Genomic DNA, 57,671 nt, shown 5'->3' on the forward strand with positions numbered 1-57,671 from the left:
AAATTTTGGTAAACCATAATAATTATTTTTAATAAACTCTTTTTCGTAAGAGTCTTTTTGATAATTATAATCATAATGTTTGTCATATTTATATTGTTCTCCAAAGTATATATTCCATAAAGTAGATTCTACCTTATTTTTCTTAATTTTTTAATTCTAGAAGACCACAATTTGGATAGACAGTCTTTGAAAAATTCTATTTATATCCATTTATAATATGTTAAAAGGAATTTTTATATTTTGGATCTGTAGGATCTGGCCCTGGGTTATCTCTCCCACATATACCTCCATATTCACATTCTATAACAAAATCCTTATCATACAAAGCTTTATTCCACCATTCTTTGAATTTAGGTAAATTATAGTAATTATTCTTTTTTAAAATTCCTTTTAAATCATCTATTATAAAATACCTTAATCTTCCCATCATTCTCTCACTATCTTTAAAATCAGAATTATATTTATATTGCTCTGCAAAATAAACTAAATTAGCGCCTATTTCAATTTTATCATCTTCTGTTAGAATACCTCTATAATTATTTTCATCGAAAAGATATTGTAAGTATTCTTTTATATCATCTAATAAAAATCGTATAGTTGAATTATCATTAGGTTTATACAATTCTTGGTATATTTTAAACGTATTAGAATGTAACTTTAATTTCCCATCACAGCTTTTACTCCAAAATAAACTTCCAAATTCATTAAAATCAAGATTATTCTCATTTTTAAGCTTATAAAAATCTAAATTTGTATTTTCTAATACCCATTCTAACAATTTTTTATCTTCTGTATAACCATAAGTTGTCACCAAACTTCGCATAAAATTTTCATCATTATTGATTAGCCAGGAAAATTGACTCTTATCGTCATTGAATAAATATTTATTTCGGGAGATCATTTCCTGAGGTATTTTGACTTTATAAGAAGTACTATCAAGTGGAAAATCTACAATCCTTACTGGAAATATTATAAAACTCATAAAATGATTATCTAACATAAAAAAAATATTCCCGGTATAATTAAATTCATAGAATTCTGGTCTTGGAATATTTTTATATGATCCTGACTTTTTATCTTCAATAAATGTTTTACCATATAAGGTTATATATTCATTATCTTTTTTATCCCATTTACATCGTTGTTTAATTTTTAAATTTATTCCGAAAATAGTTTGCATTTTTAACTGAAAATCTTCTAAGGAAGGTGTTTTATATCCATTCTTAAGTAAAGATTTATAGATTTCTGAATTTAGCCACTTAATACAGGTTTCTTCAGAAGGTGTGTCTGCATCTATATTATCGTATTCTTTATCTAACATTTCTTTCATAGATTTAATATCTAAATCTTTCATAGTATCTTTTTTTATTTCTATTTTTTCTTCTTCATTAACTTGATGGGGCTCATTTTCTATTCTCATTTTTCCCTGACAACTTAAAATCAGAAAAAATAGATAAAATTGTAATAATAATATCTTTTTCATTTTATAATTTTTTTGTATAGTTTTTAGGCCTGTAATATCCAAACCAACCTTTATGATTTACTAATGCTTTACTTGTACGTTTAAATACGGCTGTTCGAGTTTGTCTTGTTCCTGGAAATCCTCCATTAGAAACTGTATTTTGAGATTCATCAGCACTTCCTTTCTTCCCTATTGCTTCCAATATGGTAACCAAATCTTTTTTCTCATCGTATTTATAAACAATGCCTGTATGACCACTCCATCCGCTTCCAGTAGAATATCCCCAAGCAAATATATCTCCTCTTTGGGGTTTGAAACTTTCTTCTTTTCCTACTAAATCTATATTTTCGTTTCCTAATTTATTCCTGAAGGCTTTTTCTGTTGTCATATCAGCTGTTGTCATATAAATAGGTTCATTCTTTGTTTTATTTATACCTATCCCTAATTCATATAAATATCGACTAACTAATTCCGAACAATCCATAAATTCCAATCCTTTATCACTTACTTCTGTCCTATATTTATTGGTCTCCTGTTTATATTTATAATGTTTGTCTACTATTTTCTTCATTTTTGCTAAAACTCCATCTTCATCTTCTTCTTCTTCATATTCCAACTCTTTTTCTCCATTACAAATATTCTTATCATACTTAAACCACTGTTTCAACTTTCGTAGACCTTCTTTTCGTTTAGACCATCCATGAGGATCTGGTGAATCTGTATCTTTTAACAAATAACCATTTAACATTTTAGATTGTAACCAAAAATATTTTTCTTCTCCTGTTTCTTCTAAAACTAAAGCTAATTGATTTAAGCTTTTGCCTAAGCCTTTAGCAAATTTTTCTACTTTCCATTTAACCGCATCTTTAGTTTTTTGTTGATTATATATGTTGGGATTCCAAACGGGAACTTTTTTCTCTATTTCCCATTCCCATCCGGAACTATCTACAGTATAATGCAAATTGGTTGCGATCAAATTAGGATTGTTTATAAACTTGTTTTCATCCCCTATAGATTTTCCATATTCCTTATAAGGGCCGGGGTCATCGTAGGATGTTTTTGCCTTATTTAGATTTCCGGTTAATTGAATTAACCCTCTTCCTTTATATTTTGATTTACTGGATAAATATTTGCTCAATTCTTCATGTGAAATTGAAAAAAAGCCTGTCTCAGCGTTTACCTGTGCTAAAAAAGTTATCTTTTGTATACATTTATTTATATTGTATTTGCGAAACATTTTGTTTAACTCAAAAGTTAGGCTTTTAAAGGTTTTATCCTCCACCTGACATGATTCTTTTAATCCTTCCCAAATTACTTCTCTTCCTTTTATTGTTTTTACCAAAGACCTTACTTCTTCTTCTGTAAAATCACGATCGCAATAACATGTTCTTGTCTTCTTACCATTACCCCTTTCGACTAGAACCGGGGAAATAACCTGCTGATCCTCAATAGTCCCTGTTTCAGATACATACAGCGGATTATAAAAATGGAAAAACTTAGATACAATATCATTTAGCTGTTCAGCTGTCGGGCTTTGGCCTTCTTCCAAGGTAGGCATTGCAATACCTACCTGTGAGGCATATTCATTCAGTTCCTTGTCAAAAGGTAAACTATCTAATGTTTTAAGCTGAGAACCTACCTCTACCAGTATGGTTTCGTCCTTTTCATTCTTTTGTTCTTTAAATACGGCAATGTAAAACAATTGCGGATCGCCCTCTCCATCTTTTTTCTCAGGGATAAAGTCCAGTTCCAACAAACCATCCGTTCCCACTTCCTGCTCTTCATATTTCTTTACCTGCGCGGTAACTGCAAATGCTTTATCTTTATTGTTGTAGGTTTCTATCATGTCATCCTTCAACAACTTTTTATAAACTATAACCACCAGCTTTTCCTTAGTCATTCCTACGGTATTTACCCAAATGGTGTGTTTTTTACCATATTGGGTAACTCCTACCTGTATATCGTCGCCTGCTTCATTTGAAAAGTTAATAGCCGTAATGCGTGGCCTTGCAGGGATTTTTAAATCCTCATCTGCATCTAATACAAAGTATAGGTTTTTCCCTTGTTTTTCCACAAAGGGTATTTCTTCGGAGCTTCCTTTATCAATCAGCCTCACTTTTGATAAATCCAGTATTTCCCCTACTGTAAATTCCAGCGTAAAAAACAACTTGGCTTGGGGCGATTCTTCTGGATATATTTTTTGTAGTTTCTCTTTGAGTTCCTTATCTACTATAAAAGATGTTTGAAGGCTTCCGTTCCCGTTCAGCGAGGAATCTATTTCTTTTAACAGGCAATTTTCGTAAGACAAACTTCCAACCTTTCCCTCATCGGGGTGCTTTACCCATACTTTAAGTTTTACCGGGATACTGCTGAGGCCTTCTAGTGAGACATGAATATAATTTTCTTCTTCCCATCCGGTTTCAGCCCTTCGTTTACCATTTGCATAACACCACAGGGCTTTTTCCAGGTAAATATATGTTGCCTCTACGGTTTTCTTCACCTCTTTGGTACTTGCATCCTCTCCTTCAAGGTAGGCAGAAAAATAGGCTTTCCCCGGTTTATTAAGCTGTAAGGTGGCTTGTTTATGATCTGAAGAAAGGTTAAACTTTATAAAAGGGGCAGCAGGCTGTATCCACCGGATATGCTCCGAGCCCACCAAAGACATTAAGACTTTTGTTTTATATGTAACCACTGCTCCTACCGGTATTTTATCAGGGCCGCTGATACTTTCTATACGGTTTTTCGCTACCTCTATTACCGCTGTATCCGAACTGGTGCCTATCGAAATAACATCCTTTTCTTCCCCATCAATCCGAAATTTATATTCCCCGTAAGGGTTCGATATTATTACCTGTTTTTTCCTGAATTCTTCTATAAGCTCGGGAACGTTCATCTTTACTTCTGCACGAAGACCTAAACTAATCGTTTTTCCACTGTCTTTTTGTATATGCCAGAATGCTCGATTGCCGAGTTGATTTATTCCATAATCAAATTCAATCCCGGAGGCCAACAAATGAATGGAATCTTCTTTACGTATTTTTGGCAAACCCTTATTTATAATTGTTCTGGCCGAACGGTTTACTATTCGAAGCGAAAGGGTCTTTATATCTGGCAACATTCCCAACGATGTCCGTGAAAAATCCTGTAGCTCTATCTGGTAATTACCGTTGTTCTTAAATATAGCGGTTAAATAATTGTTTGAGTAGAAAGTAGATATTACTCCCTGGTTACGGTTGGCGGAAAAACCGGGAGCAGTGGTATACAAAATGTTCCCTTTCTCGTCTTTGATATTCCATTTAGTCTTTTGCTGCCAACCGACCTGATTCAAGGATAATTTGGGAGAATTCGCAAAGGTATATTTAGGACTAAAAACTATCTGGGTATTCTTAGGAGCCTTGCCCACAGATTCCAGCTTTACGTTCAACAACTTCATTGAAATGCCCTCAAGCTTATTATGTTTTCGGTTGATAATTATCTTGGTAGAATTTCCCACGGGTGTTTCGCCATATCCGAAAATAGTAGTTTTACCCTCAGGAAGGGCCTCCAGATTCTCAATAAGTTCACTTCCGTATTCCAGATAGGTCTTGAACCTGTTTTTTTGATTATCACCTTTATAAAACGCCCAGCTTACCAGGCTTTTATCATCTTTTGCACCTACAGTGGCTACTAACTTGATGCTTTTAATACTACCTCCTATTTCAAACGATACTTCCCGGTTGGATGAAATACGTTGTGCCGGGGAAACAACCAAGTCTATTTTACTTACTGAAGGTAGTTTTTTTCCATTAGAGGCTGCTACCTTAGGACTGAGCATATAGATTTCATAGGAATCCTTCTTATTTTTTTTATATATACGGGAAGAAGGTTGGGCGCTTTGTCCGTGTTCTTTTATAATCACGGTACCTCCCCCTATTTTACATGTTCCTTTTGACTGGTCTATAAGAATTTTCTTTTTTCCAAACTCCGCATTCTCATAATAATCACTCCAGCTGATATTCGGGGTACATTTGGGTTTTGAGCTACTTCTGTTACATACACCAAAATCCATATGATCTTTATTATCTTCCAGCCAAGTCGCTATCTTTTTTTCATTAATGTAATATTTATCATCATCTTTGTGTTTTACCTTAAGGGATACCGTCGGCAATGATCCCAATGAACAGTTTAAACGGGCTCCTTCTACTACTACTACTCGCTTTTTTGTCGTTTCTGCCATATCTTTTTAATTTTCTTTCTCTTTTCTTTATTTGTTTCTTGAAACAATAAAAGATTTAGGGTTAGTTTCTTTTCTTATACTTATTCCTTGATATTTCATCTCTATTTTTTCTGAATAAAGATAGTTTTTATCTTCTGAATTTACTTCAATTTCTGATGCCTTATAAAGCAGTTTTCCGATGTCTTTCTCCCAAACGGATTTTACCATACCGCTTGCCTCTATATTATCCGGCATTAGGTAATGTTTAGAATTTTTTTTCTTTCGTAAGAGGATGTTAAGGTTTTCAGTGAAACTTTCTTCCGGTTTCTCCGATTTTCCCCCGTAAACAGATATCAGTTTATTTTCTTCAATGTTTGTCTGTACATCTCCCGTAAAATAAAGAGTACCTGCTTTTAAGACATTCCAACGCAAGGTCTTATCATTCTGGACATTTTGCATCCCAAAAAAGTATAATCTCCAGAAGGCTTCTTCCTGTATTTTTTGTTTGAGCTTTTCTTCGGTCTCCAAATTTTCCTGTAACTGGTTTTTCAAGCTTTCAGCAAATTCTCCCCGGTAGTTCTTTTTCAATATTTTTTCTGCTTTATTTTGCCAGTTGGAAAACCATAAAGCATAACCTGGTATTTTTTCATAATTCCCATACCGGTTTACCTCTATTTCCAGCGGATAAATAGCCTGTTCCAATTCATATAACAAACGGATATGATGTTCTTTAGGTATTTTAGAATTAATCAGGCAGTTCTCTCGGGTAAATAACTTTCGTATGCTACCATTCTTTATATTGCAACTGATTCCCATGTCAAAAGTTATCCTACTCTCCTTAACCTGTAGGCCTTCTTTTACTTTCAAAGTATGTTCTACTTTATATATACGGATATTATCCCAAGGTTTAATTTGCATTATTTCCGTCTTAGTTTTCTGTATCTAAATTATTATAACCATTGATTATTTTTTTATCAATGAATTTTATTAAACTTAAACCGATTATAGGCTGTGTACTTGTTAAAAGGATTTTATTTTAAAATTTAAATAACTTTAATAAAACAAATACTAATATAGTGCTGATCCCCAAGTACAAATAAGAATTTGACAGGACACTTAGAAGTTCTTCGGTAAAGGTGTAACTACTCCACGATGAAACCCTATCTACAAAAATATTATAGTTGTTAAAGAAAACAAGTATTGCAAATATAATCGTGAAGAATATTGAAATACTCCATTTTTTTTTCAAGATATTTTTTAGTAGAATCAATAAAAGAAAAATTACACTTATATGAATGGAAGACAAAAAAACATCTTTCTTATATGAGCATTCAAAACATGATGATGAAATATCAGTTGAATATACATGCATGGAAAAATAAGTCGCAAAACTTGCTAAAACATATATAATAAAAGCAAAAATTAGTGATTTACAGTATTTCATATTATTTTATTTTTTTCTTGCTTTTTTGCCCTTTTCAAAAATAAACATACCTTCTTCAAGAAGGCCCCCTGGTGTTTTGCCGCTTGTTGGCGCCATATATGCCCCGGAAGTATTCCACAAAGCTTGGTCCCATCCTTTTCTGTTTAACTTTCTATACCAATCCATGGGATTTAGCGGATTGCTTATATCTTCATCTTCAATGGTTATGTAATTTTTAGTGTATGATTGGTCGCCACCGTCAAGCCAGGTAGATGTATAATTACTTCGTCTTAAAAATGCATAAACTATGGCATTTAAATGATCCGCTAATTTCTGAGCTAAACTTTCTTCCGGTTTTACCTGATTCTCCCGATAAACAGATACCCATTTATTTTCTTCAATTTTTGTCTGTACATGTCCTGTAAAATAAAGGGTACCAACTTTTAAGATATTCCAACGTAAGGTATTATCATTCTGAGCATTTTGCATCCCAAAAAAGTATAATTTCCAGAAGGCTTTTTCCTGTATTTTTTGTTTAAGTTTTTCTTCGGTCTCCAAATTTCCCTGTACCTGGTTTTTCAGGCTTTCGGCAAACTCACGACTGTATTTCTCCTGTAAAATTGCATCTGCATTTTTTTGCCAGGTAGAAAACCACAGGTCATGGCCCGGGATTCTTTCAAAATTATCATACGTATTTACTTCTATTTCCAATGGGTAAACTGCTTGCTCTAATTCGTATAATAAACGGATATGATGATCTTCTGGTATCCGGGAATTAATCAGGTAATTTTCCCGGGTGAATACTTTACGTATGCTTTCATCCTTAGTATTGCAATTGATTCCCATGTCAAAAGAAACTCTGCTTTGTTTGGTTTGTGAGCGTTCCTTTACTTCTAAGTTATGCTCTGTTTTATATATACGGGTATGTTCCCAACTCTTATTTTGCACTGTTACTTTTTAAAATAGAGAATATGAAGGACTAATAAATAAATTAAGTCAAAAATAATTATATATACTCCATTATTTAGAATACTATATATTTTATTTAATACCTGAGTCATGTTTTCAGCTTCTTCTATTTGATATTTTACTGTGAGAAATGCATTTAAAATCAGTGCTATTTCTACTATAACTACAATTACAAAAAAAAGTCCTAATATTATTTTCATAAAATTATTTTTTTTCATATTAATAATTGTTTAATTGGAAGATGAACCATAAATTCCTCCACTTGAGGCAGGGCTTGATCCGCTGCTGATCGTTTCACTGTTGGAAGAATTTGCTGAACTTCCTGATGCATCCCCTGAACTTCCTGAAGTTTCACCCGAAGATCCTGTTTTATCTAATGTTTCTATAGATTGTATATTTTCATAAGTTGATTTCATGATCTCTGTAGAAACTACAATATCGGAATTAGTTTCCTTTTGTTCGTTTAGGAAATCATTCAGTGAGCTGGGAATAGTAAAATATTCTTTATAGGAATACATTTTTTTATTGAATAAATAAGCATCAAAATTAAAAATATTTGTTCCTGCTTCCTTCAAGGCATCACATGTTTTAGTAGTACAATTATTACCAGTTAAATCATAATCATCTATAACCCTACCATATTCTTTCACTGAATCTGATGTTGATTTATTGTCTGGTTTTTCTGTTGAACTATTCCATATCTTATCAAATATCTCAATCAAATCATCCTCTTTAACATCTTTAATCTGATATACTTTGCAATCAAGCCTATATAATTCTTTTTTCATGTATTCTATGGCTAACTTGTTAGTATATCTGATTAAAACTCCTTCCCCCATGGTGCCTAGCGAAATCATATAAGCATCATCATATCTTCCATAAGTATATAAATATATGTTATTCTCCTTATGAACAGTTAGAAATACATGCCCAGTACCCTTGGTCTCTGCCCAGACAAAAACTCCTGATGGAAGTTCCAAATGAGATATAACACAAACATTTTCTGAAGGAGAATTAAAAAAGGGATATATTTTGATTTTTTTCTTTCCTATTACATTTTCAGATAAAACATGAATTCTTTTTACTCCAATCTTCTTATCTGAAATAATATATGAATTTTTATTTTTTTCATCTTCAAATCCTAAAAATTCTGCGGAATCATCATATTTTACATTCCATATAAGCTTGTTCAGCTCTACTAATGAAAAATTTTTTCTATTAAATTCTACTGCTTGATAATCATAGACACCTCCGCCTTTAATAATATCAGGCCCTATAACTTTAGTAACTCTTAAAGTAGTAGGTATTTCCTCTGGAGGTTTATAATCATTTAGATATTTTACTCCATTTTGTTTGCCCACCATTTCTACTTTAGTAGCTGCATTAAAAGTAAGATTACCCTCTGTAGCAGTTAAAGTAATGGACTTTTTTGCAATTTTTATACTTTCCCCTCCTATAGTTCGTATTATTTTTCCGCCTTCTATAACTCCCATATTACTATAGTTTAATGTAAACTGGTTTGTTGTGCACTATTGGATTTAACTTCCAAAGCACTTTCCAAGTTTATTTTATCTTCATTACTTGTATAAGTACTTTTTTTAGAAATTTCTATAAAATCATTAGCATTAGATACTCTACCTTCTCCGGCACTTTCATATATATTGCTTGCTGCCAGATTATAGTCTTCTGCTGCCATAATAGAAATATTTTCCCCTGCACTCATACTTATATTCTGGGAAGCCGTAACCACTACATTTTTAGCATCTAAAAAGAAAGTCTCCGGTACTTCTGTCCTAATATTGCCTTTTCCATCCAAGAAGATACGGTTACCGCTTGGGTCTTCAATTAGAATAGAGCCTTGTCCTTCAGCATCATTGAAAATAATTTTGGCACCACTTCTTGTTTGTATTACCTTAATATCATTTCCTTCAGTGTAATAAGCAGCTATCTCTCCTCCATTATAAGCCGTTCCCAATACAATAGGAGCTTCTGCATTTCCTCCCTGAAAAGCTACCAATACAGTTTCTCCTATTTCCGGATTAATATATGTTCCTTTATCTCTACCTGCATGAGGTTGTATTACCTGAACCCAGGGTGTCTGGCTATTTTCAGCCTTTTGCCAGACAAACTGAAGACGTACACGTCCCATCTTTTTTGGATCTTTGTTATCTGTAACAATAGCATGTTGAATATCTGCTACCGGGGAATTGCTTCCGTCATAATCCGGAGGTGTTATTAAATCTTTAGGTACTCCTATAAATGTATTAGTATATCCTTCTCCTTCTACAAAACAATGAATGATTTCATTTATCTTATAACTTTCAATCGGAATTTTTCCGGATTTAAAAATTTTATGTTTAGGTATCCAGGCTGAAACTTTACCTATATCGCCTAGGCGTAAGCTAGGTTCATTAGTAGTTGCCTCTATATAAACTAAATTTTGTCTTTTACGTTTTTCTGCAAGAACAGCCCTTTCAATATCTAACTGCTGATTTATCAATAAGCTTTTATCAAAATGAGCGGTGGGAGAAACATTAAAAAGTCCTTCTGATGCATTAATGGCATATTGCTGAAAAGGATTCTCTGATTGTTGTAGCCTCTGACTTTCTGAATCTACCTTATAATCAGATGATTGTTTAGCATCATACGCTGTATAAGAAAATTTCTGAGGGTGCACTTCCATTTTTAATTCGAAATTAAAAATATCTTCCTCTTCAGCTAATTCTGTTATTTTCCCTCCCCAAGCAGAAAAAACCAGTTGTTCTCCGTTATAATAATAATACTCTCCAAAACGAGAGGCTAATCGCTTTATGAATTGATAATCACTCTCATTATATTGAACGATATAAGGAATTTTTTCTTTAAAATTCGGATTGATTTTAAAGTCAATTAAATTCTTTGCATATGGATAAGCTACCTCTTTTATAATCTCTTCCAAAGTTTTATTTTCAAAACTTCTTGTATGTAATCCGTTTTCCATAAGTATAGAGGGAGAATTGCCACGCAAAATAACTTTTTTTACTCCGTCTTGCTTTTGAGTGGATACTTGGGTGATCAATCCTGTAAAAATTGATTGTACAGTTCCAAACCTGTGAAATTGGAAAGTAATCCGCTTACCTAAATGAGCTCTGGAGTTTTCAAATAAATAAGCATTATCTTCATTAAATTCTCCCGGATCACACCAAATCTCAAAACTATGATGATCTCCTACTTTTTGTTTAATCTCTAATTTAGCAATGTTGGTTTCAGTAAAATAATCCTCTCCGGCAATCTTAACACTAACATAAGTGATTGAGGTTTTTCCGTATCGATTGAATTTGTTTGCAATTTTCTCTTTTACTACATCTGGACTAGAAAAGGTAAAAGGAACTTCAGATTTATCTATTTTTTCCATAAGGCCCCATATTCTTTAATAATTAGTTTCATTAAAAATAAAAAATAATAATGATTAGCAAACATACAAAATATTTTTTTTTATATCTTTGTTGCTGTAAATAATTTCTTTATTATAAAGAAACAATATAAGCTATTCCTTGCTATATTGCTTTAAATGTAAATGATTTTTACTATAGACATAGGAGGTCTCTCTGTTTTTTAAATTAATTAAGTAAGTAAATTGAAAAAAACTGCTTTATATCCATATCAAAATTTATCACTCAAAGATATTCCCGGAGAAATCTGGAAAGATTGTCCCGATTTTGAAGGTTATCTGATGATTTCCAATATGGGACGCATAAAAAATTTAAAAAGAACTATTTACCAAGGTACCAAAGGAGGATTAAAAACAATATCCTATGAACGCCCCGAACGAATTCGAAAACAATATCCCAAACCACTTTACAATAAAATACTCAAAAAATATTTTTATTCCTTAATAACTAAAATAACCATTGAAAAAATTACTTATTCATTTTATGTTTCCAGAAAGGTATATGAAGCTTTTTGCAGCAAAATAACCAAACAAGATCTAATCCTTCATAAAGATTGGGATAATTTTAATAATAAGATAGAAAACCTTTATAAGGCGGATAGTGCAGAATTAAACCGGATTACAGCAAAACAAGGAAGGACTAATGTACCTGAAATATTTGCGAGTATAAGAAATTTTTGGCCCAAAGAAAGAAGAAACAAATTACAGGAAAAAAGTAAGACTAAAATCAAAGTTAAGCAATATGACCTGCAAGGTAACTACCTACTCACTTATCCAAGCATAAGGGAAGCTTATAAACAAACTGGAATTCACGAAGCGGCTATTAGAAAATGTATTCTTGGAAAGCAAAAATATGCAGGAAATTATATTTGGAGATATGAAAATGATATTTCCGAAATTATTGCTGTAACACCAAGCATATCTTCTCAACCGCTTAGTTGTTATGATAAAGAGGGTAATTATTTAGCCGGATACAATAATATATGGGAAGCTGAGCAGCAAACTAAAATAAATAGAGGCTGTATTCGCCAGTGTATACAAGGAAGATCTCAAACTGCTGGTGGCTTGATTTGGAAAAAAGGTTATGAGCCTCAGAAAGTAGATCCCGTACCTCCCTCAATTAGCGCTAAAATAGTAAGCCAGTTTGATAAAGAAGGGAATCTTATAATGGTTTACCCCAGCATATCAAAAGCTTCCAAAAGTACAGGAATACCTGAGATGACCTTAGGAAAAATACTCAGTTCTAAGCCTCAATATTTAAGAGGTTTTATTTGGATGGAAGGAAATAAGCTAACAAAAATAACTCCCCCTAAAAAGAAAATTAAAGTAGTTTATCAATATGACCTCTCTGGAAATCATATAGCTACTTATCCTTCTGTTATTGAAGCAGGTAAATCAACCGGCGTATCTCGTAGCAGTATAAATGATGCTGTACATGGAAGGAGTAAAACCTGTGGGGGGTATATATGGAAATATGTAGAAAAAATCATATAAAAAGTTAGATTTTTTTTTAATAACCATAGTTTATATAGGCAAATTTTGTCAAATAAAAAAGGTTACAAATTTTTATATCTATAACCTTTTTATTTTCAGCTCCTTCAGCTGGGATTAAACTGGCGATCTTCTGATTCACAGAAAAGTTGCTCTTGAAATAACTACCGAAGATTTTGAGTCATTTTGCATATATTCAGGAGTTATATTTATTCAATTAAAAGTTTGTTCTATAAAAAACAAAGGAACTTTATTAGGTAAAATTTCTAAAAAATTTTAAACTTCAAAACCTATCGTAAAAAATTTATACGTTAAATGTTTTAAATAGAAAATGAATGATTATATTTAAAGCATAGTGGAATTATTATCTCACCAATCTAAAAAAATCATTAGTATTATTATCTATTGGTTTTTTTAGGATCAATCGCCCTGAATCTCTAATTAATTTACAATTTTCCCTAGGGTTAATTACGTAGGTTTTAACCGCATTTGGAGCGTATTTGATAAAATTTAATTTAGTTTCTACTTTTAAATTTGGATTAGGATAGGAAGATAATTTGGTAGGTATTAATGAATATTGATTCATAAAAGCTCCATTTTCATTTTTTTCCCGTACAAAGTTTTCGTCTATAAATGTGATATAAACTTTTGGAGAAAAATCTACATACCCCCACTTATCTTTATCTATTTTCACGTAACTTTGAACTTCATATTCAGCACCATATTCTATTCCAAGATCTTGGAGTGTAACATTTTTACTTACACTATCATCATCTGAACATGATGACAATTGTGTTAATCCAATAAACACAATGACAAACAAGAATAATTTTTTCATTTTTATAGTTATTTAATTACATTCAAATATAAAAAATATTTTAAGTTTTTTATTTTATATAAAAACAAAAATATCTCTTATATTAGTGCTTTTCAGCATTAAATAATTCTTGATATAATAATGTGGCACTTGTTTTTTACGTATTAGCTTTGCTAAATTACACAGTATTAATATTTAACTAATTTATTAACATACTGTTGACAAATACAAATAAATTTATTATGATAATTATCAGCCAAATTTAAATTATCTAAAATAATTTTTTAACTCTCTTTTTTTAATTCATTTATTGGATTACCATCAAACTTCAATTGAATAATTATTAATATTAAATCTATTAATAGAAAATCTTATTGTTTTTTCAATCCTCAGAAAATAACCTACAATCCTCATTTTCCTATTAACATAGTAACATGGAAATAGCAGAAGTCATGAAAAAAGAGTGGCTGGAATTATGGACTCCTAAATTCACCTGTTCCAAAGCCCAATTCATCAGAAAAGAGAAAAACCCGAAAGGGATTTGATTGAAGTAATCAAAAATACGGAAGCAAAATTTTCCCAGAACCGGATATAAAGAACAAATCTAAAAAAAGAAAAAAGCCATCTTCCTCCAATGATTTATGCCCAGGCCCAGTATATCATATTTACTGCAATAAAATACAAAAGGATCTTTGAGAGGTTCGGATTTAATCTTCCTAGTTATGAAAAACCTCAGCCTTCATCTAAAACAATTTATGAGTTTGAAAAATGGTTCTTTGATCTGAGTGCTAATGACTGGATTAATACCTCTACCGGAGAATGCTTAACAGGATATTTAGCTCCTGTAGAACTATCTTATTTATTGGAACAGGCTGTAAATACTGATACTCATTAAATTTTAACAAAATAAATACTATAGAAAAGCCTCATGAAAAACTTAAAATATAAGATAACTATTAAAATAAATTTCTTTCAAGAAGCTTTCAATCTGTTAAAAATAATATTTTAAAATATCTTCATGGGGTCATAAAAAACAATAATGGATCCTTTTTGCATGGTACAGATAATAAAGTCTGTTTTATTTTTTACTTCTTCACTTCTTATTGTATTTTTTTGAAAAAAAGGCATTCCAATCCCGTAAAATATAGATTTATACTTAATCTTCTTAAGAAGATTAAGTATAGAATCAGAATACATAGAAGTTGTGCGTAGTTTGTCAACTTTATGAAAATCCTCTAGAAAAAAACGGTCTTTATTCTCAAAAAATATTACAGTATTATTTTTGTAAGCAATAATATCAGGTATAAAAGAATCTTTATTTTTCGTTGTCCTAAATTCCAAATTTGGGTGTATACATATACCTGTACCACTTTGTGGGAAATCATAAGAAATAATTTTCCAGTTATTTGTCTCAAGCCAAGTCAATAAAAATTTAGTGACTTTTTCCTCTGTTATGCGTCCCTCCATAAAGCTCCATCTGGAAATATCATTGCATCTGCAAAATACGAATATACTCTAATATGTTTCACTTTTGAATAAGTTGATCCATATCTAACTTGCATATAATATCTAGGAATCTCATAATTAGGTATTTCTTGATAATTCTTTGTTAAGAGATTTTTTGTCTCGCTTCTTTTCACATCATTAATAAAATCATGTATAGTTTTATTTGCCCCAGATAAAGTAAAACTTTCATTGTCTTCATTAACATTGAAAGATCCCCAACACATAACTAAATTATATTTTCTTTCCTCAAAAGTTTTACCTTCCCTACATAATAAGTAATCAATGGCCGCTAAAGCACCAGGATAAGGATCTCCTCTGAAAACAGCATCCACTTTATATATTATAGTTTCTTCTCTACTTCTCAGAAGCTCTCCTATCTTGTAATTGGTACTTTCGTATTGAGAGAGATAATTTAACAAATATTTCGTAGGTATTTTTACTGTTGCTGATAAAGGAGACATATTATCCCTGCCACCCTTATTCACATATTCACGTTGCATTAAGCTCTTTCGTGTACTTAAAATTCGTTTACTCAGTAATTTTCCCCTACCCTTAACCACACCAGAAGATTCAACGACAAAAATAATCTCATTAATAGCCTCAAACATAAGTTGCATTTCCATATCTCGATGGTCAGGAGAGCCTGCATGATTTCTATTTCTATCAAACTTTAGACCTTTAGACATTAGATATGGGGAAGTTAAAGCATCCGGATAAGATTTGAAATCTGAGGGGAAATAATACAATAATGCAGGAATTCTATAGATATTCATTGCATCTTCCAATGCTTTAAAGACGAGAGGATTAATACTGTCCCATTTGGTTGTTCCGCTTTGCCTTTCAATAATAACAGCTTCAGGATAAATATAAAAGGCAGGTACTCCATTTTCAACAGATGCAGCTAATCTTGCAAATCTTTGAAAGGCATTGTGTCCTGTCCCTGCTTCAGTAGATACTTCTATTGAAAAAATAGGTTCAGAGTCCAGTTCGATTATTAAATCCGGAGCATCAAGATATAGAATTTTCTTTATATGATCGGGCATTGTGTGAAAATTACGAGAGTTATTGGCATCACTCTCATACATTTTCTTTTTTGTAATATTTTTATTTTTAAGATTAGAGTGCTCGATTATATAATCTGCAAAACTCTCTGTGCTATACCAAATTCTATAATTCATAAGTAGTTTTTTATTGCTAACGCAATCGCCTTTGCTAGTAAGGGAGGAACAGCGTTTCCTGTTTGTACTCTTCCTTGAACAATACCTCCAGACACAATAAATGAATCTGGAAAACTTTGCAATCTGCATCTTTCTCGAATGGATAATCCTCTATCATCTGATGGATGACCGAATTGAAACTGAGGACGAATACCTCCAGACACTTGTGTTGGACTTTGTATATCCCATGCTAGCCTAATTCGTTGTTTAAATTTAGGATACATAGGCTCACCAGGAGCTGTGTTCTTTATTTTATCAACAATTTCTTTGGGATGATTTGGGGCTTTATGATTAATCAATTCATTAGATTTGACTCCCTCTCTCATAAGTTTTTGATAATCACATGTAGGATTAGTTTCATATTTAGTGGCTATCTTATTTGGCTCAAGACTAGGTAAATCTCCAATGGCCTCTCTTACTGTAACATATTGATTATCCGTTTCTGGACCATGAGTTTTTACAATTTTATTAAAATCGAATACCTCTATATCTTTGATACCTACAAACACTATCCGTTTTCTAGATTGGGGAACCCCATAATCTGCCGCAAAAAGCATTTTACTTTTAACATTCATATTACCAGCAAGACTAAGCTCTTTTTCAATTACAGTTACATAGTCACCCGTACTTTTCATACCAGATACATTTTCTAAAAGAACTGCTTTTGGCTGAAGAATCCTAACAAAACGAACAAACTCTTTATACAATGAATTACGTTCATCGTTTTCATGCCTCTTTCGATTATTCAAAGAAAAACCTTGACATGGAACTCCTCCTATGAGAATATCAATTTCCCTATTTCCTAATAATTCCTTTATTGTCTCTGGATTTACATTCTTTATATCACCTAATATCGTTGCAGCATTAGGATGATTATTTTTAAATGTTTCAATAGAAGGTTTATGAATATCACATCCAAGTGCAATCTGAAATCCTGCCATCTCAAACCCTAGAGATGTGCCTCCACATCCACAAAACAATTCTACAACAATTGGCTTATCAGGATCAAGGTTAATTGAATCTGAAATAATTGGTTTGTCTTTCCAATAATAACCATTTTCTTCCACTTTGACTGATTTATCCCAAATATTTGTGGTTGAAGTGTCTCTTGTTTTTAAATTATTCATTTATTAGCATAATATTTTAAACATACAAAGTTAGTATTAATTAAGTAAATCCCATGAATAAAAAAGACTCTCATTTCTCTAGTTTCCACTATTATATATTTTCTTAATTACTTCAATACAATAATCAACATTCTCATTTATTTGACATTCCCATATAATAATAACTTTCCATCCTAATTGATATAGACTTTCTTCTGTTTTCCTGTCTCTTTCTTTTGTTTTTCTAAATTTATCATTCCAAAAATCCACATTAGTTTGAGGTTCTTTCTGTTTGCAATAAGGACACCGATGCCAAAAACATCCATGAACGAATATTGCTATTTTTCTAGAGGGAAAAGCAATATCTGGTTTACCTGGAGCTTTATTCCAATGTAATCGGCATCCAATTATCCCAAAACTTCTCAATGCTTTTCTTAACAGTATTTCAGGAGCCGTATTTTTACTTTTAACAGCTTTCAAAGCATTTGATATTCTCTGTTTATCATATATCATTGTTAATGTAATATAAAATGGTTTTTATAAATCAAAATTAATATATTAGTACAAAACAGGGCTACAAAAAAAGATAAGAAATACCTTTTGCAATGATGAAAACCAAAAAGAACAATATAAGTAGTATGAAATTTTTACAAAATAAATAGAAAAAAAATGAAATACTTTAGGTTAATTTTATTTTCCTTCAAATTGTATCTGATCATTACTTATCCATTGATTACCTTTCCACTCTCCATCACACATCTCAACACCATACCATACAACTTTCGAATCTTTAATACTAATAATTACACATTGATAATTTTCATGTAAAATACTATCTTTATCAGATAATTCAACATATCCTTTACTAATATGATCCATTTTTAGATAGTTCTTATTTTTAGATAATTTAATATCAACTGGATCGATACCTGAAAAATTCATATCATCATACCCTTCAATTTTATATATAACCCCATTTTTATTTAGTCTGGGTTTTGAATATAATTTGAATTCATTATTATAATTTAAAAAATTTAATTCCGTTTGATTAGATATTTTTATTGCATAAATTGGTGGATTTAATTCTTTTCCTGTACATTCATGGGAAAAACCTAAAGTCAGAAGTAGAATATATATTAGTTGTCTCATAATTTATTTTTTTATTTCTATGATCCTCATAAACCTAAACCTCTCTATTCTTGTCTGTACAAATTTTATTAACTTATTGTTGCTTTATGAAGTATAAATATTTTGCATCACATTCTGAGAAAAGTACAAATTCATTCATTGAGTTACCGTAATTTTATATAATTATGGAATCCTTTTTATAAAGCCCTTCAATTGAGTTCATCTGCAAATAAGTATTACTATTATCTTCAATTAATTTATATGTTCCTTTACCTTTTAAATTAACTCCTTCATATATAAAAAACGAATCCTTTTTTAACTCTATTTTTATGGATTCATTACAAATTTTGTTATCAGATATTAAATAAATACCTGAAATTTTGTTATTCGCACATCCTATTAGTAAAAAACTAAGTATTATTAAAATATATTTCATTTTACTTTATTTATTTTGAATATTATTTAATTGGCTCACCTATTACTTCTGGTAGTTGAATTATTTCTGCGACTTTCTATCCTTTCTTTTGCTTGCCTCTTAGTTCTACTATTTTCCCATCCTCTTGAACTCTAATTTAATAAGTTTGTCGAGATGTAACGATACTAAACAATGTTAATATACAATAATATTATAATACTTAGCTCAATATTGTATACTTTTAATAAATTCGATTTTATTTATGCTATTTATTATTTTATCATCTAATAATACTTCTTTTAGTTCTCCATCTTGGTATATTTCTTCTTTATTAATTGATTGAAAATCATCTATTGAATAAAACCATTCTCCAGATTTCAACCCGTTTTCATACTTCCCAAATCGCCAGATTGGTTGAGTTCCATAGCCTAATTCAAAAGCCCTTTCACTCCAATATCCTTGTTTTAAATGATTGGCTATTTTACCTTTTAAAGAATACGAATAAATACTATCTTTATCTTTCCAGTTTTTATTAATTAGACCATTATTCTCTTGGAAATAATCTAAAAAATGGTCTGCATCTACAATATATTTATTATTACATATTATTATTGAATCATGCTGATTATCAATAGGTTCTTCTGGAATGAATTCAGAATTAGGATCATAAATAAATAATAATTTTACTGATAGTATTTGTTTGTCTAAAGAAGAGGTCCTTAAAAATTTTGCTTCATTCTCAAATAATTCAAATATAATTACTCCATCAGTTAACGTAGAATTTGTAAGTAATAATATTGTATATGGCTGATCATTTTCAGAAAGAAAACTGAATAAATAACTAGGATATTCTTTTTCTTTAATATTTATATTTTCGTATTTTTTTATTGATATTTTATCAATATTAAATTCTGAGGATTGAAATATATTCCAATCAAAATCTGGAACAGTATAATCTTTTTCAAATGATTTGCAAAGTAGGTTAATAAACTTTCTTTTGTTCTCTACAATTTCTTCTCCGATCTTTAATGAGTCAATTTTAGTTATTTCAAAGTCTGTATAGTATTTACTTGAATTTACAGGCAACTTTGTTTTCACTTCTCCCTGGCAAGAGAGGAGAAAGCATAAATTAAAAAATGCTATAAATAATTTTTTTTTCATAATTTATTATGTATTTATTACTCTTAGTATAGGTGCAAACCCTTGCATGTGGAGGTGGTGATTGTGATTGGTATAATGAGTTGAGTGATTTAATGTTCTTCCATCAAATCGCCAAGAAAGAAAAGATTTCCAACCATACTTATATAATGCATCATTAAATGCGTTTTGGCGTTCTTCATCCATACCTCTCCATCCACAAGGATCCCCCGTAGTACTAGTTAAATCCAAATAAACTCGTAATCCTGATTGATCTGTCCTTAAGTATCTCATATCAGCATTTACTCCATTTTTATGAGAATTACTTCCACCAATAGATCTTCCTTCATGATTACTACATCCATTAAATACGAAATCTGTATATCCACAATCTAACATAGCACCTAATAGAGCCGCTGTTGTAATGTCATTTAAGTAATATCTATTTGTATTAGTATCTAAAGAAAATCTTACATCTCCATTCGCATAGTTATTAATATGTCTGACATCAACTAGAAATATTTGGTTCCCCCCTAATCTGTCAAGATAATTAGCTTGTCCAGGGTAAATATTGGTAACTCTAGAGATTGATAATAAACCTAGATCGTGAATATTACCTAGACTATCATGATAATAATATTGAGCATTTTTTCGTTCATTTACATTTGTATTCAGCTCATAATGAATCTCTCCATTACTATAATATATATGATAAATAATATCTGGTTTTTTAGGATTTACTTCAAACCATTTCCCCTCTTGGTTTAGCCATACATTATTTTCGGTATCACTACTTCTTTGGGATTCATCTGAAGAATTAGAACCACAATACACTACATTTTCTTCATCTGCATTAACCACAAGGCTTAACTGTAACTTTTTACCTGTATGTTTTTGTATATCCTCTTTCCATTTTTTTGTAGTATCCTCATCTTTTCCTTTTAAAGCTATTTTATAAAGGGCAAAACGTTGATCTTTAATTTCATTTCTTACTTTTGCTTCAAATTTGCCACTAACATCTTCCGGAGTAGTAGAAAATTCTTCTCCATTTTGTTTATATTGCTGGAAAGGAATATCTCCGGAAATTATATTATTTTTATCTTTAATAGTAACTGTAATTTTGCGTGCATTTAAATTTACAGTATCAACAACAATATAAACAGTATCACCTATTGCTGCTGATTTTATTTTTTTATATTCTCCGGATTCAGTGTCCTGTCTGGCAAAATAGGCATCCAAAACAGCCGGAAACTCACCAAATGGATTATTTATAGTAACGGTTTGCCCTGAATTTGTTACTGTAATTCTGGCTCCTGCATTTTGTCCCGTATGGGTAGTGCCTTCTGCCGATCCTACAGGAGGGGTATTCCCAACAGTAGTAGCCCCTCCTCTGGAAGAGCCTGGTTCATTGGCACAAGAAGTAAAGAAAAGGCAAAAAAATAAACCCAAAACAAATACTGCATGGAATTTACCTTTACCATATTTTTGATCCATCTTTTGCTGTAAACGGTTTATATGCGTTAGTTTTTTATATTTCCTCATGACTTATGGCATTAAGTGTATAATCTATAGTTTTTTTATAATTTTCTCCAAAAGAGAAAATTATAGATAATGATGAACTTTTAATAAAACCATCAGGCCTTAAATAAAAGATACCATCATATTTTTCAAGTTTAGGGATATCTCCTTTCAATACTTTAATACCGCTTAACTTTGCTGATTCATGTAAATCTGACAAATCATGTTGTTCTATTAATTTACCTGATATTTTAATTTTTGCATTATTTATTTTTCTTTGTTCTTCAATAGTAAATATAATGTTATCCATCAGATTAGCATTTTTAGTTTTGTACACTTCTTCATAAAAAGAAGAGAGGAGTAAACCAAAATGATTGTATGAATATAAAGATGAAATAATGTGTTTTTTGTTCGAATAAAAATTTCTATAAGCCTGAAATCCTTTTTCTGCCCTGTTTCCAATATAATTTTTAGAAAGTTTTATTATGATTTGTTCTGCTTTTTTCTGAATTTCAGAAAGATTAACTAAATCATGTATTTTCCCTTCTGGTGTTAAAATAAGTTGTAAATCACTAATAATAAGACTTAATTGTTTTCGCAATGCTTTCTCACTATCAGACATACGGGTACTCCAATATTGAGTTCTGAAGGTTTCCCAATGAACTTTATTAAACTCTTGAACTGGTTCCAGAGAATAAATCATAATGAAAGACCTATCCTCTCGTTCCTCTTTTCCATTTACCTGTGTATATTCTTCTTGCAAAAAAGAATAAAATTGCTGAGTACTCTGAGAACTATTATGAGTGGAAACTAATGGAGAATTCATTTGATTTTTTTATTATTTTAAAATTTAGTAGGGGGTAATCCATAAATAATAATTTTACCCAACACAAGTCATACCAGCAAACACCCATGTACCTTGATCATAAAAAAACCAATACAATCTACTCGAACCCATCTCACTACCGTTTATTGGGACAGCAATAGAAATAACGTTTTTATACTTTTCATTATCTCCCAAAGGCTTTAATTCGGATTGTTCTAAATACAGATATAAATTGTCATCTATTTTTAAATTATCTATTAGATCCTCAAAATCTTTATCAAATATTTTATTAAAACCCTTTATAATATCTGTTTGATTTATTATTTTATCCTCACTTTTATTGAGATAAAAATGTATACAATCCCCAAATATCTCTTTATCAATATATTTAGTTTTTTTTGTAACCAATAAATCTTTAATATCTCGTTTTAATTGATGAACTAATAAAGTTGAATCAATAATCTGAATCGGATTCTCAATAGATTGTTGAGTTATTTTTTGTTTATCATTTTCTAAAGCTGTATTTGAAGTACATGATAAGATAATACTACCTAGTAGAATCACCTTCAGTAGCTGTTGCATTTTCATACTCATAATAATCTTGTATGTCTTTATTAAATATATATTCTTTAGGTACAACGTAACCTAAATGATCTAAACGGGTCCCTGCTTTTGTAGTATGGACATATTTTTTACCAACTTTTTTAAACTTATAACTATTTTTTTGAACTTTATTATCCTGATTCCCACCTAGGCCAATAATAGTAAACCCATCAGATTCAACAGTATAATTAACAACAAAAGTAGCGTGCCCCTCAGAAGAATTCTGTTTTTTAATGATAAGAATAGATCCATAAGGAGGCTTTTCATTAGAAGATATTATAGTAGACCCTGGATATCTTTGACGGTTAACAAAATTAATTGCTAATGCCGGATTATTAATATTTGAATTTCTAGGAATAAAAGAATAATTCGTATTTTTCACTTTATTCGTTTCTACAAGGGCCCAATTAGCAAAGCTGGAACACCATGCTGTTTTAATAGGATCAAGATTTTGACCAGCACCATTTTTATAATATTCTTTTACTCTATTGTAACCATAGGGCTTATCTCTTTCATTAACTCCTTCTTCTTTATGAACAATTTCCATCCAAGGCGCAACCAAAATTTCAAACTTAATATTAAACTTTTCTTTACACCCTGTTAAAAAATTATAATAAGTTGAATTATCAGTAGCATCAAAATTACCTGAAAAAATATTTTTAAAGGTAATAGCTAAAGCAGTAGTTTCCTTTACTTTTGCTTTAATATATAAAAAAGTATTTTTAGTTTTGATTCTTCCAAATTTTTTCTGTAATTCTTCAAAATCTTTATTGCTCTTGGGGCGTAACTCTATTTCTTGGGCATATATTATAGAACCGTCTATAATGAATTCTATTTCTGTTTTTTCTACTCCTTTGACTAAAAATACTAAAGGTTTGTCATTATATATACCATTATAAGGAGACTGAGGGTTTTCCCAAATTGATATACTCAACTTCCCCTTTCTAGGTCTTCCGTAACACTTAACAACCAAATAGACTTTATCTCCAAGATTTGCAGTGTCTATTTTTATATAACCCATATCACTTTTTTCAGGAATCTTAGCTTTACGGGCAAAATAAACATCTGAAACATTTATTGCAAAATCTGATTGATGTTGTTTATCATATACTATTTGATTAGGATTTACCGTATATGAGTCAGATAGTGATTTATCCGGCAATTTATTTTCTTCCGGTGGTAAAGGTTTTGTTTCTGTAGCTGTAGACATTTTAAAATTAAATTTTAATTTTTATCATTTTTTTCCAATACAATATCCAAAGAAACATCTTTACTTATTTTTTGGATTATTCTTACCTCTTCTCTATACCCGGATTTCCCAACTTCCATATCAATCTGTGCACTTAATGGAAATTCTGTTGAAAAAAAACCATTGTTATCAGTTGTTAGAGTAATTGTGTCTTTGCCTAAATATTCATCATAATTTTTTTTACCACTATTTGAAGTGTATCTCCAATTAGTGATCTTTATTGTTACATCTTGTAATGCTGTATTACTGTTTTTATCATGAACATACCCCTGTAAATGAACATCTTTAACATCTGTCTGACTCCGGAAATATATAACCAGATATATGATGACTGCAACAACTCCCACAGCCAAAAGTACCAATAACCATTTCATAATAATTTTCATATTATCATTTTAATATATTTGTTAGTTTCGATTATGAGAAGATAATCTTTTTAGCATAATAAAACTTTTCATAACCAACTCAACACGTTCTTTTACTATATCCTGAATATTTCCATGTGTTACCCCATTTTCACGGATAAGGTAATTATATACTGTAGCTTTTCCCTCAGATGTATGTGGGTAACCTCTTGAACCCGGGGAATTAGAAGAATCACTCTCAGAAGAACTACCGTTAGAAGAACTGCTACCATCAGAACTACTGCCTTTTTTTGAACTTCCAGATATTTTCCCACTTCCACTTGAAGTTCCGGAAGAATTATCCTGGTAATAGTTATTACATACTTTTACATTATCAGGTATAGACATATCTACAGTCCAGCCTTTTCCAGGTCCATCAGAGCTATCTACTATAATCATTAATTCTATAGGGATATGTGATACTTCTTCTGCCAGGTTTACAGCATTATCTCCCCCGTAACTATACCCGTAAATAATAACCAGATCCCCGTCTGAATAATTATTTTTTAAAAATGTAGCTCCGGTATCGACACCCGGTCCTTGTCTATATGCCGGGGCGATAACTGCTCCTTTCACCTGGTCTCCCATAGTTATACAATAGTTATAGATACTGGAATATATTCGTCCGGTTCCCCCCATATCCTCATTAACCTCTGCATATATTTTTCCATCACCAAATGGTCCTCCATGATAAAACACCAATAAAACTTTATATTGTATTTCTTTTTGATTTTCATCATTCTGACCTGTTTCTGTATCGTTTATAGTAGCTTTTTCATTACCCATAACTTTTAATTTTAGTATTTTTACTCTCAGATACAACTGAAACCAATAATTGAAAATTCTTTTTTTGAATTAAAATTTTATTTGTCCCTGATAAACTATTTCCCTAATTCGATTTTTGAAGAACCTCATTATCAATTCAATAAGTTATTTTCAATTTCTTTAATTTTAACTGATTTATCAAATTTCCATTTATTATTTTGAAAAACATACCGATATAGGCTTGCATCTGGCTTATATTCAATATCATCTTCAGAATAATAGCTTTTAATATCTTTTCTATATACTATTGTTGCTGTTACATTATAATTATCAACCCCTCTTTCTATTAAGTGTTTTTTTATCTCTTTATTTAATAAATAAGGCTCTTCAAAATTTTTATATTCAGCAAAATATCCGTTAGGATTATAAACACTCCAATAATTTTGCTCAACATTATTCCTCCCTTTATATACAATTGTAATATAAGCTTCTATTGTTTTATTATAAAAACGATAAGAAGGATAAGGGGGAATTTCATCTAAAAGCTGAAAATTAGTTATTGTATCTATGCTGATAGGTAGAATTTCATTAATAATATACTCTTGTTCCTGATCAATCTTTTGAATGGTTAATTTATCAGATCGACTTTTCTCTTGTCCATTACATGAAATAAAAAACAAAACAAAGTGAAATAGAATATAAACTGTCTTTTTACCTAGCATTATATAGATTCTCAATAATATAATAAAGTTTAAATTTATTTATTAACCTTTAATAGATCATCTTCATTATAATTTGAAATTACTTGTTTTTTAACAAAAAACCAATTCCCTGTTTTATCCAATGAATATATCTCTCGTTCATATGGAAATAATACACTATATTCCTCTTTAGAGTCTCTATTAATAAATTTAAGTGGTACATATATCCCAATAATTTTATAATATTTGGTATTATTTCTAATCTTATTCCTTAGTATTTTATCTATTTTGACTATATCATTGGCAGAGTAATAGTATGTATCATCTATCTCTGAATAAATACTACTTATTTTATATTTTTTTTCAAAATTTAGATAATCATTAATTAATTCGTTAGATTTTGGATAATAATTTATAGTAAGCTGTCCAATAGAATCAACTAGATAAGTTTGAAATGGTATTTTATTGTCAATATCAAAATAATATTCCTTTTCAAAATCAAAAAAATTACTGACATTTTCATGAATTCCTTTCTTCTGACTTTGACAAGAAATGAAAAACATAATAAAACAAAAAAAAGTAATATAAGTTATATTTTTATGCCTCATAAAATAAATATTTATAGATTATCGTTTGGGTAAAGGAGGTATTTTGATATCAACCCTTGTATTATCTACTGATTGCTTTATTTTATCTAAGTTGATAACTTCTATTTTAATAGAAAATATCATTTTAGTTTATTTTGTATCTAACTTTTAATACTATTTATTTTCGACATTGAAACATTCTGGATCACTAATGGAATCTACGATTAAATTAATTTCATTCCCTTTCTTTCTCGACATACTATATTTACAAATTTGAATAGTATTTCCTGGCTGGATTTGCTCCATGGATATCAATTCTAATAGGTTGTCTTTATCCTTTTTAAAGATGAATTTATCAATTGTTAAATGTCTGGTTTCTTGTATAACTTCTAAAGTATACTCTTTTTTACTGACTTTTGTCAAAGTAAATATTAAATCATTTCTATCACCATAATTGTTAATTAATAGTTTATAGTTTTCTTTAAATTTTATATTTCCTTCTTCTATTTGAATTATAAAATGATCATATTGTTGTTCTGATGCTAATTTTTCATGAATTTTCCCAACATTATCAAAATGAATATAAAAAATATTATTTTTAACAATATAAGTTTCTTTCTCCTTTTTAATCTTTTGACTGCTAATAGCATTTTTAACTTGTGTCTGACAAGAAAAAATCAATAAAATTATTAGAGTAAAAAAGACTACTTTATTTTTTATTAATACACTCATTATATTTCATTACATCTTTTAATATTTTTGTAAACTTTTTTCTTTCCTCTAAACCATTAGGAACTTTTACATTTCCATTAATCGCTCTAGATACCAATAAAACATCATCTTTATCTGCAAGAAGATTTATATCTTTTCCTACAGAAGGAACACCATCATATTTCCAATTCCAACCAGCCGATTTACAAGCATATTTTAATTCTGTTGAAAGTTTTTTTGTAAATGGGAGTAATATATCTTTATAAAATTTAGTATCTGTAACTTTATAACTTGTTTTATTTAAAAAATTATAATAGGCAGTATATCCATAATCGTGAGTTACTTGTATAAGTCCTCTACCTCGAAAACTAGCCTCCCCTTTATAATTTTTCATGTAGTTATTATCTTTTTCGTATGTTAAACTAAATCGTTGTGTTTCATGATAACATTGTGCTATAAAATGAATCTTTCAAATACAAGTAGTAATATCATATTCTTTCATTGTAGCATTCAATTCTTTAGCAAAAGTCACAAAATTAGCATCACTAATATTTATTTTTTCATCGAGTTTTAGATGAAAAAGTTTTTCCTCTAGTTCATCATATTGAGTAATATCTCGAAATTGTTTTTTTCCATTTTTAAGAATAGGTTTTCCTTTTTCATCTCTTACTAACCGCCCATTTTTTATATAAACTTCTCCTTTTCTCAAACGAATTACTAAATCTTTAAGTTCACTAGAAGTTAAGTCTCTATTACAAAAACATTTATTATTACCAATATTAGAATTAATAGAATCTACTAATGGAATAGGGCTTGCTACAGCAGAATTAGGTGTTGGATTACAATTTATACAAGATTCCTTCACTAATACCCTTTGCTCCTGTACAATTGTAGTTCCTACATTCTGCCACGGAGAAAGATTGATAACACTCAGACAGGGTGGTTTCTTATCTCCCCATTTCGGGTGTTTGCATATCCCTGGAAACTTAAGATTAACCATATTGTTTCCATCTCCCTCAGTAGCCCAAAGAACGTCCTGCAATTTAAGCTCATTAGAAGTAACTTCCAGTTTTCATTCACCTTGGGCATATGGGCATTGTAAAGTTGCCCCATGCATCACCATTTCCCTTTTTTCTTCTGGCTGTCCTTCATTTAACAGCTTTTCATTTTCTTTTCTTAATTTATTAGCAACCTCTTCCTGCTCAATATCTGAAGACTTCTGCTGCTGAGCCTGGTCAGGAGTTCCCCAGCTTTCTGAGCGGCCAATTTCAGGAGCATCAGAGTTTAATAAAGTACCTGTATCATATTCATCTGCCAAAAATGAAAATTTCTTTTCTTTCTCCATGTTTTTTCATGTTAAATAAAACATTAACCTTTACTAACTTTTACATCATCTCCTCCTTGTAGAACAGCCAAGGTTGTTCCTCGCATTTGTAAAGAACCTTTTAATGTCTGAATACTGGCACTACCGGATTCCTGATAGTAATAATTTCCTATCATTTCTGCTTTATCTTTTTCTATTGAATAACTGGAACTCTTAGATGAAAAAATATAATTGTTGGTAATCATTTCCGTTTTATTATTTCCAACAGTAACACTCATATTCTCGCCCACATTAATATTCAGATTTTTGACTGCATAAATGCTGACATTACCATCCCCCTCTAATTTTATATAACTTCCAGCAGCATCTTCATTAAGCAAACTACCTTCAGCATCATTAAAAACAATTTTAGTGGTACTTCGGGTTCTTATTGCTTTTAAATCATTGTTAGGAGTGAAATATTCTGAAATTTCTTCACCATTATAAGCTGTTCCTAATACGATAGGAGCTTCTGCATTCCCCCCCTGAAAAGCTACCAATACAGTTTCTCCTATTTCCGGATTAATATATGTTCCTTTATCTCTACCTGCATGAGGTTGTATTACCTGAACCCAGGGTGTCTGGCTATTTTCAGCCTTTTGCCAGACAAACTGAAGACGTACACGTCCCATCTTTTTTGGATCTTTGTTATCTGTAACAATAGCATGTTGAATATCTGCTACCGGGGAATTGCTTCCGTCATAATCCGGAGGTGTTATTAAATCTTTAGGTACTCCTATAAATGTATTAGTATATCCTTCTCCTTCTACAAAACAATGAATGATTTCATTTATCTTATAACTTTCAATCGGAATTTTTCCGGATTTAAAAATTTTATGTTTAGGTATCCAGGCTGAAACTTTACCTATATCGCCTAGGCGTAAGCTAGGTTCATTAGTAGTTGCCTCTATATAAACTAAATTTTGTCTTTTACGTTTTTCTGCAAGAACAGCCCTTTCAATATCTAACTGCTGATTTATCAATAAGCTTTTATCAAAATGAGCGGTGGGAGAAACATTAAAAAGTCCTTCTGATGCATTAATGGCATATTGCTGAAAAGGATTCTCTGATTGTTGTAGCCTCTGACTTTCTGAATCTACCTTATAATCAGATGATTGTTTAGCATCATACGCTGTATAAGAAAATTTCTGGGGGTGTACTTCCATTTTTAATTCGAAATTAAAAACATCCTCTTCTTCAACTAATTCCGTTATTTTCCCTCCCCAAGCCGAAAAAACCAATTGTTCCCCGTTATAAAAATAATACTCTCCAAAACGGGATGCTAAACGCTTAATAAATTGATAATCAGTTTCATTGTATTGAACTATATAAGGGATTTTTTCTTTAAAGTTCGGATTGATTTTAAAGTCAATTAAATTCTTTGCATAAGGAGAAGCTACCTGATTAATAATATCTTCCAGAGTTTTATTTTCAAAACTTCTTGTATGCAATCCGTTTTCCATAAGTATAGAGGGAGACTTACCCCGCAGAATAACTCTTTTTATTCCGTCTTGCTTCTGAGTGGATATTTGGGTGATAACACCTGTAAAAATTGATTGTACAATTCCAAACCTGTTGAATTGAAAAGTAATTCGCTTACCTAAATGGGTTCTGGAGTGTTCAAATAAATAAGCATTATCTTCATTAAATTCCCCTGGATCACACCACATCTCAAAACTATGATGATCTCCGATTTTTTGTTTAATCTCTAATTTAGCAATATTGGTTTCAGTAAAATATTCCTCTCCGGCAATCTGAACCCTCACATAAGTAATTGAGGATTTATCATATTGATTGAGTTTACTTACAATCTTCTCTTTTACTACATCCGGAGTTGAAAAGGTAAAAGGAACTAGTGGTTTATCTATTTTTTCCATAAGAACCAGTATTAAATATATTAATTGATAATAATTTTATAAATGTAAAAAATAATAAGTATCTCACAAAGATATAAAATATATTTTATTTTATATCTTTGTTGCTGCAAATAATTTCTATCTTCTAAAGAAACAAAATAAGTAATTCCCGATTATATTGTACTAAATACGAATACTTTTTATTATTGATACAGAGACATCTTTGTTTTTTAATTAGGTAAATAAAACTAGTAACAGAAAATAAATTGAAAGAAACTACTTTATATCCATATCAAAATTTATCACTGAAAGATATTCCCGGAGAAATATGGAAAGATTGTCCCGATTTTGAAGGTTATCTGATGATTTCCAATAAGGGGCGCATAAAAGATTTAAAAAGAACTATTTACCAAAGCACCAAAGGAGGATTAAAAACAGTTTCCTATGAACGTCCGGAACGAATTCGAAAACAATATCCCAAACCTCTTTACAATAAAATACTCAAAAAACATTTTTATTCTTTAATAATCAAAATAACAATAGAAAAAATTACATACTCATTTTATGTTTCCAGAAAGGTATATGAAGCTTTTTGTAATAAAATAACCAAACAAGATTTAATTCTTCACAAGGATTGGGATAATTTCAATAATAAAATAGAAAACCTTTATAGGGGAGGTAACTCTGAATTAAACCGGATTACAGCAAAACAAGGAAGAACTAATGTACCTGAGATATTTGCGAGTAAAAGAAAATTCTGGCCAATAGAAAGAAGAAACAGATTACAGGAAAAAAGTAAGACTAAAATCAAAGTTAAGCAATATAACCTGCAAGGTAACTACCTAAACAGTTATCCAAGCATGAGGGAAGCTTATAAACAAACTGGAATTCATGAAACTGCTATTAGAAAATGCATTCTTGGGAAGCAAAATTATGCAGGAAATTATATTTGGAAGGATGAAAATGATACTTCCGATATTATTGCTGTAACACCAAGTCTATCTTCTCAACCTCTTAGTTGTTATGATAAAGAGGGTAATTATTTAGCCGGATATAATACTATTTGGGAAGCTGAACAGCAAACTAAAATAAATAGGGGCTGTATTCGTCAGTGTATACAGGGGAGATCTCGTACTGCTGGTGGTTTGATTTGGAAAAAAGGTTATGAGCCTCAGAAAGTGGATCCGGTACCTCCCATTTCAATTAATGCTAAAATAGTAAGCCAGTTTGATAAAGAGGGGAATCTTATAATGGTTTATCCCAGTATATCAAAAGCTTCCAAAAGTACAGGGATACCGGAGATTACTTTAGGAAAATCACTCAGGTCTAGACCTCAGTATATAAGAGGATTTTTTTGGATGGAAGGAAATAAGCTAACAAAAATAACTCCTCCTAAAAGGAAAATTAGAGTAGTTTATCAATATGACCTGTCTGGAAATCATATAGCTACTTATCTTTCTATAGTTGAAGCAGGTAAATCAATGGGCTTATCTCGTGCCAGTATAAGCGATGCTGTACATGGAAGGAGTAAAACCTGTGGTGGGTATGTATGGAAATATGTAGAAAAGGTAATATAAAAGATTTTTTTAATAACTATAGTTTTTTTGGCGAATTTTTGGCAAATAAAAAAGGCTACAGATTTTTAAATCTATAACCTTTTAATTTTCAGCTCCTCCTGCTGGGCTCGAACCAGCGACCCTCTGATTAACAGTCAGATGCTCTAACCGACTGAGCTAAGGAGGAATTTTGTGAGTGCAAATGTAGAAGATATTTCTATATGCTCCAAATATTTTTTAAACTTTTTTTACCATCAAAATCTAAATATGTTAGTATCAATAAAAAAGAATTTAAACTTTTTTAATATTCTTTTCCAATAGGTGTTTTTTTTAATATAAAATAGTATTTTTGCCTCCGCCTAATTTATTTAAATTTTATGGACATTTCAACTTTAATTATTTCCCTTGCTATTTTAGTAATTTTCGTGGGGGGATTTATGTTTATGCTTACCCGATTTTTTCAATCAGAAAGAGAAAGAAGAAATTTCGAACTTCGTTTAAAATATTCTGAAAACATTTTACCGAATAAATTGCAAGCCTATGAGCGAATGACTTTGTTTTTAGAAAGAATTAAACCTGCCTCATTAATCAGACGCGTTGCGCCAACTGAGGATGGTAAATCTTATGAATATAATCTAATTGAAACCATTCAAACGGAATTTGAGCACAATTTAGCTCAACAAGTATATATAAATCCTAATACTTGGAAAATCATTCTATCAGCAAAAAATGCCACACAACTATTAATAAAAAACACCATCCAATCCATGGAAGAATCCTCTGTTAAAGAAATTCAAGAGGAAATTATAAAACAGTCTATGGAAGACTCATCCCCATCATCCACTGCAATATTATATCTTCAGAAGGATATTCAAGATGGAATCTAATTAAAATGAGTTCATATGAATATAAAATCATTAGCTGAAGAAGAAAGACCCAGAGAAAAATTATTGTTAAAAGGCAAACAATCATTATCAGATGCCGAGCTTTTAGCTATAATTCTGGGGAGCGGCTCTAAACAAGAAAGCAGCATTATTCTAGCTCAACGGATCTTATCTTCGGTAAATAATAATTGGAACGAATTGGCAAAGCTCTCAATACGAGATTTATGCAAATTCAACGGTGTCGGTAAAGTAAAAGCTATTGAAATAGTTACTTCCTTGGAAATTGGAAGAAGAAAATCTTTACAACAAGCACTCAAAAAAGAAACTATTTCTTCTGCCAAAGATGCATTTAATATTCTTCAGCCAATAATTGGAGACCTTCTTATTGAAGAATTTTGGGTTATATATTTAAGTCGATCCAATAAAATAGTAAGCAAAGAAAAAATTTCTCAAGGAGGAATTACAGGAACAATGGTTGACAATAGAATTATTTTCAAACATGCATTAGAACTCAATGCAGTTTCATTAATCATATCTCATAATCATCCTTCGGGAAATATACAACCGAGCAATTCTGATATACAAATCACTCAGGAAATTAAAAAAGCAGGTAGTTTATTGAATATTACTCTTATGGATCATCTAATTGTAACCCAAACTTCCTATTTTAGTTTTGCTGATGAAAATTTATTATAATTTTTAGGATATGATTTTAATCTATGTACCCAACATTAATGAAAGAATCCGTTATACCTATTCCTTTATCTTCGAACAAATCCTAGGAATTCAATTCCAACTAACAGATTCTCTAGATTATTATCATATTAAAGCCGTACCTAAATTTTCTTACTCCAACTTAAGTATAAAAGACGAAATGCATTTTTCGGCTTGCAATTTACTATTCGAGACCGATATTAAAATGCAAGATCTTACCAAAATCTTAAAGGATCCTTTTGCAACCACATTTTACTTACTTTCAAGATACGAGGAATATCTACCTTATAGGGAAGATATACATAAAAGATTTTCTTATCAATCTTCTTCCATCAATGGTAAAATAGATCCAATTCATCCATGGATAGATACATTTGCCTATGACTTGTTTAATCAACTTAAAGATCATTTCCCTACCCTTGTACGTAAGAATCGTAAATTTGAATTTATTAATACCATTGATATTGATCATGCTTGGCTTTATAAGAATAAATCTTGGTTTAGAAATTTAAAATCCTTTGGAAAAAAACTTATTACCTCGCGTTGGAAAGACGGATACTTTCAAACCTTAATATTATTAGGAATAAAACCCGATCCTTATTATATTTATCCCTATATAGAACAATTAGAATTTCCTACCATTTACTTTGTGTCTTTTGGCTTGGGAAGCAAATGGGATACCAATCATAATCCAAAAAATAAAGCATATCGCAATCTCATTGGTCAATTAGATAAGCAGGAATACACAACTATTGGTCTCCATCCCAGCTATTATTCCAATAAAGATTTTGAAATTTTAAAAAAAGAAAAAATAGAGTTGGAAAAACTTTTGAAACAAAAAATTTCATTCTCTCGACAACATTTCATCAAACTTACATTACCCGAAACTTATTCTAATCTCATAAATTTACATATTACCGCTGATTTTTCTATGGGTTTTCAGGATCATATCGGATTTCGTGCCGGAACATGTACCCCTTTCTACTGGTTTGATTTAAAAAACAATAAAATCACAGACTTAAAAATTTATCCTTTCTGCATGATGGACGTAACGTTAAAAAATTATATGAATTTAACAATTGAGGAGGCAGAAAATAAAATTTGGGATTTACTAAATTCCGTAAAAAAAGTAAATGGAACATTCATCTCTATCTTTCATAACGATAGCTTATCTGATTATGGAGAATGGAACTCATGGAAATCATTGTATGAAAAGTTAATTGTTAAAGTGAATGATCCATATATATAACCATAAAAATATTGATAAAAGGAATTATTCCAATTGTTTGCATAATTCTTTAAATTACAGAGTCTATGCAGAATTATGGTATTTGGACATTGTTTCTCCTGACGGTTATGATATATTGGTACTAAACAATTTTGAAGCAGTAATGCCTATTGCTTATCATAAGAAATTAGGAATGAAATTTGTTATACAACCTACTTTTTGTCAACAACTAGGTATTTTTTATAAAGAAAATATATCTGCTGAGAACTTTAGCCTTTTTTTATCCTTTTTGAATAGATACAGAGTTAGAAGCTATTGTTTTAACGAAGAAAATACTTCCTATTTTCCTACAGATTGTATAAAGAGAGATAATCAAATTCTAAATCTCGAATCTAATTACTTAACAATTTCAAATAATTATAATAAAAATAAAAAAAGAGTTCTAAAAAATGATTTTTCACCTAGTATAGAAATTGAAGAAGGATATATAGATTCTGTTATCAAAGGAACTCTGTTTACCCATTTGCATAATTTTCTTACAGAATCACAAATAGATATTTTAAATTCACTTTTACTGGAATTAAATCATCGAAATCTTTTAAAACAATATACGGTATATAGAGAACAACATATACCCACAGTCTATTTATGGCTCATTTTTTCCAAAGGGAGAATTATAAATTTGCTTTCCGTAAGAAATAAAGAAATTGAAATTAAAAATTCTTATGCCTATCTCATTGATTTGATAATTCAAAAATACTCAAATCAAAAACTAATATTCGATTTTGAAGGATCCATGATTCCGGGCATAGCTAATTTTAATAAGAGTTTAGGTGCCAAAACGAAACACTATATACCCTACAAAAATTTCAAATGGTTTGATGCTTTAAAAAAAAGATAAATTTATTTAAAGAGAGATAATTTTTTAAAGAATAGAGGTAAATCTTAACAATAATTTTTTCATAAAACAATGGACTTTTAGTGATATCATTCTACTATCTATAAAAAATGGCTTGAAAAAGATCAAACCATTTTTATTATTATAAGTTTCTATTTATTATGAATTTGCATCCTGAATTAAACCGGCGCGTTTTAATAAAGCATCCGATTCAGGTCTTCTTCCGCGGAAGCTAATATACAATTCCATCGGGTCCTCAGTTCCTCCTTTACTCAATAAATTTTCAAATTTTAAAGCAGTTTCCTTATCAAAGATTCCTCTTTCTTTGAAGAAATCAAAAGCATCAGCATCTAAAACTTCAGCCCATTTGTATGAGTAGTATCCTGCGGCATATCCTCCTTGAAATATATGAGAAAAAGAAGTGCTTATACAGGTATTTTTAATATGAGGATATACTTGCGTTTCTTTTACTTTATTGACTTCAAAATCTTCAATTCTTTCCTCTGCTTTTAATTCATTTGTATGGTAAGCCATATCTAATAAACCTAAGCCTATCTGGCGGATTGTTTGATACCCTTGCATGAAATTGGCAGATGCTACTATTTTATCAATTTTTTCCTCTTTTAGCAGTTTTCCTGTTTTATAATGAAGCGCAAAAGTTTTTAAAAATTCCTTTTCAAATACATAATTTTCCATGAATTGAGATGGTAGCTCAACGAAATCCCAATAAACATTAGTTCCTGACAATGATTCAAATGTGGTGTTTGCTAAAATGCCGTGCAAAGCATGTCCAAATTCATGAAAAAGTGTTGTTACTTCCGTGAATGTTAATAAAGACGGTATCTCTCCATTGGGACGAGAAAAATTACAAACAATAGATATATGAGGTCTAACGTTATCACTTAATGTTTTAAACTGTCCTTTAAAAGAAGTCATCCAAGCGCCTGCTCTTTTACCTGCACGTGGAAAAAAGTCGGCATATAATAATGCCTGATGCTTTCCCTTATCATTTATTACTTCATAAACTTTAACTTCCGGATGATATTTCTGAATGTCATTTCTTTCATGGAATGTTAATCCGTATAAATTATTTGCAGCATCAAATGCGGCATTTACCACTTGATCTAATGGAAAATACGGCTTGAGCTCTTCTTCGGAAAACGAAAATTTTTCTTGTCTTAATTTTTCCGCATAATAAGCATGGTCGTATGGCATAATCTCTGAAATTCCCTCTCGTACAGCCAACTCTTTTAATTGTTGGATTTCTTTTACTGCGAAAGGTTTTGCTTTATTCAGTAAATCATATAAGAAATCATATACGATCTTGGGTGCAGCAGCCATTCTTTCTTGTAAAATTAAATCTGCATAAGTCTTAAAACCTAACAATTGGGCTTTCTCTCCTCGTAATTTAACTATCTTATGAATTATTCCTTCATTATTATACTCGTTATCCTTACAGGCTCTCTGCATATATGCCGTATAGATATCTTTACGTAATTCCCTGTTTTTTGCATACGTAAGGAAAGGTACATAACTTGGATAATGTAATGTAAATACCCATCCTTCCAAGCCTCTACTTTCCGCCTCATTACGCGCCATCTCCTTAATAGATTCCGGAACTCCTTCCATATCGTTACTATCGGTAATATGGAGAAAATAATCGTTAGTTTCTTTCAAAACATTTTGCCCAAATTTTACGGAAAGCACTGACAATTCATTAGATATTTTTCTAAGAGTATCCTTATCTTCCGTTGAAAGTAATGCTCCGTTTTTAGAAAAATCCTTATAGGTTTTATCCAACAACCGTACTTCTTCTTGGCTTAACTTGGATTTTAATGTAGTATCATAAACAATCTTTATTTTTTCAAATAATTTTTCATTTAACACAATATCATTTGCAAATTCAGTCAATAGGGGAGAAATTTCTTCCGCTAAGCTTTGCAAATAATCATTAGTCTCCGCAGAATTTAAATTAAAAAAAGTAGAGGAAACTATATTAAGTTTTTTTCCAACATTTTCTAAAGCTACTATAGTGTTAACAAAATTAGGAGGATCCGTGTTTTCAATTATTTCATTTATCTCTTTCTTTGCATCGTCAATTGCCTTTTCTATTGCTGGTTTAAATTGTTCTTGCTTAATTTCTTCGAAAGGAATACTTTCAAAAGGTGTATTAAATTTTTCCAATAAATTATTATTCATAATTTTTTTTAAAATTAAATTCTATCGAATAAAATTTTTTCTATATAATTCAAATTTTAATTAAGATTAAAAAACTATTCAAATTTACTAATATCTATAGATTCTCCAATAGATAAAAAAGTTAAACGTTTCTCCTCTGCTAAAAACAAATGCTTGGTTTTATCTTTATTAACTTTTATAGCAGGAAAAGTATCATAATGGGAAGCTATAGCATTTTTAGTTTTAACAAATTTCGCTGCAATTACAGCATCATATCCACCCATCGTATAGAAGTTACCAATTGGCAAGATTGCTACGTTGATATATCCGTAAATAAATGGAAGCAGCTTCATATCTGTGGTAAGAGCAGTATCTCCTGCAACATAGATTACTTTTCCATCCATTTTCATTAAGTAACCACAAGCTAATCCCCCATAAGTTCCGTCAGGAAAGGATGAGCTATGCACCGCAGCCACCATTTTAACTTTACCAAAACTAAATTTCATAACTCCTCCAATATTCATAGGAATCACATTCAATCCTAATTTTTTAAAATGTGCAGTAATTTCAGGATTAGCCAAAATGGAAGAATTATTGTTCTTAGCAATTCTCTCTACATCCAAAATATGATCATAATGAGCATGGGTCAAAAAAATATAATCCGCCTTAATTTCGTCTATATTTATATCTTTTGCTAATTCATTTTCCGATATAAATGGATCGACCAAGACTGTTGATGATGATGTTTTAAATCCAAAACACGCATGTCCGTAATATATTATTTCCATGTTCTTATCTTATTAGGTTTAATCTTCTTCAAATGTAACAAATAATAATTATCTTTGAAAAAAATTAGGCAAAAAACATTTCATATGAAAAGGTATTTTTTAGTACTATTCTTACTGTTTTTTTCAATAGTTTCGTTTGCGCAACAAGTTGAATTTGGGGCGAAAGCAGGTATGGCTTTTGGATATAAAGGCAATTTAAAACGAACTATAACTAATATTAAAGAAAGTAAAGCTACTGATAACATTGGGTGGCATGCGGGACTATTTAGCCGTATAAAAATGGAAAGATGGTTTATTCAACCTGAAATTTATTTTTCTTCCATGAAAACAAATTTTGATTATAACTATTCTACAGAATTTACCGCCCATTCCAACAGACTGGATATCCCTTTATTATTTGGATCTAATTTCCTGCAAGTTATCAGATTGTATGCAGGACCTGTATTTTCAACTTCTTTAAATGAAGATATTTCTTTAAGAGGAATAAAAAAAACTAAAACAGATGACTTTTCTCTTGCCGGTCAGGTAGGTGGAGGATTCGATTTAGCCAAACTTACTTTTGATGTCCGTTATGAATTCGGATTTAATGAAAGTGAAACAAAGTTTATAAAAAAACATACAGGTGAAGAATTTAAATTGGAAAAAAGACAAAATTCTTTGGTCCTCAGTGTCGGATATAAATTTTAAAGATTGAATTATTTCCTTTATATCTTAGCAAAAATAAATTGATATGAAAAAATTATCGTTCCTTCTATTTATATCTTTATTAGTTCTTATAATTTTTTCATGTAGAGATGATTATAATTATGATCCGGCCTCAAAGCCACTTCGATTTTCCAAAGACACGGTAATGTTAGATACCGTATTCTCAACTGTAAGATCAGAAACCTATGTACTCAAGGTATATAATCAGCAAAATGATGATGTGGTGATTCCCGGAATTTATCTGGAAAAAGGTTCATCTTCACAATTTAAAATTAATGTAGATGGATTTGAGGGTAATTCTTCGAATGCAAATAATTTTCAAAACATTCCTTTACGCTCTAAAGACAGTTTATATATTCTTATTGAAATAGCACCCAAAAGTATAAGCACATCAGAAGCTTTGGCTGATGAGGATTTAATCTTCAATACTATAGGAAATACTCAAAAAGTTAAATTACTCTCTTTAATAGAAGACGCAGAATTTTATTTTTCAAAATCAGGAACTAAAGAAATATCTCATGATTTATTTTGGAACAGTTCAAAATCCAAAGTAATATATGGCACTTTAAAATTAACAAATAATGCCAACTTATCTGTTTCCGAAGGAACGAAAATATATCTTCATAAAAATGCATCTATATTCATTGATTCCGGAAGTGTACTTACTTTAAACGGCTCTTTACATAAAGAGGTAATTATACGTGGAGATCGTCATGAATCCAGATATGATTCTCTTCCTGGTAATTGGGATCAAATTCGATTAGCTCGTAATTCTTTGGCAAAAGTTAATCATGCCGTAATCAAAGGTGGAAATAACGCTTTTTATTTAGAGGACAACGCTCAATTAATAATTTCAAATTCAAAGATTTATAATTTTCTATATGGAGGAATATATTCTATAGGAGGAAATGTTGAAGGAAAAAATATTGCCTTAAATAATTGTGGTACTTCCGATTTGATAGCCCTATATGGTGGAAATTATGATTTTACCCATTGTACTTTTGCAAATTATTGGAATTTAAATGCCGGGGCAGGATATGCGGTTTACTTATCCAACTCCCATCAGAAATCCGGAAAACTCCAATATAAACAACTCAATGCTTCTTTTAAGAACTGTATTTTATGGGTAAATAATTACAATAGTCTTTATATAGATAATAATCCCAACGCTCCTTTCTTTTATTCTTTTGATACGAATCTTATTAAGAATAATAGCAATTCTATTCATGTCGATACGGATAATAATTTTATACACACAATTTTAAATAAAGACCCTTTATTTTATAAAACAGGTTATTCTGAATGTTTGCTTAGTCTTACTGAAGATTCACCTGCATTAGGAAAAGGAAATTTAACCTATGCATTATCCGTTCCACTAGATATTAACGGATTCCCAAGAACCTCCGCTCCTGCTTTAGGCGCCTATCAGGAATAAAAATTTTATAATATTATTTTCAATTGTTGAATATAGTTTAGAAAATTTACTTTTTTATATATCAGAATAACTATAAATCTTTAAGTAAAGTATTTTTTTCATGTTCATAAATCATAGTTCTTATTTCTAAAGTCTTATTCCAGATATTTTTAATATCTCCCTGTATATCTATTTTAAAATTTTCAGAACCATATTGATCTATCTTATTTAAAAAATAAATGAGGGTTATGTGATTAATATCTATGGCCGGGATGTAAGCAATTACTAAATCGTTTTCAAGTGGAGTTTCAGCAAGTAAGCCTACCTGTAATAAAAAGTATAAAGAATCATTAGTTAAACGCGTAGGTATTTTAAAAGTTTCAGACAACTCATCTGCTGTATATGGCTTATCTCCTCTTTCAAACCTCTTTATAATAAGTGTGGTAATCATTAAAAGTATAAAATCTTTATAACGCCTGCTTATATTTGAAATATCTTTTTCAAAACTAAATTTATTTACATTTTGATAAGAAAAAGATAATTGCACTCCAAATAAACAAATAAACCAACTCAGCTGAAGCCATAACATCAATAATGGTAATGCTGAAAAACTTCCATAAATTGCATTATATTTGGCTATCCAGAATTGTCCGGAAATATATAACATTTGAAAAATCTGAAAACAGCTTCCGCTTACAATACCTGCTAATACTGCTGCGCTAAACTTTACCTTTGTATTAGGTATATAAATATATAAAAATGTGAAGAGTAAGATAATAATTATATAAGGCAATATTTTGAGTATTGGGTTAATGACCGCACCTATTATATTAATATTTGCTGTTGAATTTAGAAATATAGATAAACCGGCATTACATATCAAAAATAAAGGCGCAATAAGGATTAAAGCTAAATAATCTGTAAATTGTCGAGAAAACGTTCTACCTTTTTTAATTCTCCAGATTATATTAAAATTATCTTCGATACTTGAGAGAAGAGTGACCACAGTATAGAAAAGAATTACAATCCCGATTCCTAAAAATACACCTCCTTGGGCGTAATCTATAGATCCGTCTATAAATTGCATAGCCTTTGAAAGAACTATTTTCTGTCCCGTAAAATATTGGAATAATTGTGTTTCAACTAAGTTTTGAAAACCAAAACCTCGGGCAATGGCAAATAAGACGGCTAACAATGGTACAATAGATAAGAGAGAATTATAGGTAAGAGCTGCCGCACGTGTATTAATTTGTGATCCATTAATATTTCTGAAGGTCAATAAAAAAGCCTTAGTGATATTTATAAAAATTGTTTTAATGTGAGTACTGTCGTTTCCGTTTATCCTCCAGATATCATATCTTAAATAATGAATTATAGATAGAATTTTATTTTTTATCTTAGAATACATTTTTATTATTTAAATTTTCAAGTATCAGATACAAACATAATACCTTCTATATTTAATAAGGAATAATTTATACCTATTAATAAGTAAATAAGTTTTAAAGATTATAGAATAGATGCAGAAATCTTTTACTGGTATCTGAAACTTTAAAGCGATCATCTAGACGAAATCCGACCAGCCAAATAATTTCTCCTAATTTATTACACAATACCATTACTTTCTCTTTTTGGAAATTTGAAACCTTAGAATCTTTTAAATATTTACTTACTTTCTTTTTTCCCAACCCATTTATAGGATAAAACACATCGCCATTTTGCCAATTTCTTAAGGTTAATGGAAATTCAATTTTATCCAAATCAACAATCTCATTCGCATTACTTTCCCTGATATTCTTCTCATACAACTTAACAGCAACAGGTTCTTGTATCATAAACGGAATTGATTTTATAGTAATCGAATTTTTTATAGAAACATTTTTTTTCTTTTCTTCAAGCAATACTCTTCCCCTATCTATCCAAACTTTAAATGTATTAGATTCAAAAATATTTCCTGTCTGTGAATTTATAATGTTGATACAATCCTCTTTATTCGTAAAACCGTATTGAGAAAGCAAATGGTAAGACAAGATAAAATCCGCTTTTTTAAGCTTATCTAAAGAAAAAATTTTTATTCCTTCTTCTACGGTAATGCTAGCCTCATTTTGCAGTTCTTGCACTTTAAATTCTATAAAAGATTGCGTTTCATGTAAAATACTCATGCTTTTATCTACCTGCCTTAGAAATTCTGGACTTATATCCATAAACTCGGGAATAATTTTATGTCGAATTTTATTTCTTAAATACTCTAAGGTGTAATTGGATGCATCTTCCCTCCAAGGAATAGAGTTTTCTTGTGCAAATGCTACAATTTCTTTTCGAGGAAAAGATAATAAAGGTCTTAAAACAAAATTAGAAATCTTTTTCATACCGGATAACCCCTTACTCCCGGAACCTCTTAATAAATTAATAAAAAATGTTTCTACATTATCGTTGAGATGATGTGCAGTGACTAGATAATCAAATAATTGTTCTTTGGCTAGTTCCCTAAAATAGTCGTATCTCAAATTTCGGGCAACCATTTCTATAGATTCTCTATTTTTTTTCAATTTTAAAGTATCAAAAGATTTAACGAACAATTCAATTCTACGAGCATAGCAATATTCCCGAACTAACTTTTCATCGGACAAAGAATCTTCTCCACGAAGTTGAAAATTACAATGAACAACACTAAATTGATAAGGAGAATTATAAAATAGATGCATTAAAACCATACTATCTACCCCTCCACTTACTGCCAACAAATATTTTTTTTCTATAGCTAATCCGCTCAATGAATCCGTTACCTTCATATATTATCCAATCAATTTCGTAAATACCAGAAATATAATTTTTAAGCAAAGATAGTTGAAAAAAATTTTGACAAAAATATCTGATTAAGCACAATCTTTGCATTGACTACTAATTACAACGTAATTATGAAAACAATATAAATTGAATATTTATTTTAATTTAGAATGATTTTAAATAAGAAATTTATCCATAAAATTGAAAATCTATTATGAAAATCGGTTTATTTATTCCTTGCTATATAGATGCTATTTATCCCGAGGTTGGAATAGCTACATTGGAGTTATTGGAAAAATTAGGAATGGACGTTGAATATCCTTTAGAACAAACATGTTGCGGTCAACCAATGTCTAATGAAGGAGATTATAAAAGTGCGGAAGCAGCAGAAATGCTTTTTATTAGTAATTTTAAAGATTACGAATATATTGTAGGTCCGGCTGGAAGTTGCGTTAAACAAGTTCGTATGCATTTTGATAATTTAGAACAAAATGAAGACGTTTGTCATGTCAGGAAGAATACTTATGAATTAGTTGAATTTTTACATGATATTATACAAATTAAAGAATTACCGGATGTTACATTCAATCACAAAATAGCTTTACATAACAGTTGTAGCTCAATAAGAGGCTTAGGCATAGCCAAGCCTTCAGAAATAATGGGAACACCTTATAATAAATCTGCAGACTTATTAAAAATGGTGAAGGGATTGGAACTAGCGGTAATGAGCCGTCCCGATGAATGCTGTGGTTTTGGAGGTACCTTTTGCGTTACAGATGAAGTAGTAAGCGGGAAAATGGGCAAAGATAAAATTTCTGATTATATTACCAGTGGAGCAGAATATGTGGTTTCTCCCGATATGTCTTGTTTAATGCATCAAAAGGGAGTTGCTTTAAAAAACGGAGTAACCCACCTACCCTTTTTACATATTGCACAAGTTCTTAACGGAGGTCCATTTTAAACTAAAAAAATGAAAAAAAAGGTTGTCAACATTGAAAAAAACTCGGCAGATTTCATTAATCAAGATAACATTCATGAGAAAGAGCATGATAAAAACCTTTGGAATGCTCGATTAAAACGCGATCGGATAGCCCAAAGCATACCTGAATGGGAAGAGTTGAAAGTCTTAGCATCGAAAATTAAAGAACACAGTCTATCTCATTTGGATGAATACGTGAGTGAATTTGCTGAAAATGCTACCAAAAGAGGTGCAATAGTACATTGGGCACGAGATGCGCAAGAGCATAATGAGATAGTTTATAATATTTTACAAGAAAGAAAAGTAACGGAAATTATAAAAAGCAAATCAATGCTACAAGAAGAATGCGGAATGACCAGCTTTTTAGAATCTAAAGGTATTGAAGTTACTGAATCCGATCTAGGAGAAAGAATCCAACAATTATCCCACGAACCCCCGGCTCATATTGTTATGCCTGCTATTGAGAAAACAACCAAGGATATAGCCAAACTCTTTGCAAAAACCATTGGAACGGATCCTAACGATACAGATGCTCACTCACTCAATGAGGCTATGAGAAACAATGCAAGGCCCAAATTTTTACGAGCTGGAGCCGGAATGACAGGTGCAAATTTTGCAATAGCTGAAACCGGTACTTTTGTTGTTTGTACCAATGAAGGAAACGCCGATATTGGGGCTTCTGTTCCGCCTCTACACATAGCCAGTATAGGAATAGAAAAAATTATTCCCAAAGTTGAAGATTTAGGTATTTTTATACGTTTATTATCTCGAAGTGCCTTAGGTACTCCGGCAACGCAATATACTTCACACTTTTCCGGACCCAGAAAAAATGGAGAATTACATATCATTATTACGGATAATGGAAGATCGGAGCGATTAGGGATGGAAGATTTTTGGACTTCGCTTAAATGTATACGCTGCGGTGCATGTATGAATACTTGTCCTGTTTACCGTAGAAGCGGCGGATTGTCTTATGAATCTACTTATTCCGGGCCTATAGGAATTATTCTAAGTCCTACTTTCGACCTTGAAAAATATAAAGAACTTCCCTATCATTCCACCCTTTGCGGTTCTTGTTCCGATGTATGTCCGGTGAAAATAGATATCTCCGGCCAAATTTATAAATGGAGAAAAATGGTTGTAGATAATGGCTATATGCCTTCTAATAGAAAATATGCACTTAAGGCAGCAGGAACCGTTTTCGGACATCCTCGCTTATTTAGGACCACTGAGACGGTAACTGAAAAAGTTTTACCCGTAGTCCCAGATTTTTTATTATACAGCAATATAAATCCATGGACTCAAGAACGTGAAATGTTTTCTATGGCAAAAAATACATTTAGAGAATGGTATATTAAAAACAGAAAAGAAAAAAATGACTAGTACAAAAGAACATATTTTAGACGCTATTCGCAAAAACAAACCTCAGGACACTCAATTTCCTTATCCGAAAATCCCCTTATTTCCTAAAAACAATCAAGATATATTACAAGAATTTAAAGATAATTTAGTTGCAAATGCAGGAACCTGGTACGATATAAATTCAATTGAGGAAGGAAATAACAAAATTAAAGAATTACATCCTCAAGCAAAAGTTATCTGTTCTGCCGCAGTTGAATTTCAAGGAAACAAAGACTTATCTCCTCTAACTGATTCTCATCAATTAGAAAATGTAGATGTAGGTATTATTCGTGCGCAGTTCGGAGTTTCCGAAAATGGTATGGTGTGGATGACTGAAAAAGATATGATAGTCACTTCTTTAGGTTTTCTTTCCCAGCATTTAATTATCTTATTAAAACCGCAAGAAATTGTTAGAGATATGTATGAAGCCTATGCTAAAATAAATCTTCAGGAAAGCAATTACGGTTGTTTTATGCTCGGACCTTCAGCAACAGCCGACATCGGTGCTGTGATGGTTCGTGGGGCACAAGGAGCTCGAAGTCTTTCGGTATTTTTTATGTAAATGGTAAAATCATATATTGTTTAAACAAAAGAGGGTAAAATTTATAATTTACCCTCTTTTACATTCTTTTAATCTTTATTTTATTATAACTTTTCTGTTAACTTCAAAGTCATGCCCCACAGCCTTTATGATGTAATTACCGGATTTAGGAATATAAACGGTTATTATAAGGTTATTACTATGATTTTCAATAGTTTGCATTAAAACACCATTTAATGAAAACACCATTACTTTTTTAACTAAAGATTTACCATCCTGAGATTTTATATAAACCGTTCCTGAAGAAAGTGTGGGATATATTTCCAAAAAGTTTCTGGGTTGATATTCAAAATTTTCACCTTTAAGGATCTTTCCCCATATCATTTCTACCCATTCCGGATGATCAATATATGGATTACGGTTTTTTTGTTTACTATATATCGCTTCATTCATTGCTATCTCTCTATCGCTGACAGGATCCATCATATGCCAGGTAAGCAAAATATTTTTAAACGCTTCCGTAAACACTTGATTTTTTGTTCTATTAAACATATCAAAACTCCAAGAACTAATTTCGTCTTCATATCGAGTTGCAAAATAAAAAAAAGCGCGAGCTATGTCTCCTTTAAACTCATCGATAGGCTCAAAAACAATTCCTTTATATCCTTCAGAATATCCTGTATTATCGCTATTTCCTAATTTAGAACCATTTTTTGATACCCAAGTGCTTGCACCCACTTTACCAAAGGGATAATCGCTCCGCATAGCATTGACTTTTCCATCGGTAGGCCAAATATGAAAAGCATCAGATACCATGGGATCTTTTTTATAAAATATGGATTGGGGAATTAAATGTTCTCTGTTGTAACAGTCTCCTTCTTTACGATAATTTCCACATTGGTCTACTCCGACACGATAATTGTATGGATCAATCCCATTTGGAACTTCTGAATAAATATCTAAAATTGTACCATCTTTTTCATACCATTTATCACTAAAAGCATCTTTAGACTTATACAAATTCCACAGTCCTTTATAACCGATTGGAGCATGGTTTCTTTTAATTATTTCCTTTAAACTTGTTTTTAAATCATACCCCGTACCATACGCTTGGGAATAATAATCTGTAGGGATAGATTTTATTTCTATCTCCTGCACTTCTATTAGCTGAGAATAGAAAAAACAAGTGGATGACAAGAATGCCCAAAATAATAAAATTTTCTTCATATTATTTGTAATTTTAGCGTTAATAAAATTATTTGATTGAGTATTAAATTCAGCTCAAGTTAAGATAAATAATTTAGTATTCATAATTATTTTTATATGATTAAAGCAAATTTCAATTCTTACGAATTACAATTTAAACGACCTGCCGGTACTTCCCGCGGCATATTAAATACAAAACTTACTTACTTCATAACGGTACAACATTCATCTGGCGAATATGTTGGAGAATGCAGTTTTTTTAAAGGATTAAGTGCAGATGCTGAGGTAAATTATGAATGTAAACTTCAATGGGTGTGTGATCACATCAATGAAGGAAAAGAGTTTCTTCTAAATGATTGTCAAGAGTTTCCTTCCATTCAATTTGGAATCGAGCAGGTATTTTCTCAACTTGAAAGTAAAAAAAATGGATTATTTTTTCCTTCGGAATTCACTGAAGGTAAAAAAGGAATTAAAATTAACGGATTAATTTGGATGGGAAGTTTAGACTTTATGCGCGAACAAATACGTCAAAAGCTCGAACAAAACTACAGTTGCATAAAGCTGAAAATCGGAGTTAACTGGAAAGAAGAACATAAAATTCTACAAAATTTACGTGCTGAATTTTCTGCCGATCAATTAGAGCTAAGGGTTGATGCCAATGGAGGATTTAGCTATAAAGAAGCAAAAAAGGTATTAGAGCAGCTTGCCAAACTTAACATTCATTCTATAGAACAACCTATTAAAGCCGGACATGAAGATCAAATGGCTGATTTATGTAGTAATACCCCTACCCCTATTGCTTTAGATGAAGAACTGATTGGAAAATTTTATAAAGATCAGAAAGAAAAAACATTAGAACATATCTCCCCTCAATACATCATATTGAAACCTTCTCTAATAGGAGGCTGGAATGGATCTCAAGAGTGGATTGATATAGCCAAAGCCAAAAATATTGATTGGTGGATTACTTCTGCATTGGAATCTAATGTTGGATTAAATGCTATTGCACAGTGGACTGCTTTGTTTAATAAAGATATGCCTCAAGGTTTAGGGACGGGAAGTTTATTTACCAATAATTTTCCAACAAATTTATCGGTAATAGGTGAATATCTCTTTTATAATCCTTAACTATCGTATAGTGGGTAAATTCATTACAATTTTTTTAATTACCGCTCCATTACTTGTTGATTAACAAGTAAAATTTATACTAAATGTAAGTTTTATAACTTATTCTTGGAATGAATTAAATAATTAGACATAAATATTTATTCATAATTTAGATTAGATGAATTTATTAAACTAAATTAGACATTTAGTAAGCTTTTTTTATAAAAATTAGCCAATATAATTATATAGAAATTTTACGTATGATACATTTGGATTTCTCAAAACAGATTGAAATAGACAAAATACCTAGTAAAGAAAGTTGGCAGAAAGATATTATTGATTTTTTAAAAGATTGGTATGCCCCATCCGCAACAATTACGACCAAAACGTCAGGTTCTACCGGAATTCCTAAAAATATAGAGCTTTCAAAAAAAGCTATGATTCAAAGTGCTAAAATGACGGGTACATTTTTACATTTACAGGTAAAAGATCGTGCACTTCTTTGTATGCCTTCTTCCTATATTGCCGGAAAAATGATGCTGGTTAGAGCTATTGTATGGAAACTCGATCTTTATTGTATTAAACCTGTTTCTCATCCTTTGGAAAATATTACAATGGAATTTACTTTTTCTGCCATGACGCCCATGCAGGTCGAAAATTCATTAGACAAGCTCTCTTTTATAAAAAAGTTAATTATCGGAGGAGCTCAGCTATCTTCACAACTACAATCCAAATTAAAAACTCGACCCACGGACATTTACGAATCTTTTGGCATGACGGAAACAATTTCTCATATAGCTCTTAAAAAAGTATCGGGCAATAATACAAAACCTTTTTTTAAACTTATGCCGAATACAAAAATGCGCATAGATAAAAGAGGATGCTTATGTATTCTTACTCCATTTTTGAAAGAAGAAATTATTACAAATGATTTGGTTTCCATAATTTCCGATAACGAATTCGAATGGATAGGAAGAATTGATCATGTGATTAACTCAGGTGGAATAAAGATATTTCCCGAACAAGTAGAAAAACAGCTCAAATCAGTTATTAATTCAGATTTTATCATATCTTCCTTAGAAGACCCTTTATTAGGGAATAAAGTAGTGTTAATAATAGCTGGAAAAAAAGATCTTGAACTTGAAAGGCAGATCCTTGATTTTAATTATGCAAATAGGTATGAAAAGCCTAAAGAAATAATTTATATAAATAGTTTTGCGAGGACGCCAACCGGTAAAATAATACGTAAAATGTAAAAAGTTATCGGAAAATCTAAATAAAAAACTATTTTACTTTAGAAAAGAGAAAAATTTAAAAAGCCTTATAAATAAAAATTTATAAGGCTTTAAAGTCAAAATATTTAAGTATAAATAAAAAATCTATTTAATTTTCAAGAACCAACGAAGTCCTGCAATAATTTGATTGCCGTTTATTCCATCTAAATCATTATATATTCCGTTGAAATTTGTCCTATTATAGGCATACATAACGTGGAATCTTAAATCTTTCAATGCTGGATCTGTAAAAGGATAATATTCAACCGCTGCCTGTACTCCTCCATTTATATATGAAGAAGAATTCAACTGATCTCTTCTTTTATTCCACACTCCTTTGATAAGGGGTTTTACTTTTCCTAAATCATATTTAAAATTAACAGATACAGAGTTGTCTCTTACGTGTCTTAATCCTAAGTCATTTTGAACAACATCTCCATAATTCATATCACGATCTCCCATATACCAGTCTAATTCTGCTGTAAATTTTTGAATATTAATTTGGTTACCAATAGTTATCCAATTATAGTATTTGCTTGCATCATGTTGAAATGCTCCATAACCATAACGAGTTTTAAGTGCATTGTTAAACAAGCTACCTTCCCATAAAAATACTCCTGCTAAAGATTTGTTTTTATATTTTTCAGTTGAAAACTGAGGTGCATCAGAGTTTACAACTTGAAAATTCAATGTTTGTCCTCCTGCATTATAAGCGACATTAACACCTGTTTTATAGGCATCCAAATCATTATAAGCCATGGTATACAAATATAAATCAGCTGCATTATAGTCAAATTCAAAGGTACCAAATTGAACGGCTTGCTTACCAATTCTAAAAGTCCATCGTTTACCTGCATCAATTTCAAAATACGCTTGATCGGTAGCTGAAGAATAATTGTCTCTATAAAGAGGATTCTGAGGTGTGTTTATTCGATGACGTATTCTGTAGCGAAATCCTGGAACTATTTCCCCAACAAACCATAATTTTACTGTATTTCCTCGAAAGCTACTTTCTTCTGTTTCACTATCTTTAAAAGTAGCTTGATAGTCTATACGCGTATCAAGCATGATATTTAACATCTGATCATCTTTCAAAAGCTTATCTAAAATAGATTTAAAAGATGATTCATTATTGACAGTATTGTTGTCTCCTGAATTTGAATCTGTTTGTTGTCCGTAGTTTGCTAAGCAAAATAAACAACTTACTGCTAAAAGGATTTTTTTCGTAATACTTAATTTCATTTTAATATTCTGTAAACATTCTTTGAATTTCTTTATAATTGTTTGTTTTGGTTAACGCTAACATTAATAATATTCTAGCTTTATATGGATTTATATACCAAGAGGCTGTAAACCCATATTTATCATCATCCACTTCATCATATTGTGCTGTAGGTCCCATAGGTATACGAGAGGAACGAACAACCGCTACTCCTCTTTTTACCGCATTTACTAATGCATTTTGCATATCGGTTGTAATATTTCCATTACCCACTCCTGCAGTAACTATTCCTTTTGCACCTGCATTAACGGCTGCATCTATAAATAAAGACTTCGCATTAGAATAACTTAAAACAACTTCCACTCTTGGTAGTTTATTTATATTTGTAATGTCAAATTCTGAATTTATAGTATGTCTTTTTACGGATTCTCTTGTATAAATAGGTTTTCCGTTATACATGATTCCTAGATTACCATAATTAGGATCTTCAAAAGTTCCAACATCAAGTGTATGAGTTTTGGTAATATCATCTGCTCCTATAATTTTATCATCCATTACTACCATTACTCCTTTTCCAAGTGATTCTGCGGATGCAGCACATGCCACTGCATTGTGAATATTTCTAGGACCATCTGCGCCAATGGCTGTTGAAGGACGCATGGATCCAACTAAAACTACCGGTTTATTACTTTTTACCGTCAAGTTAAGGAAATAAGCTGTCTCCTCTTGCGTATCGGTACCATGAGTAATCACAATTCCGTCTACATCTTTTTGGCTAAGCAATTCGTTAACTCTTTTCGATAATTTAAGCCATACGTCATCATTCATGTCCTGACTACCTATGTTGGCAACTTGTTCTGCTTTAATATTAGCAACGTCTTTGATGGAGGGAACTGCACTTAAAAGTTCATCTACTGTAATAGAACCGGGTTTATATGCCTGTGTAACAGAGGATGACCCTTGACCGGCTATAGTTCCTCCCGTAGCCAAAATGTAAATAGTAGGTTTGTACTGCGCGTTTGCCGCCATAAATATAAGCAGTACAAACAAACTTAACAAATTTTTTAATTTTTTTGTTTTCATAGTTAAATTATTTATAATTAATATTTGATTTTATTTTTTTGAACTTTTCCATGCCTCTACGTATTCATTCATTGTTTCAGAAAGCTTTTTTCCTATTATTTTATAATCATTGTCATCTAAATTTGCCAGAGAAACTCTAACCGACCATTCCGGGCCTGCAAAGCCGCTTCCATTCAATAATACTATGGATGATTTTTCGGCTAATCTAAAAAGTATATCCACCGGTTCAAAATTTTTTTCCAAGAAGGCTACAAAATCTTTATCATAATTTTTAGACGCCCATTCGTGAATGTCTATTTCACAATAATAAGAAGCTCTTTCCGGATCTGGTTTTATAGGAATATTCATTCCTTCCCAAAGTAAATTAAATCGATGCTTTACTAAGTCTGTACAGACTTTTTTATATTTATTTTCCTTATCCAGTAAAGCGAAGGAAGCAAATAACATCATCTGTATTTGTTGCGGCAAAGATAAACCAGCTGTATGATTTAATGCCACCTGACGACTGTCCGCTACCAAACGGTCTATAAACTTAAGTTTTTCGGGATATAGTGTTAAACTGGAATATAGTTTTGCAGTTTTAGCTTTTTCTTTTTCGGGGATTGCTTTAAGCATTTTATCATAAATGTTATCCTCATATAAAGCAATTGCTCCTAATCGCCAACCTGTTGCCCCAAAGTATTTAGAAAAAGAATATACACAAAGAGTGTTTTGTGGTAATTCATTCATTAATGAATTGAATTTAGGTACAAATGTACCGTATACATCATCGGTTAAAATCATTAAATTCGGGTTGAGATTTTTAACGATTTTTACAAGATATTTCCTACTTTTATCACAAATCTCAACTGAAGTCGGATTACTTGGATTGACGATGAAAAATGCTTTTATAGTTTTATCCCCTAATTTATCCAATTCTTCATCCGGATATTGATAGTTGGAAGTGCCATCACTATTTTTTCCTGTTCCGTGGACATATGTTACTTTAAAATTATATCTTTTCAATTCTGGTATTTCTAAATAAGGAGTAAAAACAGGAACACCTAAGGCTATATGATCTCCTTTCCTTAACAAATAATTTTCCATTAAAGAATCAAATATATAGCACATGGCTGCAGTACCTCCTTCGACTGCAAAAATATCATATTTTCCGCTTCTTTGCGAATTATTTCCGCACATTTCTTGAATTAAATAATCATGTACGATAGGTTCTATATGCTTTAACATTCTTACCGGACTCGGATATTGGTCTCCAATTATCCCTTCAGCTAATTCATGCGCCCAACTATCACGATCGTATTTATGTTTTTCAATTCCATATTTATAGGTCTTTTGTAAATGCTCTATTCCAGGTTGATCTTTGTTTTTTTCCAAAAATGTTTCAAATCTTTTTCCTATACCTTTTTTTTCAGGAATCCCTGCTAATCCCTCCGATTTATATAAGGTTCTTTTGCACTCTTCAATACCAAAACGCCCTAGAGTAAAAAATGCTTCTCGTGGGACGGTGGCTACCCAATTTGGATTACCTCGTCCCGCATTTAACATAGTTCTTACAGGTTTTGTCTGTTGGTCTGTAGCTAATTTAATTAAATCATTCTTTAATTCAAAAGGGCTTAACTGCTCTAATTGTTGTTCTTTATGGCGAGAAGTTTTTAATTTAGATATATCCATTGTTCTATAATTTTTATTTTCTAATTTTTAAGTTCAATGGCTAGCTCATTAACAAAACAATAACGACCCCCCATATAATGAGTAGTGTATTACCAACAGCGTAGGTAGTTGTATAAGATAAAGCGGGGACTTTACTTTGTAAAGTATCTTCTAATGCTCCGAGTGCGGCTGTTGTTGTTCTTGCACCCGCGCAAGCTCCTAAAGTTATGGCTGGATTAAATTTAAATACATATCTTCCTAATAATATACCTACAAGCATCGGTACAATACTAACAAATATACCTGCGATAAATAAACTGACTCCGGCTGTTTTTAATCCGGAAATAAAATCGGGTCCTGCATTTATTCCTACTACTGCAATAAACATATTTAACCCTAAATTATTCATCAACCATATCGATGGTGAAGGTATATATCCGAAAGTAGGACGTAAAGATCGTAACCAACCAAAAATAATTCCCATGATCAATACTCCCCCACTGGCACTTAAACTTAAAGGGATATTACCGGTTCTAATAGTTAATGACCCTAATATGCCTCCTAAGAATATCCCCAATCCTATATATAAAATATCTGAAACATTAGTAGGTCTTTCAGGATATCCCAAATAAGAAGCAAATTTATCTACGTCCGATTTTCTCCCTTCAATTTCTAGTACATCTCCTCTTTGTAATGTTACATTTTTCAATAAGGGAATTGTTGTTTTTCCTCTATGTATTTTACGTATGATTACTCCATGTCTATTTTTATTGTATTTAAGAGTATGAAGACATTTTCCTATAATTTTTTTATTAGCAACAATCACCTTTAAACTTTCAACCTTGAAATCTAACAGCTCTAAATCTGCGACTTCCTTACCTACATAATTTTCATCGGAAAGTATAGTTTCTAAGGGGCCGTTTAAAACCATCTTATCTCCCTTATTAATAGAAGTATCTGGAGTGGGATCAGAAATAATTTCGTTATTGGATGAAGTTCGTATTTTTTCTATATATACCGGCCAATCTTTATTTACAAGAAATTTTTCTACCTCTTTTACCGTGCGTTTTTGATCAAAATAATTACTACTTGCTTCAATAACTCTAAAAGTTGCTCCATCATAAGCATACTCTAAGCTTGAATCGTCATCTTGAATAGCTCCTCCTAAAGATTCTTCATACTTTTTAGTTTGACCGACTACATCTTTTCCTAAGAGTTTAGGCCCTATGGAGGATAAAAACCAAGCCGTACCTGCTGTTCCGAAGATGTAGGTTACTGCATAGGCGACAGGAATATGATTAATTAATTGTTGTTTTTGAGAGGAATCTATGCTCAATTGATTGATGGTATCTGAAGCTACTCCTATTACTGCTGATATGGTATTTGCTCCAGCTAATAATCCTGCTGCATTACCTACATCAAAACCTGCTATAATAGCTGCTACCCACCCTACTAATAAACAAGCTACACATACTAAAGCTGCAAATGCAATTTGTGGTAATCCCTCTTTTTTTAAACCGTGTACGAATTGAGGTCCCACACTATAACCTACTGCAAATAAAAATATAAGAAAAAAGGCAGATTTTACGGTAGGTGATATTGAAATCCCTAATTGTCCTATTAATACTCCCATTAATAGGACTCCTGTAACTGCGCCTAAACTGAATCCTTTAATTTTTATTTGTCCTATTGCAAATCCCAAAGCTAGTGTGAGAAAGATAGCTAATTCAGGAGAGTTTTGAATAGTTTTTAAAATCCATTCCATATATCTTGTTTTTTAATAAATATTTTTTAGATTAATTAAAGATAAAAAAATGAAAATATTATTTTTATCTCTTTAAAGAGCTACCCCCATATAAAACACAATTAATATGCCAACAAAATGGACTTATATTTTTTAACTATTTGCTTATTGAATTATATTCTTCCTGTTTTTTATATTTTTTATATTATACTTATCATTAATATTCCAACATTTATATAGATTTATATCTTAAAAAGAAAAAGCAACTGATTACTCAGTTGCTTTTTCTAATATATTAATCTTTATACTTATGCGGCCCCAGCATATTTTCGGGGTTTAATATTTCATCTAACTTTTCTTTCGATAAAAGCTTGTTCTCGAGTACTAAATCATAAACACTTAAATTTTTTGTTAAAGCTTCTTTAGCAATTTTAGTACTGTTTTTATATCCGATATATGGGTTTAATGCAGTAACTATTCCAATACTATTAAGCACCATATCTTTGCAATGTTGCTCATTGGCTGTAATACCGTCAATACAGTTGATACGTAAACAATCCATAGCATTCATCAATATATGAACTGATTCTAAAAGACTGTAGGCAATAACGGGTTCCATTACATTCAATTGAAGCTGTCCGGCTTCTGCAGCCATAGTAACAGTTAAATCATTTCCTATTACTTTAAAACATGTTTGATTCATGGCTTCAGGTATTACCGGATTTACTTTTCCAGGCATAATGGATGAACCCGGTTGCATAGCCGGCAAATTTATTTCATTAAGTCCACATCGTGGCCCAGATGATAACAATCGTAAATCGTTACAAATTTTAGATAATTTTATAGCAACTCTTTTTAATGCTGAGGAATAGATTACATAAGAACCTGTATCCGGAGTTGCTTCTACTAAATTTTTTGCTGATACAAATGGTAATTGGGTTATTTCTGACAATTTTTGAGCACATAGTTCCGCATATCCTGGAATAGAATTTAAACCGGTTCCAATTGCGGTAGCCCCCATATTTATTTCTAAAAATAAATTAGAATTTTGAGTTAGCCTTTCTACATCTTCACTTAAAGTTTCTGCAAATGCTTCAAATTCTTGACCTAAAGTCATAGGAACTGCATCTTGTAATTGGGTTCTTCCCATCTTTAACACATGCATAAATTCTTTTCCTTTTTTACGAAAAGATTCAATCAGCTGTTTTAAATGATCAATCAATACCTTATTGGAATTAATTGCTGCTAATTTTATGGAAGTTGGATAGGCATCGTTAGTTGATTGTGAAAGGTTTACGTGATCATGAGGAGAGCAAAATTGATATTCTCCTTTTTTATGTCCCATAATTTCCAACGCAATATTAGCTACTACTTCGTTAATATTCATATTGGTAGAAGTACCTGCTCCTCCTTGGATAACATCGCTCGGAAAT

At 31.0% G+C, this 57,671-nt stretch carries 52 protein-coding genes and 1 tRNA gene (1 of these 53 running past the window's edge); 14 read left to right on the forward strand and 39 right to left on the reverse strand.

Annotated elements, in window-relative coordinates; genetic code table 11:
• Positions 1-220: 220 nt before the first annotated feature.
• The 7 genes from Q0T35_RS07685 to Q0T35_RS07715 form a co-directional block, all read right to left on the reverse strand.
• On the reverse strand, positions 221-1,483 hold the full coding sequence (locus Q0T35_RS07685) for a hypothetical protein (protein WP_295841715.1): 1,263 nt from the start codon (positions 1,481-1,483) through the stop codon (positions 221-223).
• Between the two features lies 1 nt (position 1,484).
• On the reverse strand, positions 1,485-5,678 hold the full coding sequence (locus tag Q0T35_RS07690; protein WP_295841723.1) for a PAAR-like protein: 4,194 nt from the start codon (positions 5,676-5,678) through the stop codon (positions 1,485-1,487).
• A 27-nt stretch (positions 5,679-5,705) separates the two neighbouring features.
• Positions 5,706-6,575 (reverse strand): hypothetical protein, encoded by an 870-nt coding sequence (locus Q0T35_RS07695; protein WP_295841730.1) that lies wholly within the window; start codon positions 6,573-6,575, stop codon positions 5,706-5,708.
• A 532-nt stretch (positions 6,576-7,107) separates the two neighbouring features.
• Positions 7,108-8,028, reverse strand: coding sequence for a hypothetical protein (locus tag Q0T35_RS07700; protein WP_295841735.1), 921 nt, complete (start codon positions 8,026-8,028; stop codon positions 7,108-7,110).
• Between the two features lie 2 nt (positions 8,029-8,030).
• Positions 8,031-8,249, reverse strand: coding sequence for a hypothetical protein (locus Q0T35_RS07705; RefSeq protein WP_295812376.1), 219 nt, complete (start codon positions 8,247-8,249; stop codon positions 8,031-8,033).
• 30 nt (positions 8,250-8,279) lie between these two features.
• The gene (locus Q0T35_RS07710; RefSeq protein ID WP_295841741.1) at positions 8,280-9,542 is read right to left on the reverse strand and encodes a hypothetical protein; all 1,263 of its coding nucleotides are present in this window, start codon (positions 9,540-9,542) and stop codon (positions 8,280-8,282) included.
• A gap of 11 nt (positions 9,543-9,553) precedes the next feature.
• Positions 9,554-11,443, reverse strand: coding sequence for a phage baseplate assembly protein V (locus Q0T35_RS07715; RefSeq protein ID WP_295841762.1), 1,890 nt, complete (start codon positions 11,441-11,443; stop codon positions 9,554-9,556).
• 222 nt (positions 11,444-11,665) lie between these two features.
• Here Q0T35_RS07715 and Q0T35_RS07720 point away from each other — a divergent pair, with 222 nt between their 5' ends.
• The gene (locus tag Q0T35_RS07720) at positions 11,666-12,973 is read left to right on the forward strand and encodes an NUMOD1 domain-containing DNA-binding protein (RefSeq protein WP_293918817.1); all 1,308 of its coding nucleotides are present in this window, start codon (positions 11,666-11,668) and stop codon (positions 12,971-12,973) included.
• Positions 12,974-13,334: 361 nt separating this feature from the next.
• On the opposite strand, the gene Q0T35_RS07725 is transcribed toward Q0T35_RS07720, so the two are convergent.
• Positions 13,335-13,808: a hypothetical protein gene (locus tag Q0T35_RS07725; RefSeq protein WP_295841769.1), complete on the reverse strand. Its 474-nt coding sequence runs from the start codon at positions 13,806-13,808 to the stop codon at positions 13,335-13,337.
• A 613-nt stretch (positions 13,809-14,421) separates the two neighbouring features.
• Between Q0T35_RS07725 and Q0T35_RS07730 the strand changes: the two genes are divergently transcribed.
• Positions 14,422-14,682, forward strand: coding sequence for a hypothetical protein (locus tag Q0T35_RS07730; protein WP_295841774.1), 261 nt, complete (start codon positions 14,422-14,424; stop codon positions 14,680-14,682).
• 110 nt (positions 14,683-14,792) lie between these two features.
• Here the strand turns inward: Q0T35_RS07730 and Q0T35_RS07735 are convergent, their stop codons facing one another.
• The 20 genes from Q0T35_RS07735 to vgrG form a co-directional block, all read right to left on the reverse strand.
• Positions 14,793-15,254 carry a hypothetical protein gene (locus Q0T35_RS07735; RefSeq protein ID WP_295841782.1) on the reverse strand — a complete coding sequence of 154 codons (462 nt, stop codon included), beginning with the start codon at positions 15,252-15,254 and terminating at the stop codon, positions 14,793-14,795.
• A complete protein-coding gene (locus Q0T35_RS07740) occupies positions 15,239-16,471 on the reverse strand; it encodes a hypothetical protein (protein ID WP_295841795.1) in 1,233 nt (410 codons plus the stop codon). The genes Q0T35_RS07735 and Q0T35_RS07740 overlap by 16 nt, the downstream gene beginning before the upstream one ends.
• Positions 16,468-17,637, reverse strand: a complete 1,170-nt coding sequence (locus Q0T35_RS07745; RefSeq protein ID WP_295841803.1) for a DNA cytosine methyltransferase — start codon at positions 17,635-17,637, stop codon at positions 16,468-16,470. The genes Q0T35_RS07740 and Q0T35_RS07745 overlap by 4 nt, the downstream gene beginning before the upstream one ends.
• 78 nt (positions 17,638-17,715) lie before the next feature.
• Positions 17,716-18,129 (reverse strand): very short patch repair endonuclease, encoded by a 414-nt coding sequence (locus tag Q0T35_RS07750; protein ID WP_295841810.1) that lies wholly within the window; start codon positions 18,127-18,129, stop codon positions 17,716-17,718.
• Positions 18,130-18,306: 177 nt separating this feature from the next.
• A complete protein-coding gene (locus tag Q0T35_RS07755; RefSeq protein WP_295841816.1) occupies positions 18,307-18,765 on the reverse strand; it encodes a hypothetical protein in 459 nt (152 codons plus the stop codon).
• A gap of 154 nt (positions 18,766-18,919) precedes the next feature.
• A complete protein-coding gene (locus Q0T35_RS07760) occupies positions 18,920-19,180 on the reverse strand; it encodes a hypothetical protein (RefSeq protein ID WP_295841822.1) in 261 nt (86 codons plus the stop codon).
• Positions 19,181-19,384: 204 nt separating this feature from the next.
• Complete coding sequence (locus Q0T35_RS07765; protein WP_295841831.1) at positions 19,385-20,320, reverse strand: hypothetical protein; 936 nt, start codon at positions 20,318-20,320, stop codon at positions 19,385-19,387.
• A gap of 6 nt (positions 20,321-20,326) precedes the next feature.
• Entirely contained in the window at positions 20,327-21,838 is a 1,512-nt protein-coding gene (locus Q0T35_RS07770) for a hypothetical protein (RefSeq protein ID WP_295841839.1), read from the reverse strand.
• Positions 21,825-22,640, reverse strand: coding sequence for a hypothetical protein (locus Q0T35_RS07775; RefSeq protein ID WP_295841848.1), 816 nt, complete (start codon positions 22,638-22,640; stop codon positions 21,825-21,827). Before Q0T35_RS07775 ends, Q0T35_RS07770 begins: the two co-directional genes overlap by 14 nt.
• A gap of 54 nt (positions 22,641-22,694) precedes the next feature.
• Positions 22,695-23,228, reverse strand: a complete 534-nt coding sequence (locus Q0T35_RS07780) for a hypothetical protein (protein ID WP_295841854.1) — start codon at positions 23,226-23,228, stop codon at positions 22,695-22,697.
• Positions 23,188-24,453 carry a hypothetical protein gene (locus Q0T35_RS07785; RefSeq protein WP_295841864.1) on the reverse strand — a complete coding sequence of 422 codons (1,266 nt, stop codon included), beginning with the start codon at positions 24,451-24,453 and terminating at the stop codon, positions 23,188-23,190. The genes Q0T35_RS07780 and Q0T35_RS07785 overlap by 41 nt, the downstream gene beginning before the upstream one ends.
• Before the next feature lie 14 nt (positions 24,454-24,467).
• A complete protein-coding gene (locus Q0T35_RS07790; protein ID WP_295841869.1) occupies positions 24,468-24,866 on the reverse strand; it encodes a hypothetical protein in 399 nt (132 codons plus the stop codon).
• A 33-nt stretch (positions 24,867-24,899) separates the two neighbouring features.
• Positions 24,900-25,682, reverse strand: a complete 783-nt coding sequence (locus Q0T35_RS07795) for a hypothetical protein (protein WP_295841877.1) — start codon at positions 25,680-25,682, stop codon at positions 24,900-24,902.
• Positions 25,683-25,813: 131 nt separating this feature from the next.
• Entirely contained in the window at positions 25,814-26,398 is a 585-nt protein-coding gene (locus Q0T35_RS07800) for a hypothetical protein (protein WP_295841886.1), read from the reverse strand.
• 20 nt (positions 26,399-26,418) lie between these two features.
• On the reverse strand, positions 26,419-26,970 hold the full coding sequence (locus Q0T35_RS07805; RefSeq protein ID WP_295841894.1) for a hypothetical protein: 552 nt from the start codon (positions 26,968-26,970) through the stop codon (positions 26,419-26,421).
• 153 nt (positions 26,971-27,123) lie between these two features.
• Positions 27,124-27,681 carry a hypothetical protein gene (locus Q0T35_RS07810; protein WP_295841901.1) on the reverse strand — a complete coding sequence of 186 codons (558 nt, stop codon included), beginning with the start codon at positions 27,679-27,681 and terminating at the stop codon, positions 27,124-27,126.
• Positions 27,659-28,054, reverse strand: coding sequence for a hypothetical protein (locus Q0T35_RS07815; protein WP_295841907.1), 396 nt, complete (start codon positions 28,052-28,054; stop codon positions 27,659-27,661). The genes Q0T35_RS07810 and Q0T35_RS07815 overlap by 23 nt, the downstream gene beginning before the upstream one ends.
• A 75-nt stretch (positions 28,055-28,129) precedes the next feature.
• The gene (locus tag Q0T35_RS07820; RefSeq protein ID WP_366937734.1) at positions 28,130-28,729 is read right to left on the reverse strand and encodes a PAAR-like protein; all 600 of its coding nucleotides are present in this window, start codon (positions 28,727-28,729) and stop codon (positions 28,130-28,132) included.
• 3 nt (positions 28,730-28,732) lie between these two features.
• A complete protein-coding gene (locus Q0T35_RS07825) occupies positions 28,733-29,005 on the reverse strand; it encodes a hypothetical protein (protein WP_295841926.1) in 273 nt (90 codons plus the stop codon).
• 23 nt (positions 29,006-29,028) lie between these two features.
• Complete coding sequence (gene vgrG, locus Q0T35_RS07830; protein WP_295841933.1) at positions 29,029-30,900, reverse strand: type VI secretion system tip protein VgrG; 1,872 nt, start codon at positions 30,898-30,900, stop codon at positions 29,029-29,031.
• Positions 30,901-31,145: 245 nt separating this feature from the next.
• On the opposite strand from vgrG, the gene Q0T35_RS07835 reads away from it, so the two are divergent.
• Positions 31,146-32,456, forward strand: coding sequence for an NUMOD1 domain-containing DNA-binding protein (locus Q0T35_RS07835; RefSeq protein WP_295841939.1), 1,311 nt, complete (start codon positions 31,146-31,148; stop codon positions 32,454-32,456).
• 92 nt (positions 32,457-32,548) lie between these two features.
• Here the strand turns inward: Q0T35_RS07835 and Q0T35_RS07840 are convergent.
• A tRNA-Asn gene (locus Q0T35_RS07840) sits at positions 32,549-32,622 on the reverse strand.
• Positions 32,623-32,812: 190 nt separating this feature from the next.
• Here Q0T35_RS07840 and Q0T35_RS07845 point away from each other — a divergent pair.
• From Q0T35_RS07845 to Q0T35_RS07860, 4 genes are read left to right on the forward strand one after another with little or no spacing between them, the layout of a single operon-like run.
• Positions 32,813-33,322 carry a hypothetical protein gene (locus tag Q0T35_RS07845; protein ID WP_295841950.1) on the forward strand — a complete coding sequence of 170 codons (510 nt, stop codon included), beginning with the start codon at positions 32,813-32,815 and terminating at the stop codon, positions 33,320-33,322.
• Between the two features lie 15 nt (positions 33,323-33,337).
• Positions 33,338-34,015, forward strand: coding sequence for a DNA repair protein RadC (radC, locus tag Q0T35_RS07850; RefSeq protein ID WP_295841959.1), 678 nt, complete (start codon positions 33,338-33,340; stop codon positions 34,013-34,015).
• A 10-nt stretch (positions 34,016-34,025) separates the two neighbouring features.
• A complete protein-coding gene (locus Q0T35_RS07855) occupies positions 34,026-35,282 on the forward strand; it encodes a polysaccharide deacetylase family protein (RefSeq protein ID WP_295841962.1) in 1,257 nt (418 codons plus the stop codon).
• Entirely contained in the window at positions 35,266-36,162 is an 897-nt protein-coding gene (locus Q0T35_RS07860) for a hypothetical protein (protein ID WP_295841967.1), read from the forward strand. The genes Q0T35_RS07855 and Q0T35_RS07860 overlap by 17 nt, the downstream gene beginning before the upstream one ends.
• 156 nt (positions 36,163-36,318) lie before the next feature.
• Here Q0T35_RS07860 and Q0T35_RS07865 read toward each other — a convergent pair whose 3' ends face one another.
• Positions 36,319-38,358: a M3 family metallopeptidase gene (locus Q0T35_RS07865; protein ID WP_295841975.1), complete on the reverse strand. Its 2,040-nt coding sequence runs from the start codon at positions 38,356-38,358 to the stop codon at positions 36,319-36,321.
• 74 nt (positions 38,359-38,432) lie between these two features.
• Entirely contained in the window at positions 38,433-39,125 is a 693-nt protein-coding gene (locus tag Q0T35_RS07870) for a metal-dependent hydrolase (protein ID WP_293917283.1), read from the reverse strand.
• An 84-nt stretch (positions 39,126-39,209) separates the two neighbouring features.
• Here Q0T35_RS07870 and Q0T35_RS07875 point away from each other — a divergent pair, with 84 nt between their 5' ends.
• A complete protein-coding gene (locus Q0T35_RS07875; protein ID WP_293917285.1) occupies positions 39,210-39,812 on the forward strand; it encodes a porin family protein in 603 nt (200 codons plus the stop codon).
• Positions 39,813-39,855: 43 nt separating this feature from the next.
• Complete coding sequence (locus Q0T35_RS07880) at positions 39,856-41,265, forward strand: right-handed parallel beta-helix repeat-containing protein (RefSeq protein ID WP_295841982.1); 1,410 nt, start codon at positions 39,856-39,858, stop codon at positions 41,263-41,265.
• Between the two features lie 70 nt (positions 41,266-41,335).
• Here Q0T35_RS07880 and Q0T35_RS07885 read toward each other — a convergent pair whose 3' ends face one another.
• Both Q0T35_RS07885 and tilS read right to left on the reverse strand, forming a co-directional pair.
• Entirely contained in the window at positions 41,336-42,652 is a 1,317-nt protein-coding gene (locus Q0T35_RS07885; protein ID WP_295841987.1) for a YihY/virulence factor BrkB family protein, read from the reverse strand.
• Between the two features lie 94 nt (positions 42,653-42,746).
• Positions 42,747-44,036, reverse strand: coding sequence for a tRNA lysidine(34) synthetase TilS (tilS, locus tag Q0T35_RS07890; protein WP_295841992.1), 1,290 nt, complete (start codon positions 44,034-44,036; stop codon positions 42,747-42,749).
• A gap of 209 nt (positions 44,037-44,245) precedes the next feature.
• On the opposite strand from tilS, the gene Q0T35_RS07895 reads away from it, so the two are divergent.
• From Q0T35_RS07895 to Q0T35_RS07905, 3 genes are read left to right on the forward strand one after another with little or no spacing between them, the layout of a single operon-like run.
• Positions 44,246-44,992, forward strand: a complete 747-nt coding sequence (locus tag Q0T35_RS07895) for a (Fe-S)-binding protein (protein ID WP_293917293.1) — start codon at positions 44,246-44,248, stop codon at positions 44,990-44,992.
• Between the two features lie 9 nt (positions 44,993-45,001).
• Positions 45,002-46,393 carry a lactate utilization protein B gene (locus Q0T35_RS07900; RefSeq protein WP_295841995.1) on the forward strand — a complete coding sequence of 464 codons (1,392 nt, stop codon included), beginning with the start codon at positions 45,002-45,004 and terminating at the stop codon, positions 46,391-46,393.
• Positions 46,386-46,973: an LUD domain-containing protein gene (locus Q0T35_RS07905; RefSeq protein ID WP_295842010.1), complete on the forward strand. Its 588-nt coding sequence runs from the start codon at positions 46,386-46,388 to the stop codon at positions 46,971-46,973. Before Q0T35_RS07900 ends, Q0T35_RS07905 begins: the two co-directional genes overlap by 8 nt.
• 75 nt (positions 46,974-47,048) lie before the next feature.
• Here Q0T35_RS07905 and Q0T35_RS07910 read toward each other — a convergent pair whose 3' ends face one another.
• A complete protein-coding gene (locus Q0T35_RS07910) occupies positions 47,049-48,179 on the reverse strand; it encodes an endonuclease (protein ID WP_295842027.1) in 1,131 nt (376 codons plus the stop codon).
• A gap of 99 nt (positions 48,180-48,278) precedes the next feature.
• On the opposite strand from Q0T35_RS07910, the gene Q0T35_RS07915 reads away from it, so the two are divergent.
• Together Q0T35_RS07915 and Q0T35_RS07920 are read left to right on the forward strand one after the other, a co-directional pair.
• A complete protein-coding gene (locus tag Q0T35_RS07915; protein WP_293917334.1) occupies positions 48,279-49,286 on the forward strand; it encodes an o-succinylbenzoate synthase in 1,008 nt (335 codons plus the stop codon).
• Between the two features lie 239 nt (positions 49,287-49,525).
• Positions 49,526-50,521 carry an AMP-binding protein gene (locus tag Q0T35_RS07920; protein WP_293917302.1) on the forward strand — a complete coding sequence of 332 codons (996 nt, stop codon included), beginning with the start codon at positions 49,526-49,528 and terminating at the stop codon, positions 50,519-50,521.
• A gap of 123 nt (positions 50,522-50,644) precedes the next feature.
• Here the strand turns inward: Q0T35_RS07920 and Q0T35_RS07925 are convergent, their stop codons facing one another.
• The 5 genes from Q0T35_RS07925 to aspA form a co-directional block, all read right to left on the reverse strand.
• Positions 50,645-51,781 carry a porin gene (locus Q0T35_RS07925; protein WP_293917304.1) on the reverse strand — a complete coding sequence of 379 codons (1,137 nt, stop codon included), beginning with the start codon at positions 51,779-51,781 and terminating at the stop codon, positions 50,645-50,647.
• Between the two features lies 1 nt (position 51,782).
• Positions 51,783-52,844, reverse strand: a complete 1,062-nt coding sequence (locus Q0T35_RS07930; RefSeq protein WP_293917306.1) for a type II asparaginase — start codon at positions 52,842-52,844, stop codon at positions 51,783-51,785.
• Positions 52,845-52,874: 30 nt separating this feature from the next.
• A complete protein-coding gene (aspD, locus tag Q0T35_RS07935; protein ID WP_295842049.1) occupies positions 52,875-54,515 on the reverse strand; it encodes an aspartate 4-decarboxylase in 1,641 nt (546 codons plus the stop codon).
• A 40-nt stretch (positions 54,516-54,555) separates the two neighbouring features.
• Positions 54,556-56,259 (reverse strand): aspartate-alanine antiporter, encoded by a 1,704-nt coding sequence (aspT, locus tag Q0T35_RS07940; protein ID WP_293917311.1) that lies wholly within the window; start codon positions 56,257-56,259, stop codon positions 54,556-54,558.
• A 274-nt stretch (positions 56,260-56,533) separates the two neighbouring features.
• A protein-coding gene (gene aspA, locus Q0T35_RS07945) for an aspartate ammonia-lyase (protein WP_293917336.1) crosses the window boundary here: on the reverse strand, positions 56,534-57,671 show its 3' portion. The gene runs 269 nt beyond the window's last position; only the last 1,138 of its 1,407 coding nucleotides appear in the window; the start codon falls outside the window, past its right edge; the stop codon is at positions 56,534-56,536.

This window comes from uncultured Apibacter sp., assembly GCF_946479295.1.
GTDB lineage: Bacteria > Bacteroidota > Bacteroidia > Flavobacteriales > Weeksellaceae > Apibacter.

Coding starts and splice junctions, on each gene's coding strand:
- Q0T35_RS07780 (WP_295841854.1), bottom strand. CDS start 23,228: ATGAAAATGCAACAGCTACTGAAGGTGATTCTACTAGGTAGTATTATC.
- Q0T35_RS07810 (WP_295841901.1), bottom strand. CDS start 27,681: ATGAGTGTATTAATAAAAAATAAAGTAGTCTTTTTTACTCTAATAATT.
- Q0T35_RS07870 (WP_293917283.1), bottom strand. CDS start 39,125: ATGGAAATAATATATTACGGACATGCGTGTTTTGGATTTAAAACATCA.
- Q0T35_RS07735 (WP_295841782.1), bottom strand. CDS start 15,254: ATGGAGGGACGCATAACAGAGGAAAAAGTCACTAAATTTTTATTGACT.
- Q0T35_RS07770 (WP_295841839.1), bottom strand. CDS start 21,838: ATGAGGAAATATAAAAAACTAACGCATATAAACCGTTTACAGCAAAAG.
- Q0T35_RS07745 (WP_295841803.1), bottom strand. CDS start 17,637: ATGAATAATTTAAAAACAAGAGACACTTCAACCACAAATATTTGGGAT.
- Q0T35_RS07825 (WP_295841926.1), bottom strand. CDS start 29,005: ATGGAGAAAGAAAAGAAATTTTCATTTTTGGCAGATGAATATGATACA.
- Q0T35_RS07865 (WP_295841975.1), bottom strand. CDS start 38,358: ATGAATAATAATTTATTGGAAAAATTTAATACACCTTTTGAAAGTATT.
- Q0T35_RS07900 (WP_295841995.1), top strand. CDS start 45,002: ATGAAAAAAAAGGTTGTCAACATTGAAAAAAACTCGGCAGATTTCATT.
- Q0T35_RS07725 (WP_295841769.1), bottom strand. CDS start 13,808: ATGAAAAAATTATTCTTGTTTGTCATTGTGTTTATTGGATTAACACAA.
- Q0T35_RS07910 (WP_295842027.1), bottom strand. CDS start 48,179: ATGAAGAAAATTTTATTATTTTGGGCATTCTTGTCATCCACTTGTTTT.
- radC (WP_295841959.1), top strand. CDS start 33,338: ATGAATATAAAATCATTAGCTGAAGAAGAAAGACCCAGAGAAAAATTA.
- Q0T35_RS07740 (WP_295841795.1), bottom strand. CDS start 16,471: ATGAATTATAGAATTTGGTATAGCACAGAGAGTTTTGCAGATTATATA.
- Q0T35_RS07695 (WP_295841730.1), bottom strand. CDS start 6,575: ATGCAAATTAAACCTTGGGATAATATCCGTATATATAAAGTAGAACAT.
- Q0T35_RS07860 (WP_295841967.1), top strand. CDS start 35,266: ATGATCCATATATATAACCATAAAAATATTGATAAAAGGAATTATTCC.
- Q0T35_RS07815 (WP_295841907.1), bottom strand. CDS start 28,054: ATGAAAAATTATAAAGGGGAGGCTAGTTTTCGAGGTAGAGGACTTATA.
- Q0T35_RS07685 (WP_295841715.1), bottom strand. CDS start 1,483: ATGAAAAAGATATTATTATTACAATTTTATCTATTTTTTCTGATTTTA.
- Q0T35_RS07930 (WP_293917306.1), bottom strand. CDS start 52,844: ATGAAAACAAAAAAATTAAAAAATTTGTTAAGTTTGTTTGTACTGCTT.
- Q0T35_RS07880 (WP_295841982.1), top strand. CDS start 39,856: ATGAAAAAATTATCGTTCCTTCTATTTATATCTTTATTAGTTCTTATA.
- Q0T35_RS07805 (WP_295841894.1), bottom strand. CDS start 26,970: ATGAGGCATAAAAATATAACTTATATTACTTTTTTTTGTTTTATTATG.
- vgrG (WP_295841933.1), bottom strand. CDS start 30,900: ATGGAAAAAATAGATAAACCACTAGTTCCTTTTACCTTTTCAACTCCG.
- Q0T35_RS07895 (WP_293917293.1), top strand. CDS start 44,246: ATGAAAATCGGTTTATTTATTCCTTGCTATATAGATGCTATTTATCCC.
- Q0T35_RS07760 (WP_295841822.1), bottom strand. CDS start 19,180: ATGAAATATATTTTAATAATACTTAGTTTTTTACTAATAGGATGTGCG.
- Q0T35_RS07855 (WP_295841962.1), top strand. CDS start 34,026: ATGATTTTAATCTATGTACCCAACATTAATGAAAGAATCCGTTATACC.
- Q0T35_RS07705 (WP_295812376.1), bottom strand. CDS start 8,249: ATGAAAATAATATTAGGACTTTTTTTTGTAATTGTAGTTATAGTAGAA.
- Q0T35_RS07875 (WP_293917285.1), top strand. CDS start 39,210: ATGAAAAGGTATTTTTTAGTACTATTCTTACTGTTTTTTTCAATAGTT.
- Q0T35_RS07845 (WP_295841950.1), top strand. CDS start 32,813: ATGGACATTTCAACTTTAATTATTTCCCTTGCTATTTTAGTAATTTTC.
- Q0T35_RS07925 (WP_293917304.1), bottom strand. CDS start 51,781: ATGAAATTAAGTATTACGAAAAAAATCCTTTTAGCAGTAAGTTGTTTA.
- Q0T35_RS07755 (WP_295841816.1), bottom strand. CDS start 18,765: ATGAGACAACTAATATATATTCTACTTCTGACTTTAGGTTTTTCCCAT.
- aspD (WP_295842049.1), bottom strand. CDS start 54,515: ATGGATATATCTAAATTAAAAACTTCTCGCCATAAAGAACAACAATTA.
- aspT (WP_293917311.1), bottom strand. CDS start 56,259: ATGGAATGGATTTTAAAAACTATTCAAAACTCTCCTGAATTAGCTATC.
- Q0T35_RS07905 (WP_295842010.1), top strand. CDS start 46,386: ATGACTAGTACAAAAGAACATATTTTAGACGCTATTCGCAAAAACAAA.
- Q0T35_RS07795 (WP_295841877.1), bottom strand. CDS start 25,682: ATGGGTAATGAAAAAGCTACTATAAACGATACAGAAACAGGTCAGAAT.
- Q0T35_RS07920 (WP_293917302.1), top strand. CDS start 49,526: ATGATACATTTGGATTTCTCAAAACAGATTGAAATAGACAAAATACCT.
- Q0T35_RS07765 (WP_295841831.1), bottom strand. CDS start 20,320: ATGAAAAAAAAATTATTTATAGCATTTTTTAATTTATGCTTTCTCCTC.
- Q0T35_RS07785 (WP_295841864.1), bottom strand. CDS start 24,453: ATGTCTACAGCTACAGAAACAAAACCTTTACCACCGGAAGAAAATAAA.
- Q0T35_RS07710 (WP_295841741.1), bottom strand. CDS start 9,542: ATGGGAGTTATAGAAGGCGGAAAAATAATACGAACTATAGGAGGGGAA.
- Q0T35_RS07775 (WP_295841848.1), bottom strand. CDS start 22,640: ATGAATTCTCCATTAGTTTCCACTCATAATAGTTCTCAGAGTACTCAG.
- Q0T35_RS07730 (WP_295841774.1), top strand. CDS start 14,422: ATGATTTATGCCCAGGCCCAGTATATCATATTTACTGCAATAAAATAC.
- Q0T35_RS07690 (WP_295841723.1), bottom strand. CDS start 5,678: ATGGCAGAAACGACAAAAAAGCGAGTAGTAGTAGTAGAAGGAGCCCGT.
- Q0T35_RS07790 (WP_295841869.1), bottom strand. CDS start 24,866: ATGAAATGGTTATTGGTACTTTTGGCTGTGGGAGTTGTTGCAGTCATC.
- Q0T35_RS07885 (WP_295841987.1), bottom strand. CDS start 42,652: ATGTATTCTAAGATAAAAAATAAAATTCTATCTATAATTCATTATTTA.
- tilS (WP_295841992.1), bottom strand. CDS start 44,036: ATGAAGGTAACGGATTCATTGAGCGGATTAGCTATAGAAAAAAAATAT.
- Q0T35_RS07750 (WP_295841810.1), bottom strand. CDS start 18,129: ATGATATATGATAAACAGAGAATATCAAATGCTTTGAAAGCTGTTAAA.
- Q0T35_RS07715 (WP_295841762.1), bottom strand. CDS start 11,443: ATGGAAAAAATAGATAAATCTGAAGTTCCTTTTACCTTTTCTAGTCCA.